The sequence below is a fragment of the Roseibaca calidilacus genome (assembly GCF_001517585.1).
Classification (GTDB): Bacteria; Pseudomonadota; Alphaproteobacteria; order Rhodobacterales; family Rhodobacteraceae; genus Roseinatronobacter; species Roseinatronobacter calidilacus.
Genome location: NZ_FBYC01000004.1, coordinates 1,066,503 through 1,120,521, shown reverse-complemented (window position 1 = coordinate 1,120,521; position 54,019 = coordinate 1,066,503). Strand labels below are relative to the sequence as shown.

Genomic DNA, 54,019 nt, shown 5'->3' with positions numbered 1-54,019 from the left:
GCGGGCCGACCGATGCTGCTGGATGGCGGCTTGGATTGGAAACCGATGGGCTTTTCGCCTTCTGACATGGAGTTCCAGAAAACCAAGGAGGCGGCGGCGCGCGAGATTGCGATTGCCTTTGGCATTCCGCCCATGTTGCTGGGCATTCCGGGGGATGCGACCTATGCCAATTACCAAGAGGCCAACCGCGCGTTCTACCGGCTGACGGTGCTGCCCATGGCAACGCGCGTGACTGCGGCGCTGTCGCATTGGATGTCGCATTTCCTGCCCGGTGATCTGACCCTGCGCCCCGATCTGGACCAAGTGCCCGCCTTGGCGGTGGAACGCGACCAGCACTGGCGGCGCGTGGGCGAGGCGTCTTTCCTGACTGATGCCGAGAAGCGCGCCCTTCTGGGCCTGCCCCCGCGGCTGGAGGAGCAATGAGCGCGCGCCGCGCAGTGGGCGGCTCGCGCTACCTGTATGACAGTTTCGAGGCCGCGCAGGCCCGCATTGACGCGCAAGAACGCGTGTTCGAGGCCCGCAAGGAAGCGCTGGAATTCCGCATTATGCGGCTGGAGCAAGCCGTGGAGCGGCTGGAGCGCCGCTTGTGGCTGGCCGTCTATGGCGTGGCCGCCGGGGTTTTGCTGCATGGCGCGCTGGCGCTGGTGCAGTTGACGACATAGGAAAGGGTTTGCCCATGTTGGAATACAAGTTCACCGGCACCGCGCCGGGGTTGCGGGTTGTGGAAGGCCATGAGATTGCGGGCTATGCCAGCATTTTCGGCCAGCGCGACCGCGGCGGCGATACGGTGATGGCGGGGGCCTATGCCGCCTCGCTCGCGCGGTTGGCTGCGAAGGGTGACGCGGTGCGCATGTTGTGGCAGCACGACCCCGCCCAGCCCATCGGCATTTGGGACGAGGTGCGCGAGGACGCCACGGGCCTATACGTCAAGGGCCGCCTGCTGCCCGATGTGGCCCGCGCGCGCGAAGCGCAGGCGCTTTTGGCGGCGGGGGCGGTCGATGGGCTGTCCATCGGCTATCGCACCTTGCGCGCCGAATCCGTGCCCGGTGGCGGGCGGCGGCTGCTGGAGCTGGAGTTGTGGGAAGTGAGCCTTGTGACCTTTCCCATGCAGGCCACCGCGCGCATTGACCGCAAGTCGGACGAATTGGACGAGCTGTCGCTGCTGACCGCCAGGCTGCGGGCTGCACGGGCGGCGCTGGCACAGCTTTAGCCCCGGCGCGGTTAACATAGCGCACGCTGCTTTCACCCGATCTTGGGCGGCAGGCGGTAGCTTGGCCCTCAAGACCCGAAATCCACCGATTGTCATAGGAGAGACCCATGACCACACCCGCGCCACAGGCGGCGGGCCAGCCCGCTGCGCCCGAGATGTCCGACGCTCCCGAACTGAAAACCGCATGGCACGGCTTTGCCGCCGAGTTTGACGCGTTTCAGGCCGATCTCACCCGTAAACTTTCCCAAACCGAAGAGCGATTGACCATGTTGGACCGCAAGACTGCCCTTTCCCCCGCCCGCCCTGTTCTGGACCGCACTGATGCGGCAGACACGCTGCACCACAAAGCGTTCGACGCCTATCTGCGCTCCGGCAACGAGGCCGATTTGCGCGGGCTGCAACTGGAAGCGAAGGGGCTGAACACCGCTGTCGCCGCCGAGGGAGGCTATTTGGTGGACCCGGCCACGGCTGCGACCATTCGCGGCGTGCTGCATAACGCGGCGTCCATCCGGGCAATTGCATCGGTGGTGATGGTCGAGAGCTCCTCTTTCGATGTGCTGGTGGATCATACTGATATTTCTTCGGGCTGGGCCACGGAATCGGGTAATCTGGCCGAATCCGACACGCCGACGATTGACCGAATTTCCATCCGCCTGCACGAATTGTCGGCCATGCCCAAGGCCAGCCAGCGGCTGCTGGATGACAGCGCCTTCGATATTGAAGGGTGGCTGGCAGACCGCATTGCGGGCAAATTTGCCCGCGCCGAAGCGGCGGCCTTTATCAATGGCGACGGCGTGGACAAGCCGCGCGGCTTTCTGGACCACCCAAAGGTTGATGACGCGATTTGGGAATGGGACAACCTGGGCTATATCGCCACCGGTGCCGATGGCGATTTCGCAAGCGTGAACGCCGCCGATTCCATCGTGGATCTGGTCTATGCGCTGGGGGCCAGCTACCGCGCCAACGCGGTTTTCGTCATGAACTCGAAAACCGCCGGTGCCGTGCGCAAGATGAAAGATGCCGATGGCCGCTTCCTGTGGTCGGACGGTCTGGCCTCTGGTGAACCCGCGCGGCTGATGGGCTACCCGGTGCTGGTGGCCGAAGACATGCCCGATATCGCGTCGGACAGCTACGCCATTGCCTTTGGCGATTTCAACGCGGGCTACACCATTGCCGAGCGCCCCGACATGCGCGTCCTGCGCGACCCGTTCAGCGCCAAGCCCCATGTGCTGTTCTACGCGACCAAGCGCGTGGGCGGCGATGTGTCCGACTTCAAGGCGATCAAGCTGCTGAAATTCGGCCTGAGCTAAGGCGCATACGCGATCCCCGTCGCGGATGTCGCGGCGGGGCAGGGTGCCCTGTAACACCCCGTCCCCCGGTTGCGGGGCACCCGACCCATTTCCCATGCAAGAGGCCCCCATGGACCTGATAGACAGCCCCATTCCGCTTGCCGCCCTGCCGATTGCCGCCTTTCGCGATCATCTGCGCCTGTCCAGCGGCTTTGCCGATGACACCACGCAAGATGCGCTGCTGGAACAATATCTGCGCGCGGCCCTTGCCACGGTCGAAGGCCGCACGGCGCGCGCGCTGATCGCGCGTGATATGTCGCTGCGGCTGGCCCGTTGGCGTACTGACTGCGGGCAGGTTTTGCCGGTGGCTCCGGTCAGCGCGGTGGCCTCTGTAACGCTCGTCACCCGCGACGGCGCGGCAACCGTGATCGACCCCGCCCGCTACGCTTTGCAGGCCGATGGCCCGCGCCCGCGCCTTGTGCCCACGGGCAGCATATTGCCGCCTATTCCCACGGGCGGGCAGGCGGTGGTGGTCTTCACAGCGGGCTTCGGTATGTGGGGCGACATCCCCGCCGACCTGCGCCAGGCGGTGTTTTTGCTGGCCGCGCAAAGCTATGAGAACCGCGATGGCGGCGCGTCCGAAGACATGGATTTCGGCATCCGCAGCCTTCTGGAACGCTGGCGCGACCTGCGCCTTGGGGGTGGCGCATGAGCGCGCCGAACCTGAGCCGCGCGCTGGTGCTGCAAAGCCCGGTGGCCACGCCCGACGGGGCCGGGGGGTTTACAACCACATGGCACAGCCTTGGCACCCATTGGGCCGCGATCGACGCGCGCACGGGGCAGGAACGCTTTGGCGCTTTGGGCCCGTCGGGACAGGTGGCCTTGCGCATCACGCTGCGCGCCGCGCCCTTTGGCAGCGACCGCCGCCCGCGCCCCGACCAACGCTTTGTCGAAGGGCAGCGCATCTACCGCATTCTGACCGTGGCAGAGGCCGACTCGCAAGGCCGCTACCTAATCTGCACCGCGACAGAGGAGCTACCGGCATGAGCTACCAGCTTTCCCCCGCGCTGCAAGCGGCGATTTTTCAGCATCTTGCCGCCGATAGTGAATTGGCCACGCTGCTGGGCGGCGCGATTTATGACGCGATCCCACCCGCCACACCGCCCGCCACCTATGCGCTGATCGGCCCGGAAGAGGTAACGGATGCCTCTGACACAACCGGCCACGGCGCGGAACACCGGCTGACGATCAGCGTGCTGACCAACGCCACCGGGTTCCTGCCCGCCAAGGCAATTGCCGCGCGGATTGCCGAGCTGCTGGACGCACCCGCGCTTGCGCTCTCGCGCGGGCGGCTGGTGGCGCTGTGGTTCGACCGGGCAGAGGCCCGCAAGATCGAAGGCGACCAGACCCGCCGCATCGACCTGCGCTTTCGTGCGCGGGTCGAGGATTGAACGCAACTAACGGAGGGCACCCCGATGGGCGCACAGAACGGAAAAGACCTGCTGGTCAAGGTGGATATGACCGGCGATGGCCAGTTCGAAACGGTGGCGGGGCTGCGCGCCACGCGCATCAGCTTTAACGCAGAAACCGTTGATGTCACGTCGCTTTCCAGCGCCGGGGGCTGGCGCGAACTGTTGGGTGGTGCGGGCGTGAAATCGGCCAGCATCTCAGGCGCGGGGGTGTTCCGCGACGCAGGCACCGATGAGCGCGCGCGCGCCATCTTCTTTAATGGCGAAACACCGGAATTTCAGGTCATCATCCCCGATTTCGGCATTATCGAAGGCGCGTTCCAGATCACCGGCTTGGATTATGCGGGCAGCCATAACGGCGAGGCCACGTTCGAATTGTCGCTCGCCAGCGCCGGGCAACTCGACTTCATCACCGATGGGGGGGCCTGATGGTAAACCCATTCGCGGGCGAGGTGGAACTGGTTCTGAACGGGCAGCCCCATACCCTGCGCCTGACCCTTGGCGCGCTGGCCGAATTGGAAGCGGGGTTGGACGGGGAAACCGTGCTCGACCTTGTGACCCGGCTGGAATCCGGCCAGATCGCCAGCCGCGACGTGCTGGCGATTATCGTGGCAGGGCTACGCGGTGGCGGCTGGCAGGGCAACGCGGCGGACCTGATGACGGTCGAGATCGCAGGCGGTATGCCCGCCTGCGCGCGGGCCGCCGCGCTGTGCCTTGCCCGCGCTTTTGCAACACCATGACGGCGCTGGATTGGCCCGCGCTGATGCGGCTTGGCCTGCGCCAGTTGCGCCTGCACCCGCGCGATTTCTGGGCGCTGACGCCCGCGGAACTGCTGCTTATGGCGGGGCTGGAAGCAGGCGCGGGCCCGCTGACCCGCGACCGGCTGAACGATCTGGCCGCGCGCTACCCCGACACGCCGAAAGGAACGCCCCATGACGACACTAACGGACTTCGAAGCCCAAATCGCCGCCCTAGAGGCGCGCCTAGACCAAGCGGGCGGGCTGGTGGCGCAATTTGACAGCGAATTGGGCACTCTGGGCCGCACCATGACCTTCACGGGCCGCGAGGTGGACGGGCTGTCGCGCAATTTCGCCGGTGGTCTGCGGCGCGCTTTCGATGGCGTCATCTTCGACGGGATGCGCCTGCAAGACGCGCTGCGCGGCATTGCCCAGACCATGATCGACAGCGTCTATAACGCCGCGATGAAACCGGTGCAAAACGCCTTTGGCGGGTTGCTTGCGCAGGGCGTCAATGGCGCGATGTCGTCCATCCTGCCCTTTGCGCAGGGCGGTGTGATCAGTCAGGCGACCGCCTTTCCCATGCGCGGCGGCACCACCGGGCTGATGGGCGAAGCGGGGCCAGAGGCCATTCTGCCGTTGCAACGCGGGGCCGATGGGCAGCTTGGCGTGCGCGCGGGGGGCGGCGGGCGGGCGGTCAACGTAACCTTCAACATCTCGACCCCCGATGTGGCGGGGTTTGAACGCTCGCAAACACAGATTGCCGCACAGATGGGCCGCCTGCTGGCACGCAGCCAACGCAACGCTTGAAGATAAGGGGGCAAGTCCATGGCTTTTCATGAAATTCGTTTTCCAGCCAATCTGAGTTTCGGCGCGCTTGGCGGGCCGGAACGGCGCACCGAAATAGTCGAACTCGCCAATGGGTATGAGGAACGCAACACGCCTTGGGCCGCGTCGCGCAGGCGCTATGACGCGGGCGCGGGCCTGCGCGCGCTGGACGATCTGGAAGCCATGATCGCATTTTTCGAGGCGCGCCAAGGCCGCTTGCACGGCTTTCGCTGGAAGGATTGGGGCGATTACCGCTCTGCGCGTGCGTCAAGCCCGATCACTGCATTCGACCAGTTGATCGGCACGGGTGACGGGGTGACGCGCGATTTCGCCTTGCGCAAGGCCTATCGCTCTGGCGCGCAGACGGTTTACCGCGCGATTGCCAAACCCGTTGCGGGCAGCGTGCTGGCGGGAGTCGGCCAGACCGCGCTGACCCTGGGCGATGATTATAGCGTGGACACGACCACGGGCACGCTGACCTTCACCCGCGCCCCCGATGTGGGCGCAGAGGTGCGCGCGGGCTTCGAATTCGACGTGCCGGTGCGGTTTGACACCGATCTGGTGCAGGTCTCTGTCGCCAGCTTCAAGGCGGGCAGCCTGCCATCTGTGCCGGTGCTGGAGGTGCGGATATGACGCTTGCGGACCATCTGGCCAGCGGCACAACGACCATTGCCCGCGCTTGGGCCTTGACTCGATCGGATGGCGCAACCTTGGGATTCACCGACCATGACCGTGATCTGGCGTTCGAGGGCATGATATTTCGCGCCGAAGCGGGCCTGACCGCGCGCGCGCTGGAACAGGTCACAGGGCTGGCCGTGGACAATTCCGAGGCCGTGGGCGCCTTGCGCGATGCGGGGCTGACCGAGGCTGACATCATGGCCGGGCGTTATGACGGCGCGGAACTGACCATATGGGAGGTAAACTGGCAGGATGTGGCGCAGCGCCGTGTGCTCTTTCGCGGATCACTGGGCGAGATCACCCGCACCGGAGAGGCGTTTCGCGCCGAACTGCGGGGCCTGTCAGAGGCGCTGAATGCGCAGGGCGGGCGTGTCTACCACGCCGCCTGTTCGGCGGTGCTGGGCGATGGCGCGTGCCGCTTCAATACCGCCGCGCCGGGCTTTGCCGCCGAGGTTGCGCTGGCAGGCCGCGCCGAGGATGCGCTGCTGTTCGAAGGGCTGGACGCATTCGCGCCGGGCTGGTTTACGCATGGCCGCCTGACGGCGCTAAGCGGCGCGGCGCAAGGCTTGGTGGCGCTGATGCGGCTGGACCAAGGCGGCACGTCCCGCCGCATTACGCTGTGGGATGCCCTGCGCGCCCCGGTGCAGGTGGGCGATCTGTTCCGGCTGGAAGCAGGCTGCGACAAGCAGGCCAGCACCTGCCGCAACAAATTTGCCAATTTCCTGAACTTCCGCGGCTTTCCGCATATTCCGGGCGAAGATTGGCTATCGGCCTATCCCAAGGCCGAGCAGCCCAACACGGGCGGCGCATGGCGGTCATAATGCGCGATCCGGTCGCCTTGGCCACGAGCTGGCTGGGCACGCCCTATCGCCACCGCGCCAGTGTGCCGGGTGCGGGGGCCGATTGCCTTGGACTGATCCGGGGCATCTGGCGCGCGCGCTACGGGGCAGAGGCCGAATTGCCGCCGCCCTACAGCCCGTCTTGGGCAGAGGCAGGCGCGGGAGAGCCGCTGCATGACGCACTTTTGCGTCACCTGACCCCGGCGCAGGCCCCGGCTGATGGACAAGTTCTGCTGTTCCGTTTGGCCCCGCGTGCGCGCGCAAAACATCTGGGCATTCAATGCGAGGGCGGGCGCGCCTTCATCCATGCCTGCCCGCGCGCAGGTGTCATCCGCGCGCCGCTGTCTGCCCCTTGGGCGCGCCGCATTGTGGCGCGGTTCAACTTTCCGCCCCTTCCAGACGCATAGGTGATCCATGGCGACATTAGTTCTTTCCGCAGTCGGTGCCTCTGTCGGGGCCAGCTTTGGGGGCGCGGTGCTGGGCCTGTCGGGCATGGTCATTGGCCGCGCGGTGGGCGCCAGCTTGGGCCGGGTCATCGACCAACGGCTGATGGGCGGCGGCAGCCAAGTTATTGAACAAGGCCGGATCGAACGCCTGCGGCTGACCGGCGCGCTGGAAGGCGCGCCCGTGCCCGTTGTTTGGGGCCGCGTGCGGCTGGGCGGGCAAGTCATCTGGAGCACGCAATTTTTTGAAACCGTCACCACCGCTGGTGGGGGCGGCAAGCTGGTGAAAAAACCCAAAATCAAGGAATTCAGCTATTCAATCTCGCTGGCCGTGGCCTTGTGCGAAGGGCCGATCCTTGGCATTGGGCGGATCTGGGCGGATGGGCAGGAAATTGCGCCGTCGGACCTGAACATCCGGCTTTACACGGGGTCAGAGGAGCAGTTGCCCGACCCGCTGATTGACGCGGTCGAGGGCGCAGGCAACGCGCCCGCCTATCGCGGTATTGCCTATGTCGTGATCGAGGATCTGGAACTGGCTGCTTACGGCAACCGGGTGCCGCAACTGTCTTTCGAAGTGATGCGCGCGGTCAATGCCCCAACAGGCATGACCGGCCTTGTGCAGGGCGTGGCGCTGATGCCTGGAACCGGCGATTTCACCTATGCCGCGCTGCCTGTCTTCGCGCGGGACGGGTCCGGCACCGAAACCGGGCTGGCCGGGCAGGTGGTCGACGTCGCAGATATGCCGATGAACCTGAATTCGCCCACCGGGCTGACCGACCTGGAAGCCGGGCTGGACGCACTGACGCGCGAGTTGCCGCATTGCCAGTCGGTCGTGATGGTGGTGTCATGGTTCGGGTCTGACCTGCGCGCGGGGAATTGCCGGGTGGAACCCAAGGTCGAATTTCCCGACCGCGCCGCCCCAGATTACCCATGGTCGGTCGCCGGGCGGGCCGCGCGCGACACGCCGCAAGTGCCGCTGCAAGACGGCCAGCCGGTCTATGGCGGCACTCCCGCCGATGCCTCTGTCATAGAGGCGATTGCAGCGCTACAGGCGCGCGGGCAAAAGGTGGTGTATTACCCCTTCATCCTGATGGATCAGCTTGCGGGCAATGGCCTTCCCGACCCGTATTCGGATGCGCCCGACCAGCCCGCGCTGCCATGGCGCGGGCGGATTACGACCGCGAAAGCGCCGGGGCAGGCGGGCAGCCCGGATGGCACCCTTGCAGCACAGGCCGAGGTTGCCGATTTCTTCGGAACGGCCAGCGCGTCCGATTTCACCGTCAGCCCCGGTGCGGTCGTCTATTCTGGCCCGGAAGACTGGCGCTACCGCCGGTTCATCCTGCACCAAGCCGCCCTTTGTGCGGCGGCGGGCGGGGTGGATGCGTTTTGCATCGGCTCTGAGATGCGCGGTCTGACGCAAATTCGCGGGGTCGCCAACAGCTTTCCCGCCGTGGCCGCGCTGGTCGCTTTGGCCGCCGAAGTGCGCGCCCTGCTGGGACCGGATACCAAGATCACCTATGCCGCCGATTGGTCGGAATATTTCGGCTATATCACGCCAGAGGGCGACCGCTTCTTTCATCTGGACCCGCTCTGGGCAGATGCCAATATCGACGCGGTCAGCATTGACAATTACATGCCGCTGTCGGATTGGCGCGACGGCACCGACCATGCCGATGCGGCTTGGGGCAGCATCTATAATCTTGACTACCTGACCGCCAATGTCGCGGGCGGCGAAGGGTATGACTGGTTCTATGCCAGCGATCTGGACCGCGACCAACAGCGCCGAACGCCCATCCGCGACACCAGCGACTGGGCCGAGGATTGGATCTGGCGCTACAAGGACATTCGCGGCTGGTGGGAAAATGACCATCACGACCGGGTGGGCGGGCTGCGCGCGGCGCAGAAAACGGCTTGGGAGCCGCGCTCGAAACCCATCTGGTTCACCGAATATGGCTGCGCCGCGATCGACCGGGGCACGAACCAGCCCAACGTGTTTCTGGACCCGAAATCTTCCGAAAGCCGCGCGCCTTATTTTTCGCGCGGCTGGCGCGACGACACGATCCAGATGCAGTATATCCGCGCGGTGCAGCGCTACTGGGCGGACCCGGCCAATAACCCCATCTCTGAATTCTACCAAGGCCCCATGGTGCAACTTGGCCGCGCGCATCTCTGGGCGTGGGATGTGCGGCCTTACCCGTGGTTTCCCGGCAATACCGCGCTGTGGAGCGATGGGGCAAACTGGGCGCGCGGGCATTGGGTGACGGGGCGGGCCACGGCGCAACCGCTTGATGCCGTGATCGCCGAAATCTGCGCCCGCGCGGGCTTGGGCGCGGTGGATGTCAGCCGCGTGCATGGCGTGGTGCGCGGCATGGCTGTGCCCTCTACCGACAGCCCGCGCGCGATGCTGCAAGCCCTGATGCTGGCTTACGGCGTGGATGCGGTGGAACGCGACGGGGTTTTGCAATTTCGCATGCGCGACGGGCGCGCGCTGGCGCGGCTGGGCTGTGACGATCTTGTGCGCCGCGATGGCGGCGATCTGACCCGCATTCGCGCGCCCATGGCCGAAGACGCCGGACGTATCCGGCTAGGTTTTGTCGCCGAGGGTGGCGATTTCGACCTGCGCACGGCCGAAGCGGTCTTTCCCGATGCCAGTGCCGCGCGGGCATCGGGGTCGGACCTGCCGCTGGTGCTGCCAGAAGGCGAAGCGCGGCTGATCGCGGAACGCTGGCTGACAGAGGCCCGCGTCGCGCGCGACCAGGCCCGTTTCGCGCTGCCGCCCTCCAGCGGGCTGGGCGCGGGCGATGTGGTGGAACTGGTCACCAGTACCGGATCGGCGCTGTGGCGCATTGACCGCACCACCCTGTCCGGCCCGCGAGAGATGGAAGCCACCCGCGTGGACCCCGGCGTTTACGGCTTTGGCGAAACCGATCTGGGGGCAGGGCCGACAATGGGCTATACAGCCCCCGGCCCGGTGCACCCTGTGGTGCTGGACTTGCCGCTCATCCCCGGCAGCACGATTGCCCATGCTCCATGGCTGGGGGTATCCGCGCGGGTTTGGCCCGGCGCCGTGGCGTTGCACCACCGCGCGGGCACCGACCGCTTCACGCTAGAGGCGCTGATCGCCTCTGCCCTGCATATGGGCGTGACGCAAACCGCGCTGCCTGCTGCGCCCACCGGGCGGTGGGACGATGGCCCGGCGCTGGTGGTGCGGATGCCGCGCGGCGGATTAACCTCTGCCTTGCCGGTCGATGTGCTGGGCGGCGCAAACCTTGTGGCCATCGGCACGGGCGCGGAGTGGGAAGTGCTGCAATTTGCCGAGGCAGAGCTGATCGCGCCCGACACCTACGCCCTGCGCCGCCGTCTGCGCGGCCAGCAGGGCAGCGACGGGGTGATGCCAGATGTCTGGCCCGAGGGCGCGCTGCTGGTGGTGCTGGATGAGCGGCTGGAACAGATCGACCTGCCGCCCGACGCTTTAGGGCTGTTGCGCGACTACCGGATCGGCCCGGCCAGCCGCGCCCTGGATGATGCCAGCCAGCGCGATTTCAGCCTGACCGCGCGGGGCGTGGGGCTGCGGCCCTACCGGCCTGCGCATCTGCGGCTGCGGCTGCGGCCCGGCGGCGATCTGGAAATGGGCTGGGTCCGCCGCACCCGGTCGGGCGGCGATGCTTGGGGCGCGGTCGAAGTGCCGCTGGCGGAAGCCTATGAGCGCTATCTTGTGCGGATACGCCAAGGCACCACGGTGCTGCGTGAGGAAGCAACTGCCATGCCGGGTTTCGTTTACAGCGCTGCAATGCAGGCCGCCGATGGCGCAGGCGCAGCCTTCGCGGTCGAGGTGGCGCAGGTTTCAGACGTGGTTGGACCGGGGCCGTTCGCACGGGCCGAGGTGGTTTTGTGAGCCGCGTGCGCGCCGTGGCGCCCGCCCGCCCACCCCGCGCCGACGCGGGCGCGTCGACGCTTGCGCCCCGGCGCACGCGCCAGCTTTGGGGCTGGTCATGCGCCCGGTGACACAAGGGGATATACTGGCCGCCGCGCGGGCTTTGCTGGCAAGGCGCGAGGAAGATTGGCCAATGCAATTGGCGCGGATGCTGGACCATGCCACGCGGGCCGACCAACACCGAAGGCGCCATGGTTGTGCCCACCCGGTCTATGGCAATGGCACCTTGATGAGCGCTGCCTTGCGCCAGGCCGCAATGCCGCCAGCAGGTGATCGGCAGTTTCTGGCGGCGCAGGGGGCGGTGATCGCGGCGATCCTTGCGCGCTTAGAAGGCCTTGAAAGTCATGGTGGTCAGGGTGCGGCTAATACCGGGGATGTCGAAAAGCGCGTCTGACAGATAATGTCCGACATCGCGGTCCTCGGGGATATAGACCTTGGCGATCAGATCGTATTCGCCCGAAGTGGAATAGAGTTCCGACACCACCTCGCGGTCATAGATGGCGTCGGCGACTTGGTAGGTCTTGCCTGGGATACAGCGGAACTGGACGAAAACGCAGCGCATGGGGCCTCCGAAAGGTTGCGGTCAGGGGGCTTTGCCCCCTCTGGGCGCGGATGCGCCCATTCACCCCCAGGATATTTGGGCAAGGATGAAGTGGGAAGGTCTATTCGCCTTGCAGGGCCAATGGGGCGGGGTCTTGGCCCAGATCCTCGGTGGACAGGTCGGTTTTGGGGCGGGCAAGACGGTTGCGGATGACCCAATGCAGCCGAGTTTCTGCCCGCGTGATCGCGACATAGGCGAGGCGCTTCCAGAGTGCGATACCGCCTTCGGTTCGGCCCGCGCGCGCGGCGGCGTAAAGGTCGGGGGCAAAGATCTGCACATCGGGCCATTGCGAGCCTTGCGCCTTGTGGATGGTGCAAGCCGCGCCATGCACGAAGGCTGCGCCCATTGCGGCGGCGAAGGGAATGAACGGGTCTTCATTCGGGTCTTTTTCGATCTTGACGATCGAGGCCACGGAAATCTGCGGATCGGGCGCGCCGAAAATATGCAGGCGTGAAAAGCCGGGTTTGCGACCCGGTCCCAGATAGACCACCTGCGCGCCCTTGATCAGCCCGCGCGCTTCAAGGTCGATGCGTTTGGCGCGGTGCTTCAGCGGCAGTTCCAGCCCGTCGCAGATCAGCGGTTCGCCCGGCAAAAGCGAATCTTCGGGCGCGCCATGGGCGGCGCGGAACGCGTGGATCAGCCGCAACCGGGTGGCGTTGCGCCACACCAGCACGGGGCTGCGCGCCATGAGGTCGCTGTCCACGCGCTCGGCCATAAGCACGCGGTCATCGGCGCGGGCGGCTTCGGCGATGCGTTCTTCGAACTGCTCAAACGACAGGTCGGGATCGGCCAGCGCATGGGCCAGATCCAAGATCGGGTTGTCGGCAGCCTGCCGGTGGATGCGCGCAAGGTGCATTTTCTGCGGGCTTGGCAAATGGTCGAAAACCATGTCGCCACCGCCGCCCACCGGGGCAAGCTGCGCCGGATCGCCAAACAGCACCAGAGTGCCGAACAGCTCTTTCAGGTCATCCAGTTGGCGCGCATCAAGCATGGAGCTTTCATCGACAAAGCCGATGTCAAGCGGGTCATCCCGCCGCTTCCAGCCGGTGATGAAATCGGACCCGCGCAGGCCCGCCGCCGCCAGCGCCCCCGGAATGGACGGGGTTTGGGCGTAGAAATTCGCAGCGCGATCCAGCGCGGCTTCATCCAGCCCTTCGACCGTGGGGCGCGAGGCTTGGCCTGCCAGCCATTCGGCGATCTTTTCATATTCCGGGTCATAGACCGGGGAATAAAGAATGCGGTGCAAGGTGGTCGCAGGCACACCGCGCCCGCGCAGGACAGAGGCCGCCTTGTTGGTGGGGGCCAGCACGGCCAGCGAACGGCGGTCGCGGCGCTTGCGGGGTTCATACTCGCCAGAGACGATCTCGACCCCTGCGGCCACCAGCGCCTTGGTCAGCCCCGCCAAAAGCAGCGTCTTGCCCGACCCCGCCTTGCCGGTAATGGCCAGCACCGTGCCGCGCCCCTCTGGCATGGGGCCGGTCTGCCCGGTATCAAGGTCGATCCCGGCCGCTTCAAGCGCATGAGATACCCGGTCCCATGCTTGGGACTGGTCATCGGAAAGGGCGGGCAGGGTCATGGGCGCGTTCATGGCCGCGACCCTAGCCCAAAGCGCGCACCGGGGGAAACCGCTTTCGCACGCTTGCAGGCCCGTGCGGCGCGGCATAGCCTATGTGCAGTTTTCGTGACAGGAACCGCCATGCCCCTCCGCAACCGTTTCGCCGCGCGCCTGCCCGACCACACAGCTTGGCGGCGCGATTTTCACGCCCATCCCGAATTGGGGTTCGACTGCCACCGCACGGCTGCGGTCGTGGCCGACAAGCTGCGTAGCTTTGGTTGCGATACGGTAGAGGAGGGCATAGCCCTGACTGGCGTTGTGGGGCTGATCCATGGGCGCCACGGGCCGGGCCGCTGCATTGGCCTGCGCGCCGATATGGATGCGCTGCCAATGAACGAGGCGACGGGCCTGCCCTATGCCAGCACCGTGCCGGGGCGGATGCATGGCTGCGGCCATGACGGGCATATGGTGATGCTTCTGGCCGCTGCCGAATACCTGTGCGAAACGCGCGCCTTTGACGGCACCGTGGCGGTCATTTTCCAACCCGCAGAGGAAGGCGGCGGCGGCGCCAAGGTGATGTGCGAGGCGGGGCTGATGGAACGCTTTGCGATTACCGAGGTCTACGGCCTGCACAACCGCCCCGGCCACCCGCTGGGCGAGTTCAACATCCGCGCGGGCGCGTTCTATGCGGCAGTGGATGAGTTCCGGCTGGTGGTCGAAGGCAAGGGCGGGCATGCCGCGAAACCGGACCGGACCATCGACCCGGTGCTGGTGGCCAGCCACCTGATCGTGGCGCTGCAATCGGTCGCGTCGCGCAACACCGATCCGACGCAGAACATCGTGCTGTCCGTGTGCGGGGTGGATACGTCCAGCCACGCGCATAACGTCATCCCGGCGCGGGTGGCGCTGGTGGGAACCATCCGCACGCATGATGCGGGCGTGCGCGATCTGGCAGAGGCGCGTCTGCGCGCGCTGGCCGAGGGGACCGCGCAGGCCTTTGGCGCGGTGGCAGAGGTGGAATTCCTGCGCGGCTACCCGGTGATGGTCAACCATGCGGAACATACCGAGTATGCCCGCGCGGCGGCGCTGGACGTGTCGGGGCAATGCGTGGAAGCCGGGTTCAACATGGGCGGCGAGGATTTCGCCTATATGCTGCAAGACCGCCCCGGAGCCTATATCGTGCTGGGCGCGGGCGACGGGCCGGGCCTGCACCACCCGCAATACGACTTCAACGACGAGGTGATCCCCTATGGGGCAAGCTGGTATGTGGGGGTGGTGGAGGAGAGGTTGGGGTGAGGGGATGGCCCGGCTAGCTGGTTCAGTTCTGGAACTTCGTGAAGAAACTATCAATATGGTTAAAAATGTATACACTCGAAAGCTTTGACGGCATTGATGGTGAGAATTTGAGCGATATTAACTTTAACTTCGTTAATGCTGCTCCCGAAGTCGAGAAGATGGGTATAACGAAATCAGCCTTTCGTTATACCCGAGATTGGAAGACTAGGTTTATTCTAGAGTGTGATGATGTTTCAATTGCACTTGAAAACTTTGATAACGCTATATCCTTTGGATCGAGTTTTTTGGAAGGCAAATTCCTTTGCTTAAGTCAAACCTATAGTAGTGATGACAGAACAATACTAAAGTTTGGGCCAACATCGGAACCATTGCTGTTCGGAAGACCTTGTCAAGTTAAAGAAGCTTGTGCTGTCATTCTAAATGGACCTTTGGTGTTTTTCAATCAGCGTGGCTTAGAGTGGGAAGCCAATGGTGTAAATTATAAATATCAGCCTTTTAGTAGCGTTCAAAGTCAAATTAAGGACAAAGAAAGCATTTCTGGTAAAGTAATACCTACCGGTCTTCTTACGGCGCGTTTTGAAGAAAAATATGCTGTGGACTATAGTTCCGCATGGAAAGAAATTTGGCGTGCGTCTAAGGTTTTAACGTTTGCATCCGGGAATGGTGTTGGTGTCGGGCATGTGGAATGCAGAGGCGATGAGACCGAACATTTTTGGCTCCTTGGTTTTTCAAAGTTTGATCGTTTTCCACGCCCTTCGAATTGGTTTGATATCGAAATGGAGAATGAATTTGGTTTTTTTGCGAAAGCATATCATGAATTTCTTGATTCAGAGCCTTCGAATTTGCCTCTAACGTATTCGTCCGACTTCTATAGAGCTTCCAACTCGTCAAGAGATACGAGCCTTTCACTTGCTCTCATATCATCATTCAGTGCACTAGAGATATTGGTTCACCATATTCTTAGGGAGCATGCCAAATGGAGCGCTGACTTGCTTCAACGTGGAAAATTTGCAGATAGAGCACGCGCTTGTGCAGCATTCATAAAGCTGCAATCTGATCCACTAGAGCAAGCTATTGGGTTGAAAGAATTTTCCTATCAAAATAACGGAATAGATGGTTTCACTATTCTTTCAGAAGCGAGAAACTCAATTATCCACTCTGAGAAGAAATCGTTTGCGCGCAATGGCTTTGAACTAGTAGAACTATGGGTGATGTGTCAATGGCTTGTTGAGGTATTCACATTTTACTTGGTTGGTTATCGGGGAAAAATGGCTGATCGTAGGAGGTTGACTGGTTGGCGAGGAGAAGGAACAAAAGAAGTGCCGATCAAATTGCCTTAGCTATATTGTCGCAAGAACCAATAGTTCCTGCACAACTGCGCGGAATCAAGGGCGAAGCCCGCCGCGCCAGCGCCGTCGCGGCCCCACGCGGCGGCGCTTTGGTGTCCGTCTGTGCGCTGATCTTCTAAGGAGGGGCTTGGCTTCCATAAAGTGCCTAGATCCACCCATAGCAGCGCCACCGCCCGCGACGGTGCTGGCGCTCTGGCGCGCAAACGGGCAGGGGCGTCGAAGCGGGCTGACCCAAGGTAAACCGCCTGTTTTTTAGGCCGCCCCGCTTGACTCTCGCGGCCCGTCATCGTCCTCTAACCCTATGGGGCGCATGGTCGCAGGGGAAACTCTGCCATCCGCGCGCCCTGCAAGCCGCCCGCTCAGTGGCGGCACACTCAACCCGGAGGATACTATGACCAAACATCTGACAGCCGGCGTTTTCGCCTTTTCAACCGCTTTGGGCGGGGCCGCAATGGCGCAAGACCAGACCTTTATTTCCATCGGCACCGGCGCCGTGACCGGTGTGTATTACCCCGCGGGCGGCGCGATCTGCCGCCTGGTCAACCGTGACCGCGCGGAACACGGCATTCGCTGCGGCGTGGAATCGACCGGCGGGTCGATCTTCAACATCAACGCCATCCGCTCGGGCGAGCTGGAATTCGGCGTCGCGCAGTCGGACTGGCAGTTCCATGCTGCCAACGGCTCGTCCAGCTTTGAAGAAAACGGCGCGTTCGAAGACCTGCGCGCCGTGTTCTCGCTGCACCCGGAACCCTTCACCGTGGTCGCACGCGCCGATGCGGGCATCACCAATTTCGATGACCTCGCTGGCAAGCGCGTGAATATCGGCAATCCCGGCTCCGGTCAGCGCGGCACTATGGACGTGGTGATGGAAGCGATGGGCTGGACCGTGGACACCTTCGCGCAAGCCACCGAATTGCCGCCCGCCGAGCAGTCGCTGGCGCTGTGCGACAACAATGTGGACGCGATTGTCTACACCGTCGGCCACCCGTCGGGCGCCATTCAGGAAGCGACAACCGCCTGCGACACCGTGCTGGTGAACGTGGACAATGACGCGATCCGCGGGCTGGTCGAGGAGAATTCCTATTACCGCATGGCCACCATCCCCGGTGGTATGTATCGCGGCAACGAGGAAGACGTGACCACCTTCGGTGTGGGCGCGACCTTTGTGTCCTCGACCGCCGTGTCGGATGACGTGATGTACAATGTCGTCAAGGCGATCTTCGAGAATCTGGACCAGTTCAAGGCGCTGCACCCTGCGCTCGACATTCTCGATGCACAGACCATGGTCACCGATGGCAACTCTGCCCCGATCCATGACGGTGCGGCACGCTATTACCGTGAAGCGGGCCTGATGGACTAAGCAGCCCTGGGCTGATGTGATCTGCATGGTTCCCGCCTGTCGGGGGCCATGAACGGGGACGCGGCCCGCCTTGGGGTGTGGTCGCGCCTTTCCTTTCCGGACATTTCGAAGGACACACCATGTCGCAAACGCCTGAAAGCGACCGCCGCTTTTCCGACGAGGAATTGCAGGATCTTGTTGCCAGCACCGATTCGGGCGGGCGCGAGCCGACAAACCGCAAAGTGGCGCTGCTGATTGCGAGCGTGGCCTTCCTGTGGTCGGCCTTTCAGGTCTGGATTGCCGATCTGCAATTCCAGTTCGCGCAATATATTCCCGGTGCGCGGGTTATCGGGTCCGACCAGACACGGCCCATGCATCTGGCTTTCGCGCTGTTTCTTGCGTTTTTGGCCTATCCGGCGTTCAAGAAATCGCCGCGCAGGCACATTCCGATCCTTGACTGGATCATGGCCATCGTCGCGGGGGGCTGCGCGTTCTATGTGCTGTGGTTCGCGCGCGAGATTTCGGATACCGCGCGCGCCGGTCTGCCCACGCAGGCGCAAATCTGGGTGGGTGTTGTCGGCGTTGCGCTGATGCTGGAAGCCTCGCGCCGCGCGCTTGGCCCTGCGCTGACCATCGTTGGCGGTATCTTTCTGGCCTACAGCTATTTCGGTTCCGGCTGGCTGATCCCCGACCTGATCGCGCATGACGGGCGCAGCTTTACCGCCATTATCAACACGCAATGGCTGTCTACCGAAGGGGTGTTCGGCATTCCCTTGGGCGTGTCCACCGCCTTCGTGTTCCTGTTCGTGCTGTTCGGCGCGCTGTTGGACAAGGCGGGCGCGGGCAACTATTTCATCCAATTGGCCTTCGCTGGGCTGGGCCATTTGCGCGGTGGGCCTGCCAAGGCCGCCGTGGTCGGGTCGGGTGCTACGGGGCTGATTTCAGGGTCGTCCATTGCCAATGTGGTCACGACCGGCACCTTCACCATCCCGCTGATGAAGCGAGTGGGCTTCACCTCTGAGAAGGCGGGCGCGGTCGAGGTGTCGGCTTCTGTCAACGGGCAGATCATGCCGCCCGTGATGGGCGCTGCGGCCTTTCTGATGGTGGAATTCGTCGGCATTTCCTACATTGAGGTCATCAAGCACGCCTTCATTCCGGCGATCATTTCCTACATCGCGCTGATCTACATCGTCCACCTTGAAGCCCTGCGCAACGGTATCCCGGCGCTGGGGCAGGGCGGCTCGCTGCTGGCCATGCTGGGCAAGGTCGCGGTGGGTTTTGTAGGCGCGGGTGCGGTGTTTTACGGCGTCATCCTTGGGGTGAACGGGCTGCGCAGTGCTGCGCCCGGTATCTCCGGCCTTGTGATCTTGTTGGCCTTGGGCGCGATTTATTTTGCCTGCCTATGGGTTGCGGCGAAACGCCCGGATCTGGATCTGGACGATCCCAATGCCGAGGAAGTCAAACTGCCCAAGATGGCAGAGGTTTTCCCAACCGGCCTGCATTATCTGCTGCCCATCGTGGTGCTGGTCTGGTTCCTGATGGTGGAACGGCAATCGCCGTCGAAATCGGCCTATTTCGCGGTACTTCTGATGCTGTTCATCATGCTGACGCAACGCCCCATCAAGGCGCTTTTGCGCGGCGAAGGGGCGTTCATGACCCATCTGCGGGCAGGCTTTTCCGACTTGGTCGAGGGCATGATCGCCGGCGCGCGCAACATGATCGGCATCGCGGTCGCCACCGGGGCTGCGGGCATTATCGTGGCCACCGTTACGCGCACGCCCATTGGCACCGAATTGGCCAGCTTGGTGGAACTGCTGTCCATGGGCAACCTGTTCCTGATGCTGCTTTTGGTGGGCCTCTTCTCGCTTGTGCTGGGGCTTGGTCTGCCGACCACGGCCAATTACATCGTGGTGTCGTCGCTGATGGCGACGGTCGTGGTCTCGCTGGGGGCCTCTGAGGGGCTGATCGTGCCCTTGATCGCCGCGCATCTGTTCGTGTTCTATTTCGGGCTGATGGCCGATGTTACGCCGCCGGTGGGGCTGGCCAGTTTCGCCGCCGCCGCTGTGTCGGGGGGCGACCCGATCAAGACCGGCTTCACGGCGTTTTTCTACAGTATGCGCACATTGGCGCTGCCGTTCCTGTTCATCTACAATCCCACGCTGATCCTTTATGGTGTGGACCTTGGCACCACGGCAGGCATTTTGCAGGCGCTGTTCATCTTCGTGGTGGCGACCTTTGCCATGTTGTTGTTCGCCGCCGCCACGCAGGGCTATTTCCTTGCGCGCTCCAAACTGTGGGAATCGGCGGCGCTGCTGTTGGTGGCCTTCACGCTGTTTGTGCCCAATTTCTGGCTGGACCGCATTCAACCGCCATTCGAAACTCAGCCAAGCACCCAGTTCGAAGACGTGCTGACCAATGCCGAAGCGGATGATGAATTGCGCCTGTATATAGAGGGGCCGGATTTCAACACCGGAGCGCTGCGCTCGACCACGTTGCGGCTGATCGTGGATGACACGCCACCAGAGCAACGGCTGAACGAAACCGGTCTGATCCTGATGCCGTCTGACGATGGCGTCGCCTTGGACGAGCCGATGTTCGGCACGCCCTATCAGGAAGAACTGGGTGATTTCGACTTCTACGGCGATCAACAGGTGCAGCTTGTTACTGTGTCGGTTGAAGCGGACAGGTTACCGCAGCAGATTTTCTACATTCCGGCGCTGTTGCTGCTGGGTCTGGTCATCATGCTGCAACGGCGCCGCCAGACCCAACCGGCTTTCTAGGCAGCAATCCACCGGTTCGAATAATAAGCTGACGGTTTATGTGGCGTTAGGTCGGTGTTTTGATTATAGAAGTGGGAAAAGCGCAGTGAATGCGCGGGCTTGCGGGGGTAACTTGGATGATCCGGTCAGAACTGATCCAGAAAATCGCGGAAGAAAACCCACACCTGTTTCAGCGTGATGTGGAACGCATTGTTGCGACCATATTCGATGAGATCACAGAAGCGCTTGCGCGGGGTGAGCGGGTCGAGCTGCGCGGGTTCGGGGCCTTTTCCGTCAAGAAGCGGGATGCCCGCGTAGGGCGCAACCCGCGCACCGGCGAAAGCGTTGAAGTGGCCGAAAAGGCCGTGCCCTTTTTCAAGACCGGCAAGCTGCTGCGCGACCGGCTAAACGGTATCGAGGAGTGACCCCAGAATGATGGCCTATCTGCGAATCGCCCTGTCGGCTGTTTTGGCAATCCTGCTGGCAACCATAGCGCTTGCGAACCGAGAATTCGTGTCGGTGCAACTGTTCCCCGAGGCGATCGGAAACCTGATCGGGTTCAATTTTGGCTTCGGCCTGCCACTGTTCATTTTGCTGGGGCTGGCGATTGGGCTAGGGCTGATGCTGGGCTTTATCTGGGAATGGCTGCGCGAACATAGCTATCGGGCCGAAGCCGCCCGCTTGCGCCGCCGCGTTGCCGCGATGGAAAGCGATCTGGAGAAGTTCCAGAAAGCCGCCCCGTCGGTTGCGCAGAAAGACGAAGTGCTGGCCGTTCTGGAAGCGAAGTAACGCTGATGACACCTGCCGCCCGCGTCAAGATTTGCGGCCTGACGTCTTTGCGCGATCTGGAAGCGGCGGCCACCGCCGGGGCCAATTATGCCGGTTTCGTGTTTTTTGCGAAATCGCCGCGCCACCTGTCGGTTGACGCCGCGCGCGCCTTGGCCGTCGCGGCCCCGGTGGGGCTGGCCAAGGTGGCGCTTGTCGTGGACCCGGATGATGCGACGCTGGATGCGATCCTTGCGCAGGTGCCCATTGACATGCTCCAGCTTCACGGCGCGGAACCCCCCGAACGGGTTGCGGCGCTGCGCGCGCGTCACGGCCTGCCGGTCATGAAAGCCGTGGGCATTGCCGATGCTGCCGACCTGCCGAAACTGGCACGATACGAAGCCGTGTCTGACCAGCTTCTGGTCGATGCAAAGCCCGCACCCGACGCCGCCCTGCCCGGTGGCAATGGGCTGTCCTTTGACTGGCGGCTGATCGCTGGGCGCGATTGGACAAAACCTTGGATGCTGGCAGGTGGGCTGACGCCCGACAATGTGGCGCAGGCTGTGCGCCTGACCGGCGCGCAACAGGTCGATGTTTCTTCCGGCGTTGAAGCTGCGCCGGGCATCAAAGATGCCACACGGATCGCCGCCTTCGTGCAGGCGGCGCGCGGTGTTTCAGCGCCCGCGTGACCATTCCCTGCCCGCAAAAGGCTGGCTCATGCGCACCATAAGCGCAACCAACGCATAGACCGCGAAACCTGCCGGGTCGGCCTTGGCCAGCGCCAGAATGTCGGGGCGGGCCTTATCTTCGTTCTGCATCAGGTCTGGGAAGCGTTCGGCAATCTCGCGTGTGCCCTTGTCCTGACGGCGGCGCACGCGGACCAGCCGCGCCAGCCCCTCGACCATGGGCCATGTATAGCGTGCCGCGACCTGCACGCGTTCTGACGGGGCGAAGTGCAACCGCACGAATGTATCATCTGCGATGACGGCAGGGTATTCGGCCCATCGCGCGCGCCCGGCCACGTTCACGGCAAACAGCCCGAAGCCCGGCGCATGGCTGCGGTTGAACGGCACGCTTTGCCAAAACCGCGCATAAAGCTGCGTCAGACGGCTGTCAGACTGGGCAATTTGCGGTGTGCCCGTGGCATAGCGCGGCCTGTCCGTGGCCAGTTCTGCCACCAATTGGCCCAGCAGCGGCGGGCTGATGCGCACATCGGCATCCAGATACAGGCGGTAACGGCCAATCGCGGCGGCATCACCCGCGTTCAGCGCCTTGATCTTCGAGCCCTCGGCAAGCTCCAGCACCTTCAGCACCCAACCGCGTTCACGGGCGGGCATCTCGTAGCGCCGGGCGACCTTGACCGTGCTGTCGGTGCAGCCATTGGCCACAACGATCAATTCGATCGCGTAACCGCGCACCGGGTCGCTGTCCAGAACCGCGGCCAGACATTGGCCTATATAGGCGGCCTCGTTATTGGCGGGGATGATGACGGAAATGACAGCACTCATTGTGAAACTTTCGTAGGGTCGAAACCGACCAGGGCATCCCAGCGCGGGTTGCGGTCGGTCAGATGACGCAGCGCGCCGAAACTGCCCCAGCGGCCCGGCGTGCGAATATCGGTGAAATGCGCAAACAGCCCACCGCCGCCGCGCACCCAGCCTTCCAGCAACCGGGTGTAAAGCTCTGCCATGCCTTGGGAATAGTTCACGTCCATGAACAGCGCCGTCAGCTCTGAATCCTGCATATGCGAGCCAACGCCTACCAAATGCGTGCCGCCCTCATAGGCCACCAGTTCGAGCCCCCAGCGGTCGGCCACGGCCTTGTGATAGGGCAGGTCGCTGTCCAGAAAGGACGCGACCGTGTTGCGCCGGTCGCCGCTGATCGCGCCATCGCGCAATTCCGCGATCAGGCGCGGGCGCAGTATGTCATGCGCGCGGGTCTGTGTGAAACGGGCAAGGGCATCGCCGCTCAGCCCTTGGGCGCGGCCCTCATCCTCGGCCTGCGCGCGGGCATCGTGCAGCCAGCGGCGAGTCATCTCGATCTTTTCATCATTGCCCAGCAGGCCGCTGAAATAGCCCGTTATTGCATAGGCGTCGAACAGGCTGGGCGGCGCCGGGTTTTTAGGGCTTTCGGCCTGCCAGCTTGGCGCGGTCAGCTGTTCTTCCAGCCCGTGCCAGCCGGTTTGCGTGGCCAGAACCCGCACCAACCGGTCGCGCTGGCCGTCAAACACCCGGTCAAATATCTGCACCATTTGCGCCGCGCGCATGGCGTTCCATTCTTGCCAAAGATCGCCATTGCCCCAGCGCGCTTGCGCCTGCGTGCGGGCATGGTTGGCCTGCGGAAAGGACCAGTTCCAAGTTTCGTTCGAAAATTCTATCCAAGCGCGCAGGCCGGGGTCTAGCTGGTCGCGGATGGTTTCGGCCATGCGCACGATCAGCCCGTCATCGGCCAGATGCGGGATGGTGAACCATGGCTCTGTCCCGGTGTCATTGGCCAGACGGATCATCACCTCCAAAGGCACGCCCGCGCCATCGGTATAGGTATACGCCTCGGGGTGGGCGCGATCGTCCCATTCGGCCCATTCGGTGTAATTGGTGTTCATCCATTCCATGAAGCGGAACACGGCCATGCCATCGACCCGCGCCAGCCAGTCGGGGTTGAAGACCTCGCCGGCCTCATATGCTGCGACATGGTCTTGGTGCACCACGGCGATGTCGCGGATCGGGGCGTCGGGGTCAATATTGCGAAGCTGCAATTCGACATGGCCGGGACCGGGCGTGTAGCTGAACCACATCGTGTTCGGGCCAAGCCGCCGCGTGCCGCCCACGCGCCCGGTGATCTGCGCATCCGCCTGTCCGGTCCATGTTACGCGGTAATTGCCCGCAACAGCGCCCGCCGTTTCGGGCAGGTCTACCAGCATCAGGCTGGCCAGCGCCGACGCGCCTTCTGGGACAAAACGTGGCCAGCCCCGCGCATCGACCGCGCCCAGACGGCGCAGGTCAGCATGTTCGAACCCGCCCCATTGGCCGGTGCGGTGCGCCATCCACGGCCGCGCATTGCGGGCGACATTCACAAAGGGGCGTTGCGGTTGGTAGTCGCGCAATTCGGTCAGGTTCATGCCCAGCCAGCGCGGCGCGCCCGCGTCGCGCGGCGAAAGGTATCCGTCGGCCCCGCCGGCAATCGGCACCAGCAGCGCGACAAGCAAAGCCAGCCAGCGCATCAGCTATCCCCTGCGTTCTGCGACACCCCGGTCGCGCGGGTGCGGCGCACCACATCCCACGCCACTTGTTGCATCAGTGCGGCAACCTCTGGGGCGGGGGCATCGGCGGCAGAGCCATCGGCGCGCTGCAATCGGTGCGGCAGGCCGCGCGGGTCGGCATGGTAAAGCGTGGCATAATGCACCAGCGCAATCAGATAGGCGGCCTTGTCGCTGGGGTGAATGCTGTCGCGTGTTCCGTCCTCGGTCCGCGTGAAAAGCGCGTCGGTGTCGGGCATACCGTGCACGCCGCCCCGCGCGCGCAATTCGCGGGCAAAGGCGGCCATGGCGCGGCCAGCAGGAATGACATGGATGGTTCCCACGCCGGGATAGGCCTTGGCCTGCGCAAGGATCGTGCCTTCCCATAGCGCTTCGGCGTCATGGTCAATCCGGGCCAACCAATCGGACGTGTTCAGATGCTCATGCCAGGTTTCATACTTGTAGATCCGGATATCGGGGGCATGGTCGCGCGCCAATTGCGCCCAAAGCGCGGTATAGCGCCCCGAATCGTGCCAGCGGATGGCATCTTTCAACTCGACCATTTCCGTCAGCACCAAAGCGTCATAACGGCCGCTTTCCAACGCCTCTTTGGCAGGGCGATAGGCGGGGGGAAGGTTCATCTCGTCAAAGCCGGGAATCGGTTCGTCTGGTTCCCAATGGGTGCGCAGGCTGGCACCCCAGCCAAGCTGACTGTGATAGAACGCGCCCGTGTCGCCTGCGGCTTGGGCCAGTTGCATGACGAATGCCGGAATATCGGGGCCGATCAGGCTGTGCCCCAAGTAATATTTGCCCATGGCCGTGGTCGGTGCAGGCAAGGGCGTGTCGTAATGTGCAAGCCGCGCGCTGCGATCCAGCGGCGCTGGCGGGCGCGTTCCATACCATGCCCCTGCCGCAATGGCGCAAACCAGTCCGGCCAATGGGAAAAAGCGTTTGATGTCAGGTCTCATGCCACCACTCTATTTGGAACAGGGCATCGTTACCTGCGGAATACGGCGATTTTGCGCAACGACTGGGAAAATCTGCTCATCTTAGCGTGATCGCCCATGCCGCAGCCGATGGGCAAGGGTATGGACCAGAAAGGTCACATTGCCGATCACATAGCGCCCGAACATGCGGCGCGGTTCCAGAGCCAGCCGCCATAGCCATTCCAGGCGCGCGCGCCTCATCCACAGCGGCGCACGAGAGACACGGCCCGACAGGAAATCCAGCAGCGCGCCAACCCCCATCACATAGCGCGGCTGCAAGGCGCTGGCATGCTCTGCCAACCACAGATCCTGATGCGGCACGCCGGTTGCCATCCAGACCATATCGGCCCCGCTGGCATTGATCGCGTCAATCGCGGCCTGTGGGTCGCGCAAACCGTCGAACCCGTCGCGCGTGCCTGCAATGCGCAGGCCGGGGGCAATCTGTTGCAGTTTGCTGCCCGCACGGTCAGCCACACCGGGCGCGGCCCCCAGCAGAAACAGGGACATACCGCGCGCGGCAAGCGCGCGTGCCAGTTCCGGCCCCAAGTCGGTGCCGTTCAGATTGGCCATGAATTGCATTCCATGGGTTTTCGCCGCGATCTCCATGCCCGCCCCATCGGGCAAAAGTATGTGTGCCGTCAGCAACGCGCGCCGATAATTCGCATCGCTCCGGGAAACGTTCACGGAATGAGCGTTGACGAATGCCACTCTCGCTTGTGAAGCATTCAGCATCTGGTCAATGACGTGCTCGGGTATGTCGGAAACAAGATCAAGTCCGAACAGCCGTATCGTGGGCAAGTGCGGCGTCCGGCGCTGCGCTCCGGCCCGGAAGGCTTCGCGGTTGTGAGTGACCGGATCAAAGGGTGTTACCCCGTTATCGGCACAAAGAACCCTTGATGGTCGATACGGGTTAAACACCGGGTGCATATTGCTCTCCTGAAACGCTACTTCCCGCAGCATCCCCGTCAATCCCGGCGTTAATTTGACACGAACGCGGCAGACAGAAGGCGCGACGGTTTAAAAGCTTGTGAGGTCATTCGATTTTACAATACCATACGCGTGGCTGTAAGATTACGCGATTGGCGTGGCAAATCAATTCATTGCGCGGTCAAGTTGGGCTTGACTTCCTCAATGAGACCAAGCTTGCGACATTCCCACGCATAATGGCGCGGTTACCGCCCCGGGCGCTCTCGTTTTCAGACATGCGACGGCAAGACCGCCTTGGCGCGACACGGCCAGAGCCATCGTCAGATGATGCACATCTGCCATTCCGCGTTGGTTCCGGCAATGGCATGAACAAGTTCCAACGAGCGGAACCGACATGCCCCGTAGTCATTGGCGCGCCGGGCGGTGAAGCCCCGGCGCGCGGCCATGTCGACGGAAAGGGAAGGTTACATCCCTGCGGCCATCACGGTCATGTCGCGCAAGGTTATATCCAGCCCGTCAATCTCCCAGCTTTGGGTGACCATGCCGCTGTCCAGCGACAGCGTGTGGATCGCGCCATTGGCGGCCAGCCACGCGGTGTTTATACCCATCGCATCGGTCGCAATGTCAAAGGCCACCGGCCCCTCCACCATCGCGCCCAATTCGCCGATCACGACATTGGTGCCGTCATTCGGCGCGGTCTGGCGCAGCAGGGCGTGCGCACCGGTGTCGATGTTATACATCGCCGTTGCATCGGGCTTGCCGAAGGAATTGCTGTAGGCCGTGGCCCCCACCATGGGCGCGCCATCCATGCCGTCCCAATGCAGGCTGCCATCCACCATGACCGCGCCGGTGCTCAGATTAATCCGGTGGTTGACCGTACCGGACATGAAGCGCAGCGCATCTGCGGCGGGGTTGATATCGACGATCACCGGAGTGTTCCCTTCGATGGGCAGCGGCATGGACATGGTGACAAGCGGTGTCGCCATGCCGGTGGCCGTGTCGATATTGACCACCTCGAACGCATCCGTCACCGCAATCAGCGTGTCGGTAGCGGGGCGGTAGTCAATTCCCAGCAGGCGGCCTTCGACCATCACATCCATGGTGCCGGTGACAGCCCCGGCGCCAAGGTCGATCATGGTCAGGCTGCGGTCGCCGCTAAGCCCGATGGCGGTTTGCGCGGCCAAGGGGGCGGCGGTGGCGGTCAGCAGGCTGGCCAGAAGCATGGTGTGTTTCATTGGTCTCTTTCCCATCTGTTACAAGACAGACGGGAAACGGGAGCATGCGGGCCAAAGTTTCATGGCTCGCGATCACGGCTGCGTGAGGGTTGGGTCAGGCGGCCTCTGCCGTGACGGGCTTGTGCGAACCGGGCTGACATTGCTGCGGCAGGTTCGGCCCTTCAAGCTGCAACAGCCTTTCCAGCCCGTCATTGCAATCGGTCAGATCGGACAGATACAGGTCATCCAACGCGCCATAGAACGCGTCCACCGCGCGTTTCAGATGTTTGCCCATGCGGCAGTGGTCTTTCAACGGGCAGGTATTGCCCTCGGAAAAACATTCGATCAGCGGCAAGTCGGCCTCGAACGCGCGAAACACTTCGCCCACGCCGATGGAACTGGCCGCGCGGTTCAGGCTGAACCCGCCATGCCGCCCGCGCTGTGTGGTGATAAAGCCTTCTTGCGCCAGTTTGTTGATGACCTGCGCCAGATGGTTTTCAGAGGCATTGATGACGCAGGCCACATCCTGCTTACGCACCAGCCGGTCGGTATTGACCGCGCAGACCATAAGGGTGCGCAGCGCCAGGTTGGTTCGGGTCGTCAGCCGCATGTCTACTCCTCTGGGGTCAGGCAAAGCCCCGGTTCCATTCAAATTCCCTGAACACACCTTAAAGGCCGGACCGCTTGGACGGCTTTGATCGAAATCAAGTTAACGGATGTGGGCTTATGGCAATATGTCGCAGCATGAAAACATGTTAATTTGTTTGCCTGCGCATGCATACGAATGTATCGATGTGATAAAGTATCCTGATGTATACCGACCAAATGGGGGGCCGCAATGAACAGATTTGAACTAGGTCAGTTAAGCCGGCGTGGCTTTATGACCCTTGCCGCAGGGGGCGCGGCCCTTGCTACCACCGGGGCTGCAACCACGGCACAAACCGTCAAAACCTCGGCCCGGATCGTGATCCTTGGCGCAGGCGCGGGCGGTGCGGCAATTGCCAACCGGCTTGCGGCACGTCTGGAAGGCGCGCAGATCACCGTCATCGACGGGCGCGCTGAACATTGGTACCAGCCCGGTTTCTCGCTTATCGCGGCGGGCCTGCAAAGCGCGGATTATTCCATCAGCCAAACCACGGACTGGTTGCCGCGCGGCATCAACTTCATTGCCGATTACGCCGCAGAGATCGACCCGGACGCCAGCCGCATCACCACGCTGGGCGGAGAGCGGGTAGATTATGATTACCTGATCGTCGCCACCGGCCTGATACTGGATTGGGACGCGATCGAAGGGTTCGATCTGAACATGACCGGCCCCGATACCGGCATCACCGCGCATTATGCCGGGCCCGAGCAAGCGGCGAAAACATGGGCCGCGCTTGACAAATTCACCGACCAAGGCGGGGTGGCGCTTTTTGGCCGCCCGGCAACCGAAATGAAATGCGCCGGTGCGCCGCTGAAGATCACATTCCTTGCCGAAGATATCGCAAGCCGCAAGGGCAACCGCGACAAGGTGGAACTGATCTATAACGCGCAAGCACCCAACCTGTTCAGCGTGCCGGTGGTTGACCACAGGGTGCGGCAATTGTTCGATGATCGCGGCGTGAACTACCGCTGGAGCCATGTTCTGAAAGCGGTGGATGCGGGCGCGAGAACCGCGACCTTTGCCACGCCAGAGGGCGATGTGACCACGGCGTTCGATTTCATCAACGTGATCCCGCCGCAGCGCGCGCCGCAGGTCGTGCGCGACTCGGGCCTGTCATGGGCCGACAAATGGACCGATCAAGGCTGGATAGAGGTTGACCAGAAAACCCTGCGCCACGCGCGCTACGCCAATGTGTTTGGCATTGGCGACATCAACGGTGTGCCAAAGGGCAAGACCGCGGCCAGCGTCAAATGGCACCAGCCGGTGGTCGAAGATCATCTGATCAGCGAGATTCAGGGCCGCGAGGGCACCAAGACCTTTGACGGTTACACGTCCTGCCCGCTGATTACCCGCATCGGTCGCGCCATGCTGGTCGAATTCGACTATAACGACCACCTTGTCCCGTCCTTCCCCGGCGTGATCGCGCCTTTGGAAGAACTGTGGGTGTCGTGGCTGATGAAAGAAGTCGCGCTGAAAGCCACCTATAACGCCATGCTGCGCGGGCGCGCCTGATTTGGCGGGGGCAGGGGGCGGCTGCCCCCATGCGGCTGCGCCGCATCCCCCCGCGAGTATTTCGGGCAAGATGAAGCCTGCTAGAGGAGAGTGAATTATGGAAGAAATGACGCTTGGCACCATTCTGGCGGTGTTTGAGGAAATGTTTGGGGCCGGTCTGTTCTGGGCCATGGTCGTGGTCGCTGCGGTAATCACCGTGGGTTACATTTACGTGCTGATCCGCGACCGCGAAATGTCGATGCGCAAGTTCCTGCTGGCGCAACTGTCCATGCCCATCGGCGGCATCGCGGCGGTTTGGTTCGTGCTGTGGGTGACGCGCTCGGGCCTGCAACATATGGGCGGGCCGATTGATGCGCTGCTGATCCTTGCGATTTTCGGCGCAGGTGCCGTGGGCTTTGCGATCCTTGTCTATGTCGCGCAATCGCTGGTGCGCGGCAAGAAGGTCGAAAGCTAAGGACTATCACGGGCGGCGCGCGCCTCCCCGCAATGCCCTCCCCGTGATTTTGGCCCGCACTCCTCCCAGGTGCGGGCCGTTTTCGTCTTGGCAGGGCGGGTGCGTGGCGATAGGGTCGCGCGCATGACCTGCTTGACCATCACCCTTTGCTGCTGCATGTGCCGCTAACGGCTTTGGCGGGTGGTAATACGTGTCTGATCCCTCCTGCCAAGGCGCCACGCCCGAGAGGACCGGATGACCCAGATCACCCTGCACAACACCCGCACCCGCCGGAAAGAGGCGTTTGCGCCCATCGACCCCGAAAACGTGCGGATGTATGTCTGTGGCCCCACTGTCTATGACCGCGCGCATCTGGGCAATGCGCGGCCCGTGGTGGTGTTCGATGTGCTGTATCGGCTGTTGCGCCATGTCTATGGCGAAGATCACGTCACCTATGTGCGCAACTTCACCGATGTGGATGACAAGATCAACGCGCGGGCGCGGGCCATGCAAGAGGCGGGCGACACCCGCGAGCTGAACGCCATCATTCGCAGCCTGACGGATGAAACCATCGAATGGTATCACGCCGATATGGATGCGCTGGGGGCGCTGCGGCCCGATCACGCGCCGCGCGCGACAGAGTATATCGTGCAAATGGTGGCAATGATCGAAGGGCTGATCGCCAAGGGCCATGCCTATCCTGCCGAGGGGCATGTGCTGTTCGATGTGCGCTCTTATCCCGACTATGGCAGCCTTTCAGGCCGCTCGGTCGATGACATGATCGCCGGCGCGCGGGTGGAAGTGGCCCCCTATAAACGCGACCCGATGGATTTCGTGCTGTGGAAGCCTTCGGCCAGCGATGAGCCGGGCTGGAACAGCCCTTGGGGACGGGGGCGTCCGGGTTGGCATATCGAATGCTCTGCCATGGCGGATGAACTGCTGGGCGCGTCTTTCGACATTCACGGCGGCGGGATTGACCTGCAATTCCCGCACCACGAGAACGAGATCGCGCAAAGCTGCTGCGCCCACCCGGATGCGGGCTTTGCGAATTTTTGGCTGCATAATGAGATGGTGCAGGTCGAGGGCAAGAAGATGTCCAAGAGCCTGGGCAATTTCTTTACCGTGCGGGATTTGCTGGACCAAGGCTGGCCGGGCGAGGTGATCCGGTTTGTGATGCTGTCCACGCATTACCGCAAGCCGATGGATTGGACAGAGGAGAAGGCCGACGCCGCAGACCTTAAGCTGTCCGAGATGTGGAGAACGGTGAGCAACTTTGCTGACGCAACGCGTGCTGACCCAACGAAAGTAAGTTCCAGCATAGTTGCGGCTCTTGCAGACGATCTGAATACTCACGCAGCGCTTGCGGCATTGCACCAAGTCCATGCGGAGGCTCGTAAATCGGGCGACGCCGCTCAACTTGCCAACGACTTGGCTTTATTGGGGCTTTTGAATGCTGATTTTTCAACGACACCAAGGCCTATGTTTGCGTCGGATAAATTACTGTTCGACTTGGCAGATCGGCTGTCCAATGTGAGGTCAGAAGCTGTTCGCACGAAAAATTTCGAAGCGCTCGATCTGCTGAAGAAACAATTCCAGAAAGCAGGTTTAGAAGTCCGCATGTCAAAAACTGGCGTCGACCTTCTGCCCGGTCCTGATTTCGACCCATCCAAACTGGAGGGCCTCGAATGATCCGCGCCAACATTAGCGTAGCCCCCGGCCCGAGGGTGGGGGCGATTTCGCCCCCGCCCTGGGGGGGCGGGTCGGGGGCGAAGCGGGTCGCAGGTGACCCGCGGCTTGAGGTTGGCGACGTGCTCGAATTGCAGGGCTGTCCATGACCCGCGAGCGCCTCTATCTCTACGACACCACCTTGCGCGACGGGCAGCAGACGCAGGGCGTGCAGTTTTCCACCGCTGAAAAGCACCAGATTGCCGCCATGCTCGACCAGCTTGGCATCGACTATATCGAAGGCGGCTGGCCCGGTGCCAACCCCACCGATTCCGAGTTCTTCGCCAGCCCGCCCGCGACAAAAGCCACCCTGACCGCCTTCGGCATGACCAAGCGCGCGGGGCGGTCGGCGGAGAATGACGATGTGCTGGCCGCCGTGCTGAATGCAGGCACGCCCTCTGTCTGCCTTGTGGGTAAAACGCATGACTACCACGTCACCCATGCGCTTGGCATCACCCTGGACGAGAATACGGACAATATCCGCGCCTCTGTCATCCATTGCACAGCCCAAAACCGCGAAACCCATTTCGACGCGGAACATTTCTTCGACGGCTACAAGGCCAACCCCGATTACGCCCTGCAAGCCATCCACGCCGCCCATGACGCGGGCGCGCGCTGGATCGTGCTGTGCGACACGAATGGCGGCACGCTGCCCAGTGAAATCCACACCATCACCCAAGCCGTCATCGCCAGCGGCATCCCCGGCGACCGTCTGGGCATTCATTGCCATGACGACACGGGCCAAGCCGTGGCCTGCACCTTGGCCGCTGTCGAGGCAGGCGCGCGCCAAATACAGGGCACGCTGAATGGCTTGGGCGAGCGCTGCGGCAACGCCTCGCTGACCACGCTTATCCCCACGCTGGTGCTGAAGCCCGCCTATGCCGAACGGTTTGAAACCGGGGTCACGCCAGAGGCACTTAAGACCCTGCTGCGTATATCGCGCAAGCTGGACGATATCTTGAACCGTGTGCCGCTGCGCAGCCTGCCCTATGTCGGCGCGTCGGCCTTTGCGCACAAGGCCGGACTGCATGCCAGCGCCATTGCCAAAGACCCCGCCACCTATGAACATATCGACCCTGCACAGGTCGGCAATGCCCGCATTGTGCCCATGTCGAACCAAGCGGGGCAGTCGAACCTGCGCATGGTGTTGGCCGATATGGAGGTTGCGGTTGCGCGCGACGATCCGCGCTTGCCCGGCATTCTGACCGATATCAAGACGCGTGAGGATGCGGGCTATGCCTATGACAGCGCGCAGGCCAGTTTCGAATTGCTGGCGCGGCGCGCCTTGGGGCAGGTGCCGCGCTTTTTCGAGGTCAAGCGCTACCGCGTGACGGTGGAGCGGCGCAAGAACAAGTATGACCAGATGGTGTCCTTGTCCGAAGCCGTCGTGGTGCTGAAAATCGGGGATGAGAAGAAACTGTCCGTATCGGAATCGATGGATACCGAAGGGCATGACCGTGGCCCGGTCAATGCGTTGGCGAAAGCCTTGGCAAAGGACCTTGGCCCCTATCAGGCCACGATTGACGATATGAAACTTGTGGATTTCAAGGTCCGCATCACCCAAGGCGGCACAGAGGCCGTGACCCGCGTGATTATCGATTCCGAAGACGGGCAGGGGCGGCGCTGGTCCACCGTGGGCGTGTCGCCCAATATTGTCGATGCCAGTTTCGAAGCCTTGCTGGACGCCGTTACCTGGAAACTTTTGCGCGATGGAGTGCGCCCATGTCCGACCTGACCCAAGACGAAGCCTTCCTGACGCTTTATGCCGATCTGGCGCGCGAAGGGCCGGGGGCGTCTGCCGATCTGGGCTGGGCCTTGTCGGTCGCGGGCACGCCTGCCGATGCGCGCATTTGCGATGCGGGCTGCGGGTCGGGGGCCGATACGCTGACCCTGGCCAAGGACCGCCCGCAAGCGCGGATCGACGCCGTGGACAAGATTGCGCAATTTGTCGGTGCCGCGCAAAAGCGGGTTGCGCCCTTTGGCGACCGCGTGCAGGTGCGCCAAGGCGATATGGCCAAGCTGGACGGGCCGTATGATCTGATCTGGTGCGCGGGCGCAATCTATTTCATCGGTATTGCGCAGGCCTTGCGCGCGTGGCGGCCTGCCTTGGCAGAGGGGGGGCGAGTGGCGTTCTCGGAACCATGCCTGTTGCCGCGCCCCTCGCAGGCGGCGCGCGATTTCTGGTCGGTGGAATACCCGCAGATCACCGATATGGCGGGGATTCGCGACCGCGTGGCGCAAGCGGGATACCGGGTGTTGGGCGAAAACCTGCAAATTGGCGCGGCATGGGAAAACTACTACCTGCCGATGGAACGCCGGATTGCCAGCCTGCGCCCCGGTGCCAGCCCAGAGCTTGCCGCCGCCCTTGACACCGCCGAAGCGGAAATTGCCCGCTGGCGCGCCGCCCCGTCAGAGATTGCCTATGCGCTGATGGTGGTCGCGCCGGAATGAGCGAAGGGCTGGAAGCCAAGGTCGCGGCATCTGACCCCGACCGCCACGCCGCCAGCCTTGCCGCGCCGCCACAGGCGCGCGCGAAGCTCTGGGTGCTCTATGCGTTCAATCTGGAAATTGCCCGCGCGCCCTACCTGACCCACGAACCCCTGATTGCGCAGATGCGGCTGCAATTCTGGGCCGATGTGCTGGACGACATTGCCGCAGGCAAGCCGCCGCGCGCGCATGAGGTGGCAGAGCCTTTGGCCCGTATCTGGGTCGAGCATGCGCTGCCCTTGGAGCTTGGCCAGCAGATGATCGCCGCGCGCCATTGGCATATCGAACGCGCGGCCTTTGCCGATATTTCCGCATGGCTGGACCATATTGACCAAAGCGCGGGCAACCTGATGTGGTTGGCCGCGCGGCTGCTCGGCGCGCCGGACCGTGCCGAAGCGGCCGTCCGTGCCATGGGGCGCGCCAGCGGTGCCGCACAATGGCTGCAAGCCGTGCCTGCCTTGCAGGCTGCTGGGCGCGTGCCCGTCCCAAGGGGCGGCGATGGCGCGGAAATGGCGCAAGCGGGGCTGGCGGCGCTGGCACAGGCACGCCGCGCCCGCGCCACAGTGCCCAAAGCGGCGCTGCCCGCGCTTTTGGCGGCGTTTCAGGCCGGGCCGGTCCTGAAACAAGCTGCCCGCGAGCCTGCCCGCATAGAACAGGGCGCGCTTGGCACATCCGAGTTTCGCCGCCGGGGCACGCTGCTGCTGCGGGGGGTATCACAGCGCTGGTAGCACCGCGCGCTGCGCCTTGCCAAGGTCGGTGGCGGACATTAGGGTGCCCGCGAATTCCGGCCCCGTTTGGGGCCTTGCTTTCATGCCCGCGCGTCGGGCCGCAACCAGACAGGAGCTTTCATGTTCGTTACACCCGCCTATGCACAAGATGCCGGTGCCGCCGGGGGCCTGATTTCGATCGTCCCGTTCATTCTGATCTTCGTCATCATGTATTTTTTGCTGATCCGTCCGCAGCAAAAGAAGGTCAAGGAACACGCCGCCATGGTCGAAGCGCTGCGCCGTGGTGACCAAGTGGTTACGCAAGGCGGCATCGTGGGCAAGATTTCGAAGGTCAAGGAAGATGGCGAGGTCGAGGTCGAGATCGCGGAAGGTGTGCGCGTGCGCGTGCTGAAGCAGACCATCGCGACGGTTTTGTCGAAAACCGAACCGGCGGCAAAGGAATAATTGCCGCCGCCTCTTGCGCCACGCCGCGTGCGTGCCTTGATACTTGCAAAAGCCTGACAGGAAACCTGACATATGCTGCATATTCCGATGTGGAAACGCATCCTCATCTGGGGCACCTGCGCGCTGGCGCTGCTGATCGCCACGCCCAATCTGTTCTACAATCAGGTTGAACGGTATAATGACGCTGTAAGCGCGCAAGAGCGGGGCGAAGAGGTTTCAGAAGATGACCTTGCCGCATGGCCGGGCTTTCTGCCGTCGTTTCTGCTCAATCTGGGGCTAGACCTGCGCGGCGGCGCGCATCTGCTGGCAGAAGTGCAGGTGTCCGATGTCTATGCCGACCGGGTCGACGCGCTTTGGCCCACGGTGCGCGACCAACTGCGCGAGGCGCGCGATACGGTGGGCGCGGTGCGGCGTATGCCTTCGGATGACGCGGGCGAATTGCGCGTCCGCATCGGCAGGCCCGAAGCGATTACCGAAGCCGCAGCACTTGTGCGCGACTTGGCGCAACCCACACAAAGCGTGACCGGGCTTGGCGGCGGCGATGACCTAGACGTGCGAACCGAAGGCGAAGAGATCGTCGTCGCCCTGTCGGCGGCAGAGCGGCAGGCGACCGATGAGCGCACCATGCGCACCTCGCTTGAAATTATTCGCCGCCGTGTGGACGAAGCGGGCACGCGCGAACCCACCATCCAGCGGCAGGGCGAGGACCGCATCCTGATCCAGGTGCCCGGCATCGGCTCTGCCGAGGAGTTGAAAGCGCTGATCGGGACCACCGCGCGGTTGACCTTTCACCCGGTTGTGGATGTCACGTCGGATCCCGACCAGGTGCCGGACCCGCGCAACGCGCTTTATCCGGCGATGGAAGACACCGGCACCTATTACGAGGTGGAACAAACCCCCGTCGTGACCGGCGACCAGTTGGTCGATGCCAGCGCCGCCATGGACCAGAACAATCGCCCGGCGGTGAATTTCCGCTTCAATGCGCAGGGCGGGCGGGCCTTTGGCCTGTATACGGCGGAAAATATCGGCAGCCCCTTCGCCATTGTGCTGGATGGAGAGGTCGTGTCGGCCCCTACCATCCAAAGCCATATTCCGGGCGGGTCGGGCATAATCACCGGGCGTTTCACGGTCGAGGAAACCACCCAGCTTGCGGTGCTGTTGCGCTCTGGCGCGCTGCCGGCCGAAATGGAATTTCTGGAAGAACGCACCGTTGGCCCGGAACTGGGGCAGGACAGCATTGATGCGGGCCGCATTGCCGCCATGGTCGCCATGGGCGCCGTGCTGGTGTTCATGATCGCCAGCTACGGCGTATTCGGCGTGTTTGCCAATATCGCGCTGCTGTTGAACGTGGCAATGATCTTTGCGCTGTTGTCGCTTGTCGGGGCCACGCTGACACTGCCGGGGATTGCCGGGATCGTGCTGACCATCGGGATGGCCGTTGACGCCAATGTGCTTGTGTTCGAGCGTATTCGGGAAGAGTTGCGAACCGCCAAAGGCCCCGCGCGCGCCATTGCGCTTGGCTATGAAAAGGCGCTGTCGGCCATTCTGGACGCCAATATCACCACTTTCCTGACCGCTGTCATCCTGTTCGTCATGGGCTCTGGCCCGGTGCGGGGGTTTGCGGTTACGCTGGGGCTGGGGATCATGACCTCTGTCTTTACCGCGCTTTTGGTCACCCGTGTCATGGTGGTCATGTATTATGAGCGCCGTCGTCCCAAGACACTTGCGATATAAGGACCGCCCCCATGCGTTTGAAACTTGTCCCTGCCGAAACGAATTACGCGTTCTTCCGGTATTGGCGCTACACTTTCGGTGCGTCGGTGCTGGCAATGGTGCTGTCCATCGTAGCGTTCCTTGTCATGGGGTTGAATTTCGGGATCGACTTCAAGGGCGGCACCACCATCCGCACCGAAGCCGTGCAGCCGGTCGATATTGCAGCGTATCGCGGCGCGGTGGACCCGCTGGGCTTTGGCGATGTGGCGATCACCGAAGTGTTCGACCCGTCCTTCGGGCCAGAGCAGAACGTGGCCATGGTCCGCATTCAGGCGCAGGAAGGGCAGGAATCGAAGACACCGGAACAGCTTGCCGAAATCCGCACGGCGCTGCAACAGGTGGACCCAACGCTGACCTTCGCCTCTGTCGACTCTGTCGGGCCAAAGGTGTCGGGCGAATTGGTGCAATCGGCGGTCATTTCCGTTCTGCTGGCACTTGGGGCGGTGTTGTTCTATGTCTGGCTGCGCTTTGAATGGCAGTTCTCCGTGGGGGCCGTGGCTGCATTGGTGCATGACGTGGTGCTGACAATCGGTCTGTTCGCGGTGCTGCAAATCGGGTTCGACCTGTCGATCATCGCGGCGCTGCTGACCATCGTGGGTTATTCGCTGAACGACACCGTGGTGGTCTTCGACCGCGTGCGCGAAAACCTGATAAAATTCAAGAAACGTCCGCTGCGCGAGGTGTTGGACCTGTCCATCAATGAAACACTTTCGCGCACCATCATGACCTCTTTGACCACGCTGATCGCCTTGATTGCCCTGTTCGTGCTGGGCGGCGACGTGATCCGCGGTTTCGTCTTCGCGATGATCTGGGGCGTGATCGTCGGCACTTATTCGTCGGTCTTCGTGGCCTCGGTGGTGCTGTATCGCTTTGGCGTGAAGCGCGATTGGTCGAAAGTATCGGGCGACACGGCAGGCACGCAATTCGGGGTGAAAGAGGGCTGACATGCAACTCTCCGAGATCGAGTTCGGCAATGCGCGCCCGATCGAGGGTTACGGGCCTGATTTTTACCGTTTGAACGGCCAGACCCATCTAGCGCCCGTGCTGATCTATGGCGGAGAGGTGCACCCTTGGGGCGGCTATGAGGATGTGGCAACCCTGCTGGCGCTGGCTGGCCGTGTCGATGTGCTGCTGGTCGGCACTGGCCCGCAGATCGCGCATCTGCCCAAAGCCCTGCGCGCCGAACTGGACGCCGCGGGCGTTCCCGCAGAGGTGATGGACAGCCCCGCCGCCTGCCGCACCTATAACGTGCTGTTGTCGGAACAACGCCGGGTTGCCGTGGCGCTTTTGGCGGCGGTCTAGCCGCACCGGGGGCTGGCGCCGTCAACCGGCATGGCCTACCGGCGCGGGGGGCGGCTTTTATACACAGGCAGGTTCCAGCCGAACAGCATGGAACCCGCGCGCAAGGCGAATGTCGTGCCGCCGCAGGCGACCAGCGCCCAGCCGGTCGCGATGCCAAGCGCGTCTGCCGCCAGTGCCATAAGCGCACCTGCCAGCGCCGCCGTGGCGTAGATCTCTCCCTTTTTCAGCACCAGCGGCACTTCGTTGCACACCACGTCGCGCATCAGCCCGCCGAATGTGCCGGTGGCAACCCCCATGATCGCCACCACGATCCACGGGGCATTCATACTTAGCGCCAGCCCAACACCTGCGGGCACGGCCACCGCCAAGGCCAGCGCATCCAGCCATTCCAGCGCGCGCAGCCGTGATTCCAGCAAATGAGCGGTAAAGAACACCAGCACAGCCGCCCCCGTGGCCGAGACGATCATCAACGGTTCCGCCACCCAGAATACAGTTTCCCGCCCCATGACCATGTCGCGCAACGTGCCACCGCCCACCGCGGTCAGGCAGGCCAGGAACACGAAGCCGACGATGTCAAGCTGCGCGCGGCTGGCCGCCAATGCGCCGGTCAGGCCAAAGACGAACACCGCCGCCAAGTCCAGACCTTGCAGAAATGTCATGGCTTGCCCGGCTTGAACGGTGCCATGCCAGCGCGGGCCAGTTCATCGGCGCGTTCATTTTCCGGGTGGCCCGCATGGCCCTTGACCCATTCCCATGTCACGCGATGGCGCGCTTGCGCCGCATCCAACCGCTGCCAAAGTTCCACATTCTTCACTGGCTTGCGGTCGGCGGTGCGCCAGCCATTGCGCTTCCAGCCATGAATCCATTGCGTGACGCCGTTCTTCACATAGGCGCTGTCGGTGACGATGGTCACCTCTGACGGGCGTTCCAGCGTTTCCAGCGCGGTGATCGCGGCCATCAGTTCCATCCGGTTATTGGTGGTCTGCGCCTCGCCGCCCTGCAATTCGCGTTCTTTCAGCACCGCTCCATCGCGTTCGGCGCGCATCAGCACGCCCCAGCCGCCGGGGCCGGGATTGCCGCTGCACGCGCCATCGGTATAGGCGACAAGGCGGGTCTGGGTCATGGCGGCTCCTGTTGGCTGGTGCGCGCAGGGCTACCCCAGCCAGATGCCGCCCGCAAGGCAGAGCACGACGCCCGCCGTCAACATAAGGCGCAATTTCATCCACCAGTGCGGGGTCAGCCCCCACAGGGTAAATTGCTGGTCGATCACCAAAAGCACCACGAAGCCGGTCAGAAGCGCGGCGAGGGCTTGGGTCGCGCCCCCGCCGACGAAGAAAAACGCCCAAAGCGCGGGGGCGACCGACAGGGCGTAACCGGTCCAGTTCTGTTCGGCCCCCTTGGCGGCAAAACCCCAGAGCACGCCCGACATGAAGCACAGGATGACGGTGCCATAGGCGACCAGCACATACTGGCCCGCGAAACGGGGGCCGATGGTGCGGATCGTCGCCTCTGCCAGCGCGGGCGACAGGATCGTGGCCAGCCCGTAGGCGAATGGGAGCAGCCCGGCAAGGCCGAGTGTGAGCGCCGCGCGGGGGATCATGCGCGCGCCTGTGGGGTGGGGGTGAGCATTATGGCCTCCGTCATGTGGTGCGGGAAACATGGCGCGGGGGGCGGGGTTGGGCAAGGGGGTTTTGGGGCGGACAGCGGATGGCCGGGACTGGTAACAAGACAACCATAGCGATAAGTGGTAGTATGGAGACTAATTACGAAACCTATCAATTAGGATAGTCGCTAATGCCGAAAGTAGCCAGCACTGTTAGAGTATTTGCGCCTGAGCAATGGGGGGAAGTCGATCGCTTCATAGCGACGGCAAACGCAAAGTATACCTTTAAAGAGCATCAATGGAGAGTGTTATCTGGAGTGAGGAATCATTTGCATAAGGCATTAACTCTGCTTGGAATCGCGACTAATCTCTTGCCAACCCTTGATGACGATCATGCAGAACTTGATTCTAAAGGGTTTACGCGTGCGCAAAACTCTAGAAATTTAGCGGCTGTCTTAGAAGGCGTGATAACTGAAATTTACTCTTCCGTCGACTGTGCTTCGAAGGTGCTATTTTTTGTGTATGGACCTAATTCACGGGGTTTTAAAGAATCAACTCGGAAACTCTTTACTGATTTTGATAAAATTTCTGGTTCATTTCCAGAAAATCTTAAATTGAAGATTGGATCGGTTGATTGGTATGAAGATTTAAGGCATATAAGAGACGAACTTACCCATCGAGATGTTGGGAGTTGCTCGCTGGACAGAGAAACCGGAAAGATAACCTACTTTCACTCTAGTCTACGAGGGGAGGGACGATTGTTGCCGATTGATGACATTTTTTGTTGGGTCAATAGTAAGCTACATAGTGTGAACGAATTCATCGGAGTTGTGTTTAACGAGCTAAATAAAACAATCGTGTCAGGAGAGGTTCAGCAAGTATGTGGATTTGTCGATGGACGCATTTTAATGAGATTATTAGATGTCTCAAAACCTATCGACTTCAATAACGGAACATGTATGTCCGCGCAGTGGTTTACAGAGCAAAGCAACCCAACTTGTCCATTTTACATGAATTGTGATGCTTTCAACCGTAGAGCTAGTGAAGAAAAAATTAAAAAACACTTTGGAAAGTGAAATCTCATTCGGTATTGGCGACTTGATAACTGATTTATGGTTTTTGCAAGGCGCATGTGAAGATAAATTTTAGATTATTGAGGTTTACAAAATATCTGTCACCCCACCTCCCGCAACACCCTCGGCACCTTGAACTCCACCCGTTCTTTCGCCGTCTCGACCATCTCCACCGTCACGTCATAGCGGGCGTGGAAGGCGTCGATGACCTCGGTTATCAGCACTTCGGGGGCGGACGCGCCTGCGGTGATGCCGACCGACCGCACGCCCTCCAATGCGCGCCAGTCGATATCGGCGGCGCGCTGCACCAGTTGCGCGTAAGCGCAGCCCTTGGCGCGGCCCACTTCAACCAGCCGTTGCGAGTTCGAGGAATTCGGCGCGCCGATGACCAGCAGCGCGTCAATGAGCGGTGCAATCGCCTTGACCGCTTCCTGCCGGTTGGTGGTGGCGTAGCAGATGTCTTCCTTATGCGGGCCGACGATGGCCGGGAAGCGTGCCTTGAGCGCGTCGACCACATCTGCCGTGTCATCGACCGACAAAGTGGTCTGGGTGATGAAGGCCAGCCGCTCCGGGTCGCGCACGTCCAGCCCCGCCACATCCTCGGCGGTCTCGACCAGCAGCACCTCGCCTTCGGGCAGTTGCCCCATCGTGCCCACGGTTTCGGGGTGGCCCGCATGGCCGATCATGACCATCTGCAACCCGTTTTCATGGTGGCGTTCGGCTTCGATATGCACCTTGCTGACCAAGGGGCAGGTGGCATCGACGAACAGCATCTGCCGCGCCTGCGCCGCTGCGGGCACCGATTTCGGCACGCCATGCGCGGAAAAGATCACCGGGCGGTCATCGGGGCAGTCGTCCAACTCCTCGACAAAGACCGCGCCCTTGTCGCGCAGGCTGTCGACCACGAATTTGTTATGCACGATCTCGTGGCGCACATAGACCGGCGCGCCCCATTTTTCCAAGGCCATTTCCACGATCTTGATCGCACGGTCCACGCCCGCACAAAAGCCGCGCGGGGCTGCCAGATACAAGGTCAATGCGGTCATCTTGGGGCGCTTTCGGTCCGGGGCTGTCTGCCCCAGACCTAACCTTTGGGCGCAGTTTCGTCTAGCCCTGCGCGCAGTCGGCAATAGCCTGCGCGATGTTGCGCATCAGCGTGCCATACAGATCTGCGCCGGGGTCCAGAAGGCTGCCCGCGGGGTCAAGCGTGGCGCCAAGCCGCACGCCGGTACCTTCGATCATGGTCGTGACCAAGGCAGGGTCATGCGCCGCTTCGGGGAAGATGCAGACAGCCGCATCGGCCTGCATATCGGCGCGCAGTTCTGCCAAGCGCTGCGCACCGGGGCTGGCCGCGTCGCCCAGCGCAATCGCGCCCGCTTGCGTCAGGTCGAACTGGTTGACCAGATAGCCATAGGCATCGTGAAAGGTGACAAAGGCCATGTCGCGCGCGGGGGCGAGGATTGTGTCGATCTCGGCGGTCAGGGCCGTGATCTGGGCCTTTGCGGCCTCTGCATTGGCGGCGAATTCGGCAGCATGGTCGGGCATGTGTTCGCTGAGTTCAGCGGCGATGGCATCCACCCAGATGGCGGCATTGCGGGTGTCCAGCCAAGCATGCGGGTCAAGGCCGGAATGCGCGTGCCCGGCGTGATCGTCGTCATGGCTATGGCCGTGGTCATGCGCGTGGTCATGATCGTGGCCGTGGCCCTCATGCGCGTGGTCGTCATGTGAATGGTCGTCATGTGAATGGTCATGCTCATGCCCGTCATGCGCGTCCTTTGCCTGTCCGAACTCGCGCAAAAGCGCGCTCTCGACCTGCAACAGCGCCATGGCATGGGTGTCGCCGCTCAATCCGCTGATCGCGCGGCCCATCCAGGGCGTCATGCGTTCGCCCATCCAGACCACGATATCGGCTTGCGCCAAGGCCTGCGCCTGCGATGGGCGCAACTGGTAGGAATGGGCATTCGCGCCGCGCTCCAGCATCAGGTCAACTGTTCCATGGTCGCCCAGCACCATAGCGGCCAGCGAATGCGCCACCGGAATATCGGTCACAACGCGGATATCATGGGCCGCAAGCGGGCTGGCGAGCATTGCAGCGGCCAAAGCGATGGAGTAGCGCATCTCTGTCTCCTTGTGTTACATAGTTACAGACCCTATCTAACGTAATAACATAACAGTCAAGGCCCATATGATGAGCGACACCACACACAGCGCCTTTTGCTGCCCGGACCATAGCGGCCCGCAAGGGGCGGCAAGCATCCTGTCGCAAGCAGAGGCCCGCGCCGCGCGCATGGGGCTGCGCCTGACCCCGGTGCGCCTGCGCACGCTAGAGATGTTGATCGCCGCCCATGGGGCGATGGGGGCCTATGATGTGCTGGAAAAACTGGCTGCCGAGGGCTATGGCACCCAGCCCCCCGTCGCCTATCGCGCGCTGAACTGGCTGGTCGAGCATGGCTTTGCCCACCGCATTCGCCGCTTGAATGCTTTTACTGCCTGCGCGCAACCCGCGCATGACCACGCGGCGGCCTTCCTGATCTGCACCGCCTGCGACAGTGTGACCGAAGCGCCGGCCAGTGCCGTGACCGCTGCGCTGTCGGACGCGGCCCAGGCCGCCGGGTTCGCCATGGAGCGCGCGACCATCGAAGCGGTAGGCCAATGCCGCACCTGCCAAGGGGCGCGCGCATGAGCCTGATTTCCACCGAACAGCTTGCCGTGCGCCTTGGCGGGCGCGAGGTGCTGCACAATGTTGACCTAAGCATTGCGCCGGGGGAGATTGTGACCATCGTCGGCCCCAACGGGTCGGGCAAAAGCACGTTGTTGCGCGCGCTTTTGGGTGTGGTTGCGCCATCCACCGGCCGTGTAACCCGGCAGCCGGGGCTGCGCATTGGCTATGTGCCGCAAAAGCTGCATATCGACCCGACCATGCCCATGCCGGTAGCGCGCTTTCTGTCCTTGCCCGACCGCCAAAGCAAGGCGCGCATGGCCGAGGTGCTGGCGCGCGTGGGCGTGCCCGATATTGCCGGGCAGGATATGACCACACTCTCGGGCGGGCAGTTCCAGCGTGTGCTGCTGGCCCGCGCGCTGTTGTCGCGCCCCGACATTCTGATTCTGGACGAGGCCACGGCAGGGCTGGACCAGCCCGGCACAGCGGCCTTCTACCGGCTGATCGAAGATGTCCGCCGCGAATTGGGCTGTGCGGTGCTGTCGGTCAGCCATGATCTGCATGTCGTGATGAGCGCATCAGACCGCGTGATCTGCCTGAACGGGCATATTTGCTGCGCCGGTGCGCCGCATGTGGTGCGCGCGGCCCCCGAATATCGGGCGCTGTTCGGGCTGGGCACGCAAGGGGCCTTGGCGCTTTACCAGCATGTGCATGACCACGACCATGACCATGACCACGATCACGATCATAAGGACCACGCCCATGCTGGATGATTTCTTGCTGCGCGCGCTGCTTGCGGGGCTGATGGTCGCGTTGGCGGCGGGCCCTTTGGGCTGTTTCGTGGTCTGGCGGCGCATGGCCTATTTTGGCGATGCGACGGCACATGCGGCTATTCTGGGCGTGGCGCTGGCGCTTGGCTTTGCGTTGAACCTGTATTTAGGCATTATTCTGGTGGCTTTGGCGATGGCAATGACGGTGGCCGCGCTGGCTGGGCGCGGCTGGGCGATGGATACCACGCTGGGCGTGCTGGCACATTCGGCGCTGGCCTGTGGTTTGGTCGCGGTGTCTTATCTGCCCGGCGTGCGGGTGGACCTGTCAAGCTACCTGTTCGGCGATATTCTGGCCGTCTCGCGCATGGATCTGGCTGTGATCGCGCTTGGTGCCGTGGCGGTGCTGGCCTTGCTGGCATGGCGCTGGCGGCCATTGCTGACCGCCACCTTGTCAGAGGATCTGGCCCATGCCGCGGGCCTGAACCCCGCGCGCGAACGGTTGGTGCTGACCGTGGCGCTGGCCATTGTGGTGGCGGTGTCGCTGAAAATTGTGGGCGCGCTCTTGATTGCGGCGATGCTGATTATCCCGGCGGCCGCGGCGCGCAACGTGGCGCGCGGGCCAGAGAGCATGGCACTGGGCGCGGTCGCGCTTGGCGGGCTGTCGGTCTGGGGTGGGTTGCAACTGTCGCTGGTGCAAGACACGCCCTCGGGGCCGTCCATTGTGGTGGTGGCGGCAGGGCTGTTCTTGGCGACCAGTGTGGGCCGGGCGCTACGTCAGAACCGGTCCACCCGGTAGGGGGCAGGGTCCAGCATGGGCGCGCGGCCTGCCACCATATCGGTCACGATCTGTGCAGTGACCGGTGCCAGTGTCAGCCCCAAATGGCCATGGCCGTAGGCATGGATCACATCCGCCCCCAGCCGGGACGGCCCGATGACCGGGCGCGAATCCGGTATCGAAGGGCGAAACCCCATCCAGCGGCGGCTTGGTGCGCCCAACTCGGGCAGGATGGCGCGCGCGCCACGTTCCAGCATGTCCCAACGGTGCGGCGCAGGCGGCGCGCTTAGCCCCCCCAGTTCCACCGTGCCCGCCACCCGCAGCCGGCCCTGCATGGGGCAAAAATAAAAGCCGCGCGCGACCGGGCTGGTCTGCCGGGTCAGCGGGTTTTCGGGCATGTCATATTCCAGATGGTAGCCGCGTTCGGTGTCCAAGGGCACGCGATCGCCCGCCTGTGCGGCCAGCCGCTTTGACCATGCGCCAGCGGCCAGCACCACGCGTCGCGCGCGCAGATCAAGGTCGGGGCCGGTTACGCGCAGACCGGTTGGGCCACGCTCCAACCTCTGAACGGTCGTCGGAATGCGTGGAATATCCGCCACCGCCGCGCGCAAGGCGCGCAACAGCGTTGCCGGGTCATTCACCGTCAGCGTGTTGGGAAAGAACGCGCCGCCGGCATGGCCGCGCAAGCTGGGTTCCAACTGGCCCAGTTCAGCGCCCGTCAGCCCCTCGACCGCAACGCCCAGATCGCGGTAGCTGGCCAGTTGCACGGCTTGTTTCGGCGTTTCATACAGGTACAGCGAGCCATGCGCTTTCAACTGCTCGCGCGCGCCGATTTCCCCCGCCAGGTCGCGCCACATCTGCGCCGAGGGTGCCAGAAGCGCGGCAATCGCCTGCGCATTGGCCTGCGCCCGTCGGGGCAGGCACTCGCGCGCAAAGCGCAAAAGCCACGGTGCGAGCGTTACAATCGCTGCGTGGCGCATGGCTAGGGGGCTGTCGCGGTCGAACAGCAAACGCGGCAGGTCGCGCAGCACGTCGGGCGTGCCCACTGGCATGACGGCATAATCGGCAATAACCCCTGCATTTCCGTAGCTTGCGCCGATTTCTTCATCCTCTGGGGCAATCAAGATCACCTCATGCCCCGCTTGGTGCAAACGCAGCGCGCAGGCCAAGCCCACGACGCCAGCGCCAATGACGGCAATCTCGGCCTGCGCCACCATCTCAGACCGGGTTCAAAAGGGGCTGTCCGTCCAGATGGGCGATGGCGTTTTCGACGGCCATCATTCCCATTCCTTCGCGCACATCCAGCGCAGCCGTGCCCAGATGCGGCAGCAGCACCACGTTTTCCATGCTGCGCAGTGCGTTGGGCACATTGGGTTCGTGTTCATACACATCCAGCCCGGCACCGGCAATCTGGCCCGCTTGCAACGCGGCAATCAGGGCTGCCTCATCCACCACATCGCCGCGCGCGATATTGACCAAATGCGCGTGGGGCTGCATGGCGGCCAATGCCTCTGCCCCGATCAGGTGCCTTGTGTCCGCGCCGCCCGGAACCGCCAGCACGACTATATCCGCCGCGCCCATCAATTCGGCCAGATCACCCACCTGCCGCGCGGGCATGTCACACTCTTTGGCGGAACGGTTGTGATAAATCACGTTCATGCCCAGCCCGAAATGCGCGCGCCGGGCAATCGCCTGACCGATGCGGCCCATGCCGACAATGCCGCAGGTCTTGCCGCCCAGATGCAGGCCCAGCATTTGCGTGGGGTGCCACCCGGCCCATTTACCTGCGCGCAACATGCGTTCGCCTTCGCCTGCGCGGCGCGCGGTCATCAGCATCAGCATCAGCGCAATATCGGCGGTGGCCTCTGTCACGGCACCGGGCGTGTTGGTAACGGCAATGCCGATATCCCGCGCGGCGGCCACGTCGATATGGTTGTAACCCACACCGAAATTGGCCAGTAGCTTGCAGCGCGCGCTCTGCATACCCTCGAACACCTCGGCGGTGAACATGTCACCCAAGGTGGGCAGCACCACGTCATAAAGCACCAGCGCCGCGCGCATCTCGCCCTTTTTCAGCGGTGTTGTCTGCTCACGCAGGGTCACATTGAACCGCTCACGCGCGCGGGCGACAACACGGTCGGGCAGCGGGCGGGTAATGTAAAGCTCGGCCATGGTGTTCCCTTAATGCAATCTTGCGCCCAGCGGCACGGGGTGGTCCGGCGCAACAAGCGAGATATGGCCCGCATCATCCGCCGTGCCCAGCACCAGAACTTCTGACATGAATGGCCCGATCTGGCGGGGCGGAAAATTGACCACCGCCATCACCTGCCGCCCGACCAGTGCGGCGGCATCGTAAAGCCCGGTAATCTGTGCCGAGGATTTCTTTTCGCCAAGTTCTGCGCCGAAATCGATCCAAAGCTTGATCGCGGGCTTGCGCGCTTCTGGGAAGGCTTCGGCGCGGGTCACGCGGCCCACGCGGATATCGACCTTTTGAAAATCGTCGAAACTGATCGTCATTGCGCCAACTCGCGCGAGCGGTGGGCGGCGGCCTTGATCGCGCGGGCCATCAGCGGGGGCAGGCCGGTCGCCTCATCCATCAGCACCGCAAGGGCTGCGGCGGTGGTGCCATTGGGGCTGGTGACATTCTGGCGCAGCGTGGCGGCGCTATCCGGGCTGTCATCGGCCAATTTGGCCGCCCCGATCACGGTGGCGCGGGCAAGTTGCATGGCCAGATCGGGGGCCAACCCCTGCGACATGCCCGCTTGCGCCATGGCTTCGATCATATGGAACACATAGGCGGGGCCAGAGCCGGACAGGCCGGTGACAGCATCCATCTGCGATTCGTCTTCCAGCGTGACCACCGCGCCGATGGCGGATAGCAGCTGTTCCGCCTGTTCCAGATGGTCGGCGCTGACCTGCGCATTGCCGATCATCGCGGTAATCCCGGCGCCCACGGCGGCGGGGGTGTTGGGCATGGCGCGAATGATGGGGCTTTGGGTGCCCAAGGCATGGGCAAGACTGGCCAAGGTCGTGCCCGCAGCGATGGACAAAAACAGCGTGTCACCATCGCCCAAGGCCGCCAGCCGCGGCAGGGCCGCGCCCATCATCTGTGGTTTGACCGCCAGCACCGCAACCGCCGGGGCCGGGGGCAGGCCCGCATTGATCTGCACGCCGGTGCCGCGCAGCCAGTCAGAGGGGTTTGGGTCCACAACATGCACCGTCGTGGGCTGCACACCGCGCGCCAGCCACCCGGCCAGCATGGCGGATCCCATTTTCCCGCAGCCCAGCAGCACAAGGCCGCGCGCGTCGATGTCCTGCATTTGAATACCCCAGTTGCCTTGGCCCGCATCATGCGCCCGGCCAAAACAAGGTTCAAGGGGTCTTGGCCCTGCGCGGGGTGCTGGATGTGCCCTGTGCCTTAAGCACGCCCAACCGCATCGGCCAAGGCAAGGTCCAGCGCCGCCTTCGGGCTGTGCCCGGCCCAAGCGACCAGTTGAAAGGCGGGATAGAACCGTTCGGCAGCGGTAAGCGCGCTATGCAGCATCCGGTCGATCTGGTCGATCCCGGCAGGCTGCTCATCCGACATCAGCAAACCATAGCGCCAGACCATCAGGCGCTGCTCTTCCCAAAAGCTGAACGACCCGGACCACACCATGTCATTGGCGCGGCTCAGGGTTTCATACAGCGCGGGCATGGCCGCCTCTGGTGGGTCCATCTCGAAGGTGCAGATCAGGCGCAACACATCGCCGCCGGGGGCCAGCGCCAAAGACAGGCTGTAGCGGCGCCATTGCCCGTCGATCACCATAACGATCTGGTCATCGGCCAAGCGGTCGAAATCCCAGTCATGATGGGTAGCCAAGGTTTCGACCATGTCGATCGGGTGGATGTCGTCGTTTGACAGGTATAGTTCGGCTGCCGACATGTCCGCCTCTAAATTTGCGCGTGCCAGTATGTGGTCCACAAGGCACTGTATAAAACGCTACTTGTTCGGGCGCTTCTGCGAACGCTTACTAGATATGGTGTCTGGAAAGCAAGTTTCTGTAAAGACTTTTCTGGCATGGCGATGAATTAGCTGTGGATAGTTGTGCGCTGGCAAAGATACCCAAAAACCCCGCAAGGCGGCGGCTGTTGCCGGAACCACGCGGATAGCTGCGTGTTATCAGAATGTTGCGGATAATCAGTCAGCCATCGGCGCGTTCAGTGCCTACCATGCGCAAGGGGGCCACCTATGTTAGTTGCTCGTCAAGCCTTGCTTTATGCTTTCTTACCCCACGGCCGCGGACAGCGGCACCCGCACAGTTTGCAACGCGGCGGTTTGCCTAGGCCGCGCCAATCGACTATGTGACGGGGGATGTCGCGGTCAATTCTGGCACGATGGGAAATCGCCAGCCCCGGCTTGCCCCGCTTGTTGCCGTGCGGGGCCAAAGGAGGGTAGGTGCGGGGCAGGGGCGTGTCGCGGCCCGACCTTTTGTTCTGGCACCGACGCCACCAGTTTGAAGATTGAGAAATGCAGATAACTCAGAACGCCAGATTGTCCTGTGCCCCGATGATGGATGGGACAGGTACACCACGATGAGTATTGAATATATTGAATAAATGACGGTACGCCATGCCATGGTGTACGCATGGTGTACCGATGGGTCCAGTCATGGGCGGAAAAACTTCTGAAATATTGTGGTGCAGGGTATGAAAACGGCCGTCGGCGCCCCCCCTCTTCCGGCACCTGCTGGGGGCGGGGTGATCCACGCTGTATATGGACAAATGTCCGGCATTGGCATATATTGCCAATAACTTTGCGGGGGGCAAATCATGGCCACGAGAAATGTCGTTCTAACTGATACCCAGTCCGAGCTGGTTGACCGTCTGATCGCGGCGGGGCGGTTCCAGAACGCGTCCGAGGCGCTGCGGGCCGGTCTGCGGCTGTTGGAGCGTGAGGAAAGTGAGTTGGAGGCGCTGCGTTCTCGCCTGACCGTTGGTCTGGAGCAGGCCCGTAAGGGTGATCTGGCACAGGGTAGCGGCGAGGATGCCATGCGCCGTGTCTTTGACGCTGTGCGCCAGGCCCGGTAATGCCCAAATCATGGCGCCTGACACGGGCGGCAGAGGCCTCGCTGAGCGAGATCGCCAGATGGACCTTTGAAACCTTTGGGCCACGGCAAGCGGATGCCTATGCGCAAGATCTGATCGATATCTGCAATGCCATCGCAGCGGGCAAAGCTCAGACGCAGGATTGCCGGCGGATCATTGACCCTAACCTTCCCGAAGACCTTCGCTTCGCAAGGGCGGGCCAGCATTTCGTGGTGTTCATCGAGGATGAGCGGCAAGTGATTGTCATCGACTTTCTGCACAGTCGGTCGAACCTGCCGCAACGGCTGGCGGATTTGTCAGGCCCGAAAGGGCCAGCAGAACATTGATACCGCCGCCTGCGTCAAAACGGGCCATCGGGAAGATGATCGGGTTCCACATGAGAATAATCCGGGCGGATCGTCCGCTTTTTTTGCAGCTCTTTGCGTGCAGCCGCAGAACAGGCGTCAAGGTAGTCCGCCAAGTCTTGCACACTCACACCTTTGATCGCTTTCTGCCCGGGATGCAAACGGCACATTGGCAGTCGGATTTCCCCGCTGTCAATTTTATGCAGGAACACCTTCTTTGACATACCGCAGAAAAAATCTTCCAGAACATTGTCAATCGGAATAAAAGGCTTCCCGTCATACCTGGCAAGCAAGAGATACAGCGTTTTCATGTATTGGCCCTTTTTGGTTTCTTGTTTCTATTTAAGGTCAATCTTGTTTCAAAGAAAGCCTTCGGCCCACATGCGATTGTGGATAACCTATATAAATCAATTGCTTGGGTTAAACTTATTCGCATATTTCAGGGGGGGCTGGGATTGGTGAACTAACGGCTGATTGGGCAAATAACTGATTAATAAGAAAAACATGTTGCCGATTTAGGCCAAAATTTTTCGCATATATTTTGGATGGCTCGTTCATAATTTTCAAGGGCAATCACTCGTTTTTTAGCCAGCCTTGTATTTGCGTTCCCATGGCCGCTGTTTTCGGGCGGGAACGCCCCGCGCCTTCGTCGGCGCGGGATCTCTTTTAACTTCTTCAACTCGGTTCGAGTTTTTCTTGGTCTACGACCATTCTGCCCTGATCTCGGGCGTCGTCTGCTTTGGCATCAGGATCTGGTGCAGGGGGTGTGACAGCCAAACGGTCCAGATAGGACTGAAGGACTTCACCTGTCAGCACCCCCGTTTCAAGCAGGCTCTGGGCCATTTCCAGGAGCAGTTTGTGATGGATCTGCAAGATCGTCATCGCAGTTTTTTCTGCTGCTTCCAGATGCTTCTGCACACGGTCCCGCAAGTTGCGATCAAAGCGCATCTTCTCGAATGCCTGTTCCGGTGATCCATCCCAGACCAGACCACTGTCGCCGAGGCCATAGCTCGACTCAATCGCAGTGGCGATCTTGGTTGCCTGCGCAAGGTCAGATTCGGCGTCGCCACCTGCGCCGCCGGACGGGGCATCAAAGACCAGTTTTTCGGCCGCCCGCCCCCCGATCAGCAAGACAAGATCCTTTTCGTAATCAGACCGTCGAAGGGCACTTGGGACCCGCGACATTGCGGCGGCACCACCATTCCCATGGATCGTCAGCAAATGCGGAATAGCCCGGCCAGTCATGTACCCGGCAATCGCATGTCCACATTCATGAACGGCAATCTGCCAATGCAGTGATTTGTCGATGCATGGGCGTCGGTTTCGGATTGCCGTCAGCAGATCATCAACCACCAATGCTCGCTTGTGCCGCCGTGCGATCGCACGGGCATCGCGGACAGTTGCGGCAACCTCGGCGCCGGTCATGCCCGTTGCGGCCAGCGCTGCCTCACCCAGATCGACCCCCTCAAGATCCATGTGCAAATGCCATCGGAATGCTTGCGGCATCAGATCCGGAGTGGGGTGATCAATCGAGACCAACCGGTCGAACCGGCCCGGGCGGCGCAAAGCTGTGTCGATCTTGTACAGGTGATTTGTTGCCGCGATAACGACCACGCCTTCCAGCCCATTGAACCCGTCGAGACATTCGAGCAGGCCGCCGATGACCATATCTGTCCAACTGCTGTTTTGATCCTGCGGTCTTGCACGGTCACCAAAACTGTCGAGTTCATCGATGAACAGAACCGCCGGCGCAGCCGCCTTTGCTTTATTGAAAAACAGTCGCATTTCACGGCAGATGTCAGAGGCACGGGCGGTTTCAGACTGCCACGTTGCCATAGACCCGGCGAACACCGGAATATTGACCGATTTTGCGATCAGCCGGGGGATTTCAGTTTTGCCGCATCCGGGGGGGCCGTAAAGAAGGATACCACGCTGCACATCTTGCCAGCCGATTTTTCCTGACCGCCAGTCGCTCAGATCCGCGATCAGCTGGTCAAGCGGCTCCCGCACCGCGACGGGCAAGGGAAAATCGGCAAGACTGGGTCCATCATGAACCATCTGCACCTTGTCCTGCCGCAGCTTCGTCAGTGCCGCTGCGGGGCCATTGGCACGAGCGCAGAGCGTCAGCGCCTCAGCCGTTGCATTTGCGACGGCGGGATCGGAGTCAAGGATGGTGACGGGCTTTGCCGCAGGGAAAAGTTGCTGGAAAATCGCACTCAGCATGTCCCCGTCGACAAACGGCAGGGCAAGCCTTTGCGTCAAAATAGGTGCAAGGGCCCCTGGAACTTCTTGACGTGTCGCCGATACCAGAATGATCTTCCGGTTCTCGATCAGACAAGTCTGAAATTCCTCACTGAATTCGGCCAGGATGGCTCCACGGGGCTTTGCTTGAGACGCCATCACATCTTTGACGGGGAAAATCTTCGGCTTATCATGTACATAGCAAGGTCCCTCGGGTTCAAACATCGATGACAGCATCTTGCAGATGATGCCGACTTGTTCTGGAGCACCCGCCGCGATATGCGTCACGGACAGGCTACCGCACAACGCAGTGCGCAAGCCATCTGCATTGCCAAACCGTTTTGCGATCTGAACGGCGGCCATGGCAGTCGTCGCACGCGGCAACCGCGGGTCAGAGCCGAAAATCTCTTGCTCCGGACAAGGCGGCAGGACGGGCCCGAAACCTTCCGCTTCCAACTCGTCAAGCATGCTGTCGATATCGTCATTCGCAAACCCTGAATGGTCCCAGCCCGTCAGCTTTTTCTTTGGTTTCGGCTTGGTTGATTTGCGAGTGGTCACATCGCGGACGGTGCGATGTGACCAACTGGCACAGCCATTTTCCAGCAACCCGTTCAGGAGATCGGCGGCGAAGGCTTTCCATTCCCGATCAGTATCTTGCGTGGCATTTTTGGGTTTGGGCATTGGTGTCTCCAAAACAAAGTGGGGGCTGCCCGATCCAGCAAGCTGGATCGGCGGTAGGGAGGTTGGGAAATTGTGGGGGGTGGCGTCAGCCGCAGGCGGGGAGGTCGTCGGCGGTCAGTTCCTCAAATTGGCACTGGGAAATGATGCCAAGCGTCAGCAGGCAGTCATAAAAGCACTCCAATTCGGCATGTGCTATCAGGTTGGCCTCATCGGGGCTGAACTTGTGGCTGACTTTGCGTTCAGCGGTGAAGTAAACGACCCCGAGATCAAGAAAGACAAGAGCTG

60 protein-coding genes (2 of these 60 only partly in view) are annotated in these 54,019 nt (G+C 62.3%); 39 read left to right on the top strand and 21 right to left on the bottom strand.

Features of this window, described 5'->3' with window-relative positions; all coding sequences use genetic code 11:
• The 16 genes from AWT76_RS09015 to AWT76_RS17290 all read left to right on the top strand — a co-directional run.
• Positions 1-423, top strand: the final stretch of a protein-coding gene (locus AWT76_RS09015; protein ID WP_072247608.1) for a phage portal protein. 786 nt of this gene lie to the left of the window's left edge; the window shows 423 of its 1,209 coding nt (coding positions 787-1,209); the start codon falls outside the window, past its left edge; the stop codon is at positions 421-423.
• Positions 420-662: a GTA head formation protein, RCAP_rcc01685 family gene (locus tag AWT76_RS09010; protein ID WP_072246056.1), complete on the top strand. Its 243-nt coding sequence runs from the start codon at positions 420-422 to the stop codon at positions 660-662. The genes AWT76_RS09015 and AWT76_RS09010 overlap by 4 nt, the downstream gene beginning before the upstream one ends.
• A gap of 14 nt (positions 663-676) precedes the next feature.
• On the top strand, positions 677-1,210 hold the full coding sequence (locus AWT76_RS09005) for an HK97 family phage prohead protease (protein WP_072246055.1): 534 nt from the start codon (positions 677-679) through the stop codon (positions 1,208-1,210).
• Between the two features lie 107 nt (positions 1,211-1,317).
• Positions 1,318-2,520, top strand: a complete 1,203-nt coding sequence (locus AWT76_RS09000; protein ID WP_072246054.1) for a phage major capsid protein — start codon at positions 1,318-1,320, stop codon at positions 2,518-2,520.
• A 109-nt stretch (positions 2,521-2,629) separates the two neighbouring features.
• Positions 2,630-3,211 (top strand): head-tail connector protein, encoded by a 582-nt coding sequence (locus AWT76_RS08995; protein ID WP_072246053.1) that lies wholly within the window; start codon positions 2,630-2,632, stop codon positions 3,209-3,211.
• Entirely contained in the window at positions 3,208-3,546 is a 339-nt protein-coding gene (locus tag AWT76_RS08990) for a head-tail adaptor protein (protein WP_072246052.1), read from the top strand. The genes AWT76_RS08995 and AWT76_RS08990 overlap by 4 nt, the downstream gene beginning before the upstream one ends.
• Positions 3,543-3,950: a DUF3168 domain-containing protein gene (locus tag AWT76_RS08985; RefSeq protein WP_072246051.1), complete on the top strand. Its 408-nt coding sequence runs from the start codon at positions 3,543-3,545 to the stop codon at positions 3,948-3,950. Before AWT76_RS08990 ends, AWT76_RS08985 begins: the two co-directional genes overlap by 4 nt.
• Positions 3,951-3,974: 24 nt before the next feature.
• Positions 3,975-4,397, top strand: a complete 423-nt coding sequence (locus AWT76_RS08980) for a phage major tail protein, TP901-1 family (RefSeq protein WP_072246050.1) — start codon at positions 3,975-3,977, stop codon at positions 4,395-4,397.
• Entirely contained in the window at positions 4,397-4,708 is a 312-nt protein-coding gene (locus AWT76_RS08975; RefSeq protein WP_072246049.1) for a gene transfer agent family protein, read from the top strand. The genes AWT76_RS08980 and AWT76_RS08975 overlap by 1 nt, the downstream gene beginning before the upstream one ends.
• Positions 4,705-4,986: a rcc01693 family protein gene (locus AWT76_RS08970; RefSeq protein ID WP_072246048.1), complete on the top strand. Its 282-nt coding sequence runs from the start codon at positions 4,705-4,707 to the stop codon at positions 4,984-4,986. Before AWT76_RS08975 ends, AWT76_RS08970 begins: the two co-directional genes overlap by 4 nt.
• Positions 4,901-5,515 carry a phage tail tape measure protein gene (locus tag AWT76_RS08965; protein WP_072246047.1) on the top strand — a complete coding sequence of 205 codons (615 nt, stop codon included), beginning with the start codon at positions 4,901-4,903 and terminating at the stop codon, positions 5,513-5,515. The genes AWT76_RS08970 and AWT76_RS08965 overlap by 86 nt, the downstream gene beginning before the upstream one ends.
• Before the next feature lie 18 nt (positions 5,516-5,533).
• Positions 5,534-6,166 carry a DUF2460 domain-containing protein gene (locus AWT76_RS08960; protein ID WP_072246046.1) on the top strand — a complete coding sequence of 211 codons (633 nt, stop codon included), beginning with the start codon at positions 5,534-5,536 and terminating at the stop codon, positions 6,164-6,166.
• The gene (locus AWT76_RS08955) at positions 6,163-7,032 is read left to right on the top strand and encodes a DUF2163 domain-containing protein (RefSeq protein ID WP_072246045.1); all 870 of its coding nucleotides are present in this window, start codon (positions 6,163-6,165) and stop codon (positions 7,030-7,032) included. Before AWT76_RS08960 ends, AWT76_RS08955 begins: the two co-directional genes overlap by 4 nt.
• Entirely contained in the window at positions 7,032-7,457 is a 426-nt protein-coding gene (locus AWT76_RS08950; protein ID WP_141655919.1) for a C40 family peptidase, read from the top strand. Before AWT76_RS08955 ends, AWT76_RS08950 begins: the two co-directional genes overlap by 1 nt.
• Positions 7,458-7,464: 7 nt before the next feature.
• A complete protein-coding gene (locus AWT76_RS08945) occupies positions 7,465-11,388 on the top strand; it encodes a baseplate multidomain protein megatron (RefSeq protein WP_072246043.1) in 3,924 nt (1,307 codons plus the stop codon).
• A complete protein-coding gene (locus AWT76_RS17290; protein WP_478212691.1) occupies positions 11,297-11,821 on the top strand; it encodes a DUF7742 family protein in 525 nt (174 codons plus the stop codon). The genes AWT76_RS08945 and AWT76_RS17290 overlap by 92 nt, the downstream gene beginning before the upstream one ends.
• On the opposite strand, the gene AWT76_RS08940 is transcribed toward AWT76_RS17290, so the two are convergent.
• Positions 11,753-11,989 (bottom strand): Lrp/AsnC ligand binding domain-containing protein, encoded by a 237-nt coding sequence (locus AWT76_RS08940; protein ID WP_072246042.1) that lies wholly within the window; start codon positions 11,987-11,989, stop codon positions 11,753-11,755. The genes AWT76_RS17290 and AWT76_RS08940 overlap by 69 nt on opposite strands.
• Before the next feature lie 100 nt (positions 11,990-12,089).
• Positions 12,090-13,616, bottom strand: a complete 1,527-nt coding sequence (locus AWT76_RS08935; protein ID WP_245638800.1) for an ATP-dependent DNA helicase — start codon at positions 13,614-13,616, stop codon at positions 12,090-12,092.
• Between the two features lie 108 nt (positions 13,617-13,724).
• Here AWT76_RS08935 and AWT76_RS08930 point away from each other — a divergent pair, with 108 nt between their 5' ends.
• The 7 genes from AWT76_RS08930 to AWT76_RS08905 all read left to right on the top strand — a co-directional run bounded on the left by AWT76_RS08930 (position 13,725) and on the right by AWT76_RS08905 (position 21,780).
• The gene (locus AWT76_RS08930; protein WP_072246041.1) at positions 13,725-14,879 is read left to right on the top strand and encodes a M20 aminoacylase family protein; all 1,155 of its coding nucleotides are present in this window, start codon (positions 13,725-13,727) and stop codon (positions 14,877-14,879) included.
• 65 nt (positions 14,880-14,944) lie between these two features.
• Positions 14,945-16,219 carry a hypothetical protein gene (locus tag AWT76_RS16735; protein ID WP_141655918.1) on the top strand — a complete coding sequence of 425 codons (1,275 nt, stop codon included), beginning with the start codon at positions 14,945-14,947 and terminating at the stop codon, positions 16,217-16,219.
• Positions 16,220-16,619: 400 nt separating this feature from the next.
• Positions 16,620-17,588 carry a TAXI family TRAP transporter solute-binding subunit gene (locus AWT76_RS08925; RefSeq protein ID WP_072246040.1) on the top strand — a complete coding sequence of 323 codons (969 nt, stop codon included), beginning with the start codon at positions 16,620-16,622 and terminating at the stop codon, positions 17,586-17,588.
• A 119-nt stretch (positions 17,589-17,707) separates the two neighbouring features.
• Positions 17,708-20,347 (top strand): TRAP transporter permease, encoded by a 2,640-nt coding sequence (locus AWT76_RS08920; RefSeq protein ID WP_072246039.1) that lies wholly within the window; start codon positions 17,708-17,710, stop codon positions 20,345-20,347.
• 116 nt (positions 20,348-20,463) lie between these two features.
• Complete coding sequence (gene ihfB / locus AWT76_RS08915) at positions 20,464-20,751, top strand: integration host factor subunit beta (protein ID WP_072247606.1); 288 nt, start codon at positions 20,464-20,466, stop codon at positions 20,749-20,751.
• A gap of 7 nt (positions 20,752-20,758) precedes the next feature.
• Positions 20,759-21,115 (top strand): lipopolysaccharide assembly protein LapA domain-containing protein, encoded by a 357-nt coding sequence (locus AWT76_RS08910; RefSeq protein ID WP_072246038.1) that lies wholly within the window; start codon positions 20,759-20,761, stop codon positions 21,113-21,115.
• Between the two features lie 5 nt (positions 21,116-21,120).
• Positions 21,121-21,780, top strand: a complete 660-nt coding sequence (locus AWT76_RS08905) for a phosphoribosylanthranilate isomerase (protein ID WP_072246037.1) — start codon at positions 21,121-21,123, stop codon at positions 21,778-21,780.
• On the opposite strand, the gene AWT76_RS08900 is transcribed toward AWT76_RS08905, so the two are convergent.
• From AWT76_RS08900 to AWT76_RS08875, 6 genes are all read right to left on the bottom strand, one after another.
• Positions 21,766-22,599: a glycosyltransferase family 2 protein gene (locus AWT76_RS08900; RefSeq protein WP_072246036.1), complete on the bottom strand. Its 834-nt coding sequence runs from the start codon at positions 22,597-22,599 to the stop codon at positions 21,766-21,768. The two genes, AWT76_RS08905 and AWT76_RS08900, sit on opposite strands and share 15 nt — an antisense overlap.
• Positions 22,596-24,311: a hypothetical protein gene (locus AWT76_RS08895; protein WP_072246035.1), complete on the bottom strand. Its 1,716-nt coding sequence runs from the start codon at positions 24,309-24,311 to the stop codon at positions 22,596-22,598. The genes AWT76_RS08900 and AWT76_RS08895 overlap by 4 nt, the downstream gene beginning before the upstream one ends.
• Positions 24,311-25,294, bottom strand: coding sequence for a hypothetical protein (locus tag AWT76_RS08890; protein WP_072246034.1), 984 nt, complete (start codon positions 25,292-25,294; stop codon positions 24,311-24,313). The genes AWT76_RS08895 and AWT76_RS08890 overlap by 1 nt, the downstream gene beginning before the upstream one ends.
• A gap of 81 nt (positions 25,295-25,375) precedes the next feature.
• Positions 25,376-26,044, bottom strand: a complete 669-nt coding sequence (locus tag AWT76_RS16970; protein ID WP_072246033.1) for a WecB/TagA/CpsF family glycosyltransferase — start codon at positions 26,042-26,044, stop codon at positions 25,376-25,378.
• Positions 26,045-26,703: 659 nt separating this feature from the next.
• Positions 26,704-27,474, bottom strand: a complete 771-nt coding sequence (locus AWT76_RS08880; RefSeq protein WP_072246032.1) for a DUF4394 domain-containing protein — start codon at positions 27,472-27,474, stop codon at positions 26,704-26,706.
• 94 nt (positions 27,475-27,568) lie between these two features.
• The gene (locus tag AWT76_RS08875; protein WP_072246031.1) at positions 27,569-28,063 is read right to left on the bottom strand and encodes an RrF2 family transcriptional regulator; all 495 of its coding nucleotides are present in this window, start codon (positions 28,061-28,063) and stop codon (positions 27,569-27,571) included.
• 270 nt (positions 28,064-28,333) lie between these two features.
• Between AWT76_RS08875 and AWT76_RS08870 the strand changes: the two genes are divergently transcribed.
• The 10 genes from AWT76_RS08870 (at position 28,334) to AWT76_RS08825 (ending at position 38,503) form a co-directional block, all read left to right on the top strand.
• Entirely contained in the window at positions 28,334-29,611 is a 1,278-nt protein-coding gene (locus AWT76_RS08870) for an NAD(P)/FAD-dependent oxidoreductase (RefSeq protein WP_342667163.1), read from the top strand.
• A gap of 97 nt (positions 29,612-29,708) precedes the next feature.
• Positions 29,709-30,065, top strand: coding sequence for a DUF5368 domain-containing protein (locus AWT76_RS08865; protein WP_072246029.1), 357 nt, complete (start codon positions 29,709-29,711; stop codon positions 30,063-30,065).
• Positions 30,066-30,299: 234 nt separating this feature from the next.
• Positions 30,300-31,733, top strand: coding sequence for a cysteine--tRNA ligase (gene cysS / locus AWT76_RS08860; RefSeq protein WP_072246028.1), 1,434 nt, complete (start codon positions 30,300-30,302; stop codon positions 31,731-31,733).
• 142 nt (positions 31,734-31,875) lie between these two features.
• On the top strand, positions 31,876-33,504 hold the full coding sequence (gene cimA / locus AWT76_RS08855) for a citramalate synthase (RefSeq protein WP_072246027.1): 1,629 nt from the start codon (positions 31,876-31,878) through the stop codon (positions 33,502-33,504).
• A complete protein-coding gene (locus AWT76_RS08850; protein ID WP_072246026.1) occupies positions 33,492-34,220 on the top strand; it encodes a class I SAM-dependent methyltransferase in 729 nt (242 codons plus the stop codon). Before cimA ends, AWT76_RS08850 begins: the two co-directional genes overlap by 13 nt.
• On the top strand, positions 34,217-34,984 hold the full coding sequence (locus tag AWT76_RS08845; protein ID WP_072246025.1) for a squalene/phytoene synthase family protein: 768 nt from the start codon (positions 34,217-34,219) through the stop codon (positions 34,982-34,984). Before AWT76_RS08850 ends, AWT76_RS08845 begins: the two co-directional genes overlap by 4 nt.
• A 120-nt stretch (positions 34,985-35,104) precedes the next feature.
• Positions 35,105-35,428, top strand: a complete 324-nt coding sequence (yajC, locus tag AWT76_RS08840) for a preprotein translocase subunit YajC (protein ID WP_072246024.1) — start codon at positions 35,105-35,107, stop codon at positions 35,426-35,428.
• A gap of 72 nt (positions 35,429-35,500) precedes the next feature.
• The gene (gene secD, locus AWT76_RS08835) at positions 35,501-37,162 is read left to right on the top strand and encodes a protein translocase subunit SecD (protein WP_072246023.1); all 1,662 of its coding nucleotides are present in this window, start codon (positions 35,501-35,503) and stop codon (positions 37,160-37,162) included.
• Between the two features lie 11 nt (positions 37,163-37,173).
• The gene (gene secF / locus AWT76_RS08830) at positions 37,174-38,145 is read left to right on the top strand and encodes a protein translocase subunit SecF (protein WP_072246022.1); all 972 of its coding nucleotides are present in this window, start codon (positions 37,174-37,176) and stop codon (positions 38,143-38,145) included.
• A 1-nt stretch (position 38,146) separates the two neighbouring features.
• Entirely contained in the window at positions 38,147-38,503 is a 357-nt protein-coding gene (locus tag AWT76_RS08825; RefSeq protein WP_072246021.1) for an Mth938-like domain-containing protein, read from the top strand.
• A gap of 35 nt (positions 38,504-38,538) precedes the next feature.
• On the opposite strand, the gene AWT76_RS08820 is transcribed toward AWT76_RS08825, so the two are convergent.
• Genes AWT76_RS08820 through AWT76_RS08810 form a run of 3 tightly spaced genes read right to left on the bottom strand, consistent with a single transcriptional unit; the run spans position 38,539 to position 40,103 of the window.
• Positions 38,539-39,162, bottom strand: coding sequence for a trimeric intracellular cation channel family protein (locus tag AWT76_RS08820; RefSeq protein WP_072246020.1), 624 nt, complete (start codon positions 39,160-39,162; stop codon positions 38,539-38,541).
• The gene (gene rnhA / locus AWT76_RS08815; protein WP_072246019.1) at positions 39,159-39,626 is read right to left on the bottom strand and encodes a ribonuclease HI; all 468 of its coding nucleotides are present in this window, start codon (positions 39,624-39,626) and stop codon (positions 39,159-39,161) included. The genes AWT76_RS08820 and rnhA overlap by 4 nt, the downstream gene beginning before the upstream one ends.
• A gap of 30 nt (positions 39,627-39,656) precedes the next feature.
• Entirely contained in the window at positions 39,657-40,103 is a 447-nt protein-coding gene (locus AWT76_RS08810) for a DUF3429 domain-containing protein (RefSeq protein WP_072246018.1), read from the bottom strand.
• A 194-nt stretch (positions 40,104-40,297) separates the two neighbouring features.
• On the opposite strand from AWT76_RS08810, the gene AWT76_RS16730 reads away from it, so the two are divergent.
• Complete coding sequence (locus AWT76_RS16730; protein WP_072246017.1) at positions 40,298-41,182, top strand: hypothetical protein; 885 nt, start codon at positions 40,298-40,300, stop codon at positions 41,180-41,182.
• Positions 41,183-41,280: 98 nt separating this feature from the next.
• Here the strand turns inward: AWT76_RS16730 and ispH are convergent, their stop codons facing one another.
• Positions 41,281-42,225 (bottom strand): 4-hydroxy-3-methylbut-2-enyl diphosphate reductase, encoded by a 945-nt coding sequence (gene ispH, locus AWT76_RS08800; protein ID WP_072246016.1) that lies wholly within the window; start codon positions 42,223-42,225, stop codon positions 41,281-41,283.
• A gap of 61 nt (positions 42,226-42,286) precedes the next feature.
• Positions 42,287-43,297, bottom strand: coding sequence for a zinc ABC transporter substrate-binding protein (locus AWT76_RS08795; protein WP_072246015.1), 1,011 nt, complete (start codon positions 43,295-43,297; stop codon positions 42,287-42,289).
• Between the two features lie 67 nt (positions 43,298-43,364).
• Between AWT76_RS08795 and AWT76_RS08790 the strand changes: the two genes are divergently transcribed.
• Genes AWT76_RS08790 through AWT76_RS08780 form a run of 3 tightly spaced genes read left to right on the top strand, consistent with a single transcriptional unit; the run spans position 43,365 to position 45,404 of the window.
• Complete coding sequence (locus AWT76_RS08790) at positions 43,365-43,862, top strand: Fur family transcriptional regulator (protein WP_072246014.1); 498 nt, start codon at positions 43,365-43,367, stop codon at positions 43,860-43,862.
• Positions 43,859-44,611, top strand: a complete 753-nt coding sequence (locus tag AWT76_RS08785; protein WP_072246013.1) for an ATP-binding cassette domain-containing protein — start codon at positions 43,859-43,861, stop codon at positions 44,609-44,611. Before AWT76_RS08790 ends, AWT76_RS08785 begins: the two co-directional genes overlap by 4 nt.
• Positions 44,601-45,404, top strand: coding sequence for a metal ABC transporter permease (locus AWT76_RS08780; RefSeq protein ID WP_072246012.1), 804 nt, complete (start codon positions 44,601-44,603; stop codon positions 45,402-45,404). Before AWT76_RS08785 ends, AWT76_RS08780 begins: the two co-directional genes overlap by 11 nt.
• Here AWT76_RS08780 and AWT76_RS08775 read toward each other — a convergent pair.
• The 5 genes from AWT76_RS08775 to AWT76_RS08755 form a co-directional block, all read right to left on the bottom strand.
• Positions 45,383-46,600, bottom strand: coding sequence for an NAD(P)/FAD-dependent oxidoreductase (locus AWT76_RS08775; protein ID WP_072246011.1), 1,218 nt, complete (start codon positions 46,598-46,600; stop codon positions 45,383-45,385). The genes AWT76_RS08780 and AWT76_RS08775 overlap by 22 nt on opposite strands.
• 1 nt (position 46,601) lies before the next feature.
• Complete coding sequence (locus tag AWT76_RS08770) at positions 46,602-47,555, bottom strand: 2-hydroxyacid dehydrogenase (protein ID WP_072246010.1); 954 nt, start codon at positions 47,553-47,555, stop codon at positions 46,602-46,604.
• A gap of 9 nt (positions 47,556-47,564) precedes the next feature.
• Complete coding sequence (locus AWT76_RS08765) at positions 47,565-47,900, bottom strand: tRNA-binding protein (protein ID WP_072246009.1); 336 nt, start codon at positions 47,898-47,900, stop codon at positions 47,565-47,567.
• A complete protein-coding gene (gene proC, locus AWT76_RS08760) occupies positions 47,897-48,703 on the bottom strand; it encodes a pyrroline-5-carboxylate reductase (protein WP_407071407.1) in 807 nt (268 codons plus the stop codon). The genes AWT76_RS08765 and proC overlap by 4 nt, the downstream gene beginning before the upstream one ends.
• Positions 48,704-48,801: 98 nt before the next feature.
• Positions 48,802-49,305, bottom strand: a complete 504-nt coding sequence (locus tag AWT76_RS08755) for a type III secretion system chaperone family protein (protein WP_072246008.1) — start codon at positions 49,303-49,305, stop codon at positions 48,802-48,804.
• Between the two features lie 887 nt (positions 49,306-50,192).
• On the opposite strand from AWT76_RS08755, the gene AWT76_RS08750 reads away from it, so the two are divergent.
• Positions 50,193-50,450, top strand: coding sequence for a type II toxin-antitoxin system ParD family antitoxin (locus tag AWT76_RS08750; protein WP_072246007.1), 258 nt, complete (start codon positions 50,193-50,195; stop codon positions 50,448-50,450).
• Positions 50,450-50,794: a type II toxin-antitoxin system RelE/ParE family toxin gene (locus AWT76_RS08745; protein WP_072246006.1), complete on the top strand. Its 345-nt coding sequence runs from the start codon at positions 50,450-50,452 to the stop codon at positions 50,792-50,794. Before AWT76_RS08750 ends, AWT76_RS08745 begins: the two co-directional genes overlap by 1 nt.
• Before the next feature lie 14 nt (positions 50,795-50,808).
• Here AWT76_RS08745 and AWT76_RS08740 read toward each other — a convergent pair whose 3' ends face one another.
• From AWT76_RS08740 to AWT76_RS08730, 3 genes are all read right to left on the bottom strand, one after another.
• Positions 50,809-51,123, bottom strand: a complete 315-nt coding sequence (locus tag AWT76_RS08740) for a pyocin activator PrtN family protein (protein ID WP_072246005.1) — start codon at positions 51,121-51,123, stop codon at positions 50,809-50,811.
• Between the two features lie 364 nt (positions 51,124-51,487).
• Positions 51,488-53,734 (bottom strand): AAA family ATPase, encoded by a 2,247-nt coding sequence (locus tag AWT76_RS08735; RefSeq protein ID WP_072246004.1) that lies wholly within the window; start codon positions 53,732-53,734, stop codon positions 51,488-51,490.
• Positions 53,735-53,819: 85 nt separating this feature from the next.
• Positions 53,820-54,019, bottom strand: partial view of a hypothetical protein gene (locus AWT76_RS08730; RefSeq protein WP_072246003.1) — the final stretch only. It continues 415 nt past the right edge of the window; only the last 200 of its 615 coding nucleotides appear in the window; its start codon lies off the right edge, out of view; the stop codon is at positions 53,820-53,822.

What these genes read in the sequence shown, in the direction of transcription:
- AWT76_RS08825 (WP_072246021.1), top strand. Translation starts at nt 38,147, where the DNA reads ATGCAACTCTCCGAGATCGAGTTCGGCAATGCGCGCCCGATCGAGGGT.
- AWT76_RS17290 (WP_478212691.1), top strand. Translation starts at nt 11,297, where the DNA reads ATGGCGCAGGCGCAGCCTTCGCGGTCGAGGTGGCGCAGGTTTCAGACG.
- AWT76_RS08950 (WP_141655919.1), top strand. Translation starts at nt 7,032, where the DNA reads ATGCGCGATCCGGTCGCCTTGGCCACGAGCTGGCTGGGCACGCCCTAT.
- yajC (WP_072246024.1), top strand. Translation starts at nt 35,105, where the DNA reads ATGTTCGTTACACCCGCCTATGCACAAGATGCCGGTGCCGCCGGGGGC.
- ihfB (WP_072247606.1), top strand. Translation starts at nt 20,464, where the DNA reads ATGATCCGGTCAGAACTGATCCAGAAAATCGCGGAAGAAAACCCACAC.
- AWT76_RS08960 (WP_072246046.1), top strand. Translation starts at nt 5,534, where the DNA reads ATGGCTTTTCATGAAATTCGTTTTCCAGCCAATCTGAGTTTCGGCGCG.
- AWT76_RS08910 (WP_072246038.1), top strand. Translation starts at nt 20,759, where the DNA reads ATGATGGCCTATCTGCGAATCGCCCTGTCGGCTGTTTTGGCAATCCTG.
- AWT76_RS08870 (WP_342667163.1), top strand. Translation starts at nt 28,334, where the DNA reads ATGACCCTTGCCGCAGGGGGCGCGGCCCTTGCTACCACCGGGGCTGCA.
- AWT76_RS08965 (WP_072246047.1), top strand. Translation starts at nt 4,901, where the DNA reads ATGACGACACTAACGGACTTCGAAGCCCAAATCGCCGCCCTAGAGGCG.
- AWT76_RS08735 (WP_072246004.1), bottom strand. Translation starts at nt 53,734, where the DNA reads ATGCCCAAACCCAAAAATGCCACGCAAGATACTGATCGGGAATGGAAA.
- AWT76_RS08810 (WP_072246018.1), bottom strand. Translation starts at nt 40,103, where the DNA reads ATGATCCCCCGCGCGGCGCTCACACTCGGCCTTGCCGGGCTGCTCCCA.
- secF (WP_072246022.1), top strand. Translation starts at nt 37,174, where the DNA reads ATGCGTTTGAAACTTGTCCCTGCCGAAACGAATTACGCGTTCTTCCGG.
- AWT76_RS08765 (WP_072246009.1), bottom strand. Translation starts at nt 47,900, where the DNA reads ATGACGATCAGTTTCGACGATTTTCAAAAGGTCGATATCCGCGTGGGC.
- AWT76_RS08785 (WP_072246013.1), top strand. Translation starts at nt 43,859, where the DNA reads ATGAGCCTGATTTCCACCGAACAGCTTGCCGTGCGCCTTGGCGGGCGC.
- AWT76_RS08880 (WP_072246032.1), bottom strand. Translation starts at nt 27,474, where the DNA reads ATGAAACACACCATGCTTCTGGCCAGCCTGCTGACCGCCACCGCCGCC.
- AWT76_RS16735 (WP_141655918.1), top strand. Translation starts at nt 14,945, where the DNA reads ATGTATACACTCGAAAGCTTTGACGGCATTGATGGTGAGAATTTGAGC.
- AWT76_RS08755 (WP_072246008.1), bottom strand. Translation starts at nt 49,305, where the DNA reads ATGTCGGCAGCCGAACTATACCTGTCAAACGACGACATCCACCCGATC.
- cysS (WP_072246028.1), top strand. Translation starts at nt 30,300, where the DNA reads ATGACCCAGATCACCCTGCACAACACCCGCACCCGCCGGAAAGAGGCG.
- ispH (WP_072246016.1), bottom strand. Translation starts at nt 42,225, where the DNA reads ATGACCGCATTGACCTTGTATCTGGCAGCCCCGCGCGGCTTTTGTGCG.
- AWT76_RS08940 (WP_072246042.1), bottom strand. Translation starts at nt 11,989, where the DNA reads ATGCGCTGCGTTTTCGTCCAGTTCCGCTGTATCCCAGGCAAGACCTAC.
- AWT76_RS08980 (WP_072246050.1), top strand. Translation starts at nt 3,975, where the DNA reads ATGGGCGCACAGAACGGAAAAGACCTGCTGGTCAAGGTGGATATGACC.
- AWT76_RS08790 (WP_072246014.1), top strand. Translation starts at nt 43,365, where the DNA reads ATGATGAGCGACACCACACACAGCGCCTTTTGCTGCCCGGACCATAGC.
- AWT76_RS08745 (WP_072246006.1), top strand. Translation starts at nt 50,450, where the DNA reads ATGCCCAAATCATGGCGCCTGACACGGGCGGCAGAGGCCTCGCTGAGC.
- proC (WP_407071407.1), bottom strand. Translation starts at nt 48,703, where the DNA reads ATGCAGGACATCGACGCGCGCGGCCTTGTGCTGCTGGGCTGCGGGAAA.
- AWT76_RS09005 (WP_072246055.1), top strand. Translation starts at nt 677, where the DNA reads ATGTTGGAATACAAGTTCACCGGCACCGCGCCGGGGTTGCGGGTTGTG.
- AWT76_RS08930 (WP_072246041.1), top strand. Translation starts at nt 13,725, where the DNA reads ATGCCCCTCCGCAACCGTTTCGCCGCGCGCCTGCCCGACCACACAGCT.
- AWT76_RS08955 (WP_072246045.1), top strand. Translation starts at nt 6,163, where the DNA reads ATGACGCTTGCGGACCATCTGGCCAGCGGCACAACGACCATTGCCCGC.
- AWT76_RS08925 (WP_072246040.1), top strand. Translation starts at nt 16,620, where the DNA reads ATGACCAAACATCTGACAGCCGGCGTTTTCGCCTTTTCAACCGCTTTG.
- AWT76_RS08780 (WP_072246012.1), top strand. Translation starts at nt 44,601, where the DNA reads ATGCTGGATGATTTCTTGCTGCGCGCGCTGCTTGCGGGGCTGATGGTC.
- AWT76_RS08775 (WP_072246011.1), bottom strand. Translation starts at nt 46,600, where the DNA reads ATGGTGGCGCAGGCCGAGATTGCCGTCATTGGCGCTGGCGTCGTGGGC.
- AWT76_RS08845 (WP_072246025.1), top strand. Translation starts at nt 34,217, where the DNA reads ATGAGCGAAGGGCTGGAAGCCAAGGTCGCGGCATCTGACCCCGACCGC.
- AWT76_RS08935 (WP_245638800.1), bottom strand. Translation starts at nt 13,616, where the DNA reads ATGAACGCGCCCATGACCCTGCCCGCCCTTTCCGATGACCAGTCCCAA.
- AWT76_RS08740 (WP_072246005.1), bottom strand. Translation starts at nt 51,123, where the DNA reads ATGAAAACGCTGTATCTCTTGCTTGCCAGGTATGACGGGAAGCCTTTT.
- AWT76_RS08985 (WP_072246051.1), top strand. Translation starts at nt 3,543, where the DNA reads ATGAGCTACCAGCTTTCCCCCGCGCTGCAAGCGGCGATTTTTCAGCAT.
- AWT76_RS08900 (WP_072246036.1), bottom strand. Translation starts at nt 22,599, where the DNA reads ATGAGTGCTGTCATTTCCGTCATCATCCCCGCCAATAACGAGGCCGCC.
- AWT76_RS08945 (WP_072246043.1), top strand. Translation starts at nt 7,465, where the DNA reads ATGGCGACATTAGTTCTTTCCGCAGTCGGTGCCTCTGTCGGGGCCAGC.
- AWT76_RS08905 (WP_072246037.1), top strand. Translation starts at nt 21,121, where the DNA reads ATGACACCTGCCGCCCGCGTCAAGATTTGCGGCCTGACGTCTTTGCGC.
- AWT76_RS08850 (WP_072246026.1), top strand. Translation starts at nt 33,492, where the DNA reads ATGTCCGACCTGACCCAAGACGAAGCCTTCCTGACGCTTTATGCCGAT.
- AWT76_RS08820 (WP_072246020.1), bottom strand. Translation starts at nt 39,162, where the DNA reads ATGACATTTCTGCAAGGTCTGGACTTGGCGGCGGTGTTCGTCTTTGGC.
- AWT76_RS08920 (WP_072246039.1), top strand. Translation starts at nt 17,708, where the DNA reads ATGTCGCAAACGCCTGAAAGCGACCGCCGCTTTTCCGACGAGGAATTG.
- AWT76_RS09000 (WP_072246054.1), top strand. Translation starts at nt 1,318, where the DNA reads ATGACCACACCCGCGCCACAGGCGGCGGGCCAGCCCGCTGCGCCCGAG.
- AWT76_RS08890 (WP_072246034.1), bottom strand. Translation starts at nt 25,294, where the DNA reads ATGAGACCTGACATCAAACGCTTTTTCCCATTGGCCGGACTGGTTTGC.
- AWT76_RS08990 (WP_072246052.1), top strand. Translation starts at nt 3,208, where the DNA reads ATGAGCGCGCCGAACCTGAGCCGCGCGCTGGTGCTGCAAAGCCCGGTG.
- AWT76_RS08750 (WP_072246007.1), top strand. Translation starts at nt 50,193, where the DNA reads ATGGCCACGAGAAATGTCGTTCTAACTGATACCCAGTCCGAGCTGGTT.
- AWT76_RS16970 (WP_072246033.1), bottom strand. Translation starts at nt 26,044, where the DNA reads ATGCTGAATGCTTCACAAGCGAGAGTGGCATTCGTCAACGCTCATTCC.
- cimA (WP_072246027.1), top strand. Translation starts at nt 31,876, where the DNA reads ATGACCCGCGAGCGCCTCTATCTCTACGACACCACCTTGCGCGACGGG.
- AWT76_RS08970 (WP_072246048.1), top strand. Translation starts at nt 4,705, where the DNA reads ATGACGGCGCTGGATTGGCCCGCGCTGATGCGGCTTGGCCTGCGCCAG.
- rnhA (WP_072246019.1), bottom strand. Translation starts at nt 39,626, where the DNA reads ATGACCCAGACCCGCCTTGTCGCCTATACCGATGGCGCGTGCAGCGGC.
- AWT76_RS08795 (WP_072246015.1), bottom strand. Translation starts at nt 43,297, where the DNA reads ATGCGCTACTCCATCGCTTTGGCCGCTGCAATGCTCGCCAGCCCGCTT.
- AWT76_RS08995 (WP_072246053.1), top strand. Translation starts at nt 2,630, where the DNA reads ATGGACCTGATAGACAGCCCCATTCCGCTTGCCGCCCTGCCGATTGCC.
- secD (WP_072246023.1), top strand. Translation starts at nt 35,501, where the DNA reads ATGCTGCATATTCCGATGTGGAAACGCATCCTCATCTGGGGCACCTGC.
- AWT76_RS08895 (WP_072246035.1), bottom strand. Translation starts at nt 24,311, where the DNA reads ATGCGCTGGCTGGCTTTGCTTGTCGCGCTGCTGGTGCCGATTGCCGGC.
- AWT76_RS16730 (WP_072246017.1), top strand. Translation starts at nt 40,298, where the DNA reads ATGCCGAAAGTAGCCAGCACTGTTAGAGTATTTGCGCCTGAGCAATGG.
- AWT76_RS08770 (WP_072246010.1), bottom strand. Translation starts at nt 47,555, where the DNA reads ATGGCCGAGCTTTACATTACCCGCCCGCTGCCCGACCGTGTTGTCGCC.
- AWT76_RS08875 (WP_072246031.1), bottom strand. Translation starts at nt 28,063, where the DNA reads ATGCGGCTGACGACCCGAACCAACCTGGCGCTGCGCACCCTTATGGTC.
- AWT76_RS09010 (WP_072246056.1), top strand. Translation starts at nt 420, where the DNA reads ATGAGCGCGCGCCGCGCAGTGGGCGGCTCGCGCTACCTGTATGACAGT.
- AWT76_RS08865 (WP_072246029.1), top strand. Translation starts at nt 29,709, where the DNA reads ATGGAAGAAATGACGCTTGGCACCATTCTGGCGGTGTTTGAGGAAATG.
- AWT76_RS08975 (WP_072246049.1), top strand. Translation starts at nt 4,397, where the DNA reads ATGGTAAACCCATTCGCGGGCGAGGTGGAACTGGTTCTGAACGGGCAG.